The sequence below is a fragment of the Tessaracoccus sp. SD287 genome, assembly GCF_017355265.1.
In the GTDB taxonomy this organism is placed as follows: Bacteria; Actinomycetota; Actinomycetes; order Propionibacteriales; family Propionibacteriaceae; genus Aestuariimicrobium.
Map to the genome: position 1 here is coordinate 54462 of NZ_JADIJQ010000003.1, position 57466 is coordinate 111927.

At 69.2% G+C, this 57466-nt stretch carries 51 protein-coding genes and 1 pseudogene (2 of these 52 only partly in view); 10 read left to right on the forward strand and 42 right to left on the reverse strand.

Features of this window, described 5'->3' with window-relative positions:
• The 7 genes from der to IPV09_RS02095 form a co-directional block, all read right to left on the reverse strand.
• Positions 1-6 carry the 5' end (the start) of a ribosome biogenesis GTPase Der gene (gene der, locus IPV09_RS02065; RefSeq protein ID WP_207473333.1) on the reverse strand. The gene continues 1440 nt to the left of window position 1, outside the view, so 6 of the gene's 1446 nt are visible here — the first part of the coding sequence; its start codon is at positions 4-6; its stop codon lies beyond the left edge, outside the window.
• Positions 7-37: 31 nt separating this feature from the next.
• A complete protein-coding gene (locus tag IPV09_RS02070; protein WP_255521174.1) occupies positions 38-610 on the reverse strand; it encodes a 1-acyl-sn-glycerol-3-phosphate acyltransferase in 573 nt (190 codons plus the stop codon).
• A gap of 9 nt (positions 611-619) precedes the next feature.
• Positions 620-775 (reverse strand): hypothetical protein, encoded by a 156-nt coding sequence (locus IPV09_RS02075; protein WP_207473337.1) that lies wholly within the window; start codon positions 773-775, stop codon positions 620-622.
• Between the two features lies 1 nt (position 776).
• Positions 777-1475 carry a (d)CMP kinase gene (gene cmk / locus IPV09_RS02080; RefSeq protein ID WP_370590181.1) on the reverse strand — a complete coding sequence of 233 codons (699 nt, stop codon included), beginning with the start codon at positions 1473-1475 and terminating at the stop codon, positions 777-779.
• 244 nt (positions 1476-1719) lie between these two features.
• Positions 1720-2829: a prephenate dehydrogenase gene (locus IPV09_RS02085; protein WP_207473339.1), complete on the reverse strand. Its 1110-nt coding sequence runs from the start codon at positions 2827-2829 to the stop codon at positions 1720-1722.
• 36 nt (positions 2830-2865) lie between these two features.
• Positions 2866-3066 (reverse strand): ubiquitin-like protein Pup, encoded by a 201-nt coding sequence (locus IPV09_RS02090; RefSeq protein ID WP_207473341.1) that lies wholly within the window; start codon positions 3064-3066, stop codon positions 2866-2868.
• Positions 3067-3077: 11 nt separating this feature from the next.
• Entirely contained in the window at positions 3078-4370 is a 1293-nt protein-coding gene (locus IPV09_RS02095; RefSeq protein WP_207473343.1) for a proteasome accessory factor PafA2 family protein, read from the reverse strand.
• Positions 4371-4420: 50 nt separating this feature from the next.
• Here IPV09_RS02095 and IPV09_RS02100 point away from each other — a divergent pair, with 50 nt between their 5' ends.
• Entirely contained in the window at positions 4421-4801 is a 381-nt protein-coding gene (locus tag IPV09_RS02100; RefSeq protein WP_207473344.1) for a DUF3054 domain-containing protein, read from the forward strand.
• On the opposite strand, the gene arc is transcribed toward IPV09_RS02100, so the two are convergent.
• The 3 genes from arc to metH are packed head-to-tail and all read right to left on the reverse strand — an operon-like array spanning position 4784 to position 11455.
• Positions 4784-6325 (reverse strand): proteasome ATPase, encoded by a 1542-nt coding sequence (gene arc, locus IPV09_RS02105; RefSeq protein WP_207473345.1) that lies wholly within the window; start codon positions 6323-6325, stop codon positions 4784-4786. The genes IPV09_RS02100 and arc overlap by 18 nt on opposite strands.
• On the reverse strand, positions 6322-7965 hold the full coding sequence (locus IPV09_RS02110; RefSeq protein WP_207473346.1) for an HAD-IA family hydrolase: 1644 nt from the start codon (positions 7963-7965) through the stop codon (positions 6322-6324). Before IPV09_RS02110 ends, arc begins: the two co-directional genes overlap by 4 nt.
• Complete coding sequence (metH, locus tag IPV09_RS02115; RefSeq protein WP_207473347.1) at positions 7955-11455, reverse strand: methionine synthase; 3501 nt, start codon at positions 11453-11455, stop codon at positions 7955-7957. Before metH ends, IPV09_RS02110 begins: the two co-directional genes overlap by 11 nt.
• A 72-nt stretch (positions 11456-11527) precedes the next feature.
• Between metH and IPV09_RS02120 the strand changes: the two genes are divergently transcribed.
• On the forward strand, positions 11528-12352 hold the full coding sequence (locus tag IPV09_RS02120) for a proteasome assembly chaperone family protein (protein ID WP_207473348.1): 825 nt from the start codon (positions 11528-11530) through the stop codon (positions 12350-12352).
• An 11-nt stretch (positions 12353-12363) separates the two neighbouring features.
• On the opposite strand, the gene rpe is transcribed toward IPV09_RS02120, so the two are convergent.
• Complete coding sequence (rpe, locus tag IPV09_RS02125; RefSeq protein WP_207473349.1) at positions 12364-13032, reverse strand: ribulose-phosphate 3-epimerase; 669 nt, start codon at positions 13030-13032, stop codon at positions 12364-12366.
• Positions 13033-13075: 43 nt separating this feature from the next.
• Positions 13076-14422, reverse strand: coding sequence for an RsmB/NOP family class I SAM-dependent RNA methyltransferase (locus IPV09_RS02130; RefSeq protein ID WP_370590182.1), 1347 nt, complete (start codon positions 14420-14422; stop codon positions 13076-13078).
• Positions 14423-14652: 230 nt separating this feature from the next.
• On the opposite strand from IPV09_RS02130, the gene dhaK reads away from it, so the two are divergent.
• Together dhaK and dhaL are read left to right on the forward strand one after the other, a co-directional pair.
• Entirely contained in the window at positions 14653-15654 is a 1002-nt protein-coding gene (gene dhaK, locus IPV09_RS02135) for a dihydroxyacetone kinase subunit DhaK (protein WP_207473350.1), read from the forward strand.
• A 25-nt stretch (positions 15655-15679) separates the two neighbouring features.
• Entirely contained in the window at positions 15680-16315 is a 636-nt protein-coding gene (gene dhaL, locus IPV09_RS02140) for a dihydroxyacetone kinase subunit DhaL (protein WP_207473352.1), read from the forward strand.
• A gap of 96 nt (positions 16316-16411) precedes the next feature.
• Here the strand turns inward: dhaL and fmt are convergent, their stop codons facing one another.
• The 11 genes from fmt to IPV09_RS02195 form a co-directional block, all read right to left on the reverse strand.
• Positions 16412-17344, reverse strand: a complete 933-nt coding sequence (gene fmt, locus IPV09_RS02145; RefSeq protein WP_207473354.1) for a methionyl-tRNA formyltransferase — start codon at positions 17342-17344, stop codon at positions 16412-16414.
• 29 nt (positions 17345-17373) lie between these two features.
• Positions 17374-19407: a primosomal protein N' gene (locus IPV09_RS02150; protein ID WP_207473356.1), complete on the reverse strand. Its 2034-nt coding sequence runs from the start codon at positions 19405-19407 to the stop codon at positions 17374-17376.
• 67 nt (positions 19408-19474) lie between these two features.
• A complete protein-coding gene (gene metK / locus IPV09_RS02155; RefSeq protein WP_207473358.1) occupies positions 19475-20662 on the reverse strand; it encodes a methionine adenosyltransferase in 1188 nt (395 codons plus the stop codon).
• Positions 20663-20737: 75 nt separating this feature from the next.
• On the reverse strand, positions 20738-21091 hold the full coding sequence (rpoZ, locus tag IPV09_RS02160) for a DNA-directed RNA polymerase subunit omega (RefSeq protein ID WP_207473360.1): 354 nt from the start codon (positions 21089-21091) through the stop codon (positions 20738-20740).
• A gap of 41 nt (positions 21092-21132) precedes the next feature.
• Complete coding sequence (gene gmk, locus IPV09_RS02165; RefSeq protein WP_242681114.1) at positions 21133-21711, reverse strand: guanylate kinase; 579 nt, start codon at positions 21709-21711, stop codon at positions 21133-21135.
• 58 nt (positions 21712-21769) lie between these two features.
• Positions 21770-22081 carry an integration host factor, actinobacterial type gene (gene mihF, locus IPV09_RS02170; RefSeq protein ID WP_207473363.1) on the reverse strand — a complete coding sequence of 104 codons (312 nt, stop codon included), beginning with the start codon at positions 22079-22081 and terminating at the stop codon, positions 21770-21772.
• 133 nt (positions 22082-22214) lie between these two features.
• Complete coding sequence (pyrF, locus tag IPV09_RS02175) at positions 22215-23024, reverse strand: orotidine-5'-phosphate decarboxylase (protein ID WP_207473364.1); 810 nt, start codon at positions 23022-23024, stop codon at positions 22215-22217.
• Complete coding sequence (locus tag IPV09_RS02180; protein WP_207473365.1) at positions 23024-24166, reverse strand: quinone-dependent dihydroorotate dehydrogenase; 1143 nt, start codon at positions 24164-24166, stop codon at positions 23024-23026. Before IPV09_RS02180 ends, pyrF begins: the two co-directional genes overlap by 1 nt.
• The gene (gene carB / locus IPV09_RS02185) at positions 24163-27504 is read right to left on the reverse strand and encodes a carbamoyl-phosphate synthase large subunit (RefSeq protein WP_207473370.1); all 3342 of its coding nucleotides are present in this window, start codon (positions 27502-27504) and stop codon (positions 24163-24165) included. Before carB ends, IPV09_RS02180 begins: the two co-directional genes overlap by 4 nt.
• Before the next feature lies 1 nt (position 27505).
• Positions 27506-28654 (reverse strand): glutamine-hydrolyzing carbamoyl-phosphate synthase small subunit, encoded by a 1149-nt coding sequence (gene carA / locus IPV09_RS02190; protein WP_207473372.1) that lies wholly within the window; start codon positions 28652-28654, stop codon positions 27506-27508.
• Positions 28655-28785: 131 nt separating this feature from the next.
• A complete protein-coding gene (locus IPV09_RS02195) occupies positions 28786-30483 on the reverse strand; it encodes a dihydroxyacetone kinase family protein (RefSeq protein ID WP_207473373.1) in 1698 nt (565 codons plus the stop codon).
• A 196-nt stretch (positions 30484-30679) separates the two neighbouring features.
• On the opposite strand from IPV09_RS02195, the gene IPV09_RS02200 reads away from it, so the two are divergent.
• From IPV09_RS02200 to IPV09_RS02210, 3 genes are all read left to right on the forward strand, one after another.
• Positions 30680-31720, forward strand: coding sequence for an alcohol dehydrogenase catalytic domain-containing protein (locus IPV09_RS02200; RefSeq protein WP_242681115.1), 1041 nt, complete (start codon positions 30680-30682; stop codon positions 31718-31720).
• The gene (locus tag IPV09_RS02205; protein WP_207473374.1) at positions 31717-32382 is read left to right on the forward strand and encodes a hypothetical protein; all 666 of its coding nucleotides are present in this window, start codon (positions 31717-31719) and stop codon (positions 32380-32382) included. The genes IPV09_RS02200 and IPV09_RS02205 overlap by 4 nt, the downstream gene beginning before the upstream one ends.
• A 90-nt stretch (positions 32383-32472) precedes the next feature.
• Positions 32473-33225 carry a hypothetical protein gene (locus tag IPV09_RS02210; RefSeq protein WP_207473375.1) on the forward strand — a complete coding sequence of 251 codons (753 nt, stop codon included), beginning with the start codon at positions 32473-32475 and terminating at the stop codon, positions 33223-33225.
• 137 nt (positions 33226-33362) lie between these two features.
• On the opposite strand, the gene nusB is transcribed toward IPV09_RS02210, so the two are convergent.
• The 3 genes from nusB to IPV09_RS02225 all read right to left on the reverse strand — a co-directional run bounded on the left by nusB (position 33363) and on the right by IPV09_RS02225 (position 35994).
• A complete protein-coding gene (nusB, locus tag IPV09_RS02215) occupies positions 33363-33869 on the reverse strand; it encodes a transcription antitermination factor NusB (RefSeq protein ID WP_207473376.1) in 507 nt (168 codons plus the stop codon).
• The gene (gene efp, locus IPV09_RS02220) at positions 33869-34432 is read right to left on the reverse strand and encodes an elongation factor P (RefSeq protein WP_370590183.1); all 564 of its coding nucleotides are present in this window, start codon (positions 34430-34432) and stop codon (positions 33869-33871) included. The genes nusB and efp overlap by 1 nt, the downstream gene beginning before the upstream one ends.
• A 152-nt stretch (positions 34433-34584) precedes the next feature.
• Positions 34585-35994 (reverse strand): DUF222 domain-containing protein, encoded by a 1410-nt coding sequence (locus IPV09_RS02225; RefSeq protein WP_207473379.1) that lies wholly within the window; start codon positions 35992-35994, stop codon positions 34585-34587.
• 266 nt (positions 35995-36260) lie between these two features.
• Here IPV09_RS02225 and IPV09_RS02230 point away from each other — a divergent pair, with 266 nt between their 5' ends.
• Positions 36261-36926, forward strand: a complete 666-nt coding sequence (locus IPV09_RS02230) for a pentapeptide repeat-containing protein (RefSeq protein ID WP_207473380.1) — start codon at positions 36261-36263, stop codon at positions 36924-36926.
• Here IPV09_RS02230 and aroB read toward each other — a convergent pair.
• From aroB to IPV09_RS02275, 10 genes and pseudogenes are all read right to left on the reverse strand, one after another.
• Positions 36910-37986 carry a 3-dehydroquinate synthase gene (gene aroB / locus IPV09_RS02235; protein WP_207473381.1) on the reverse strand — a complete coding sequence of 359 codons (1077 nt, stop codon included), beginning with the start codon at positions 37984-37986 and terminating at the stop codon, positions 36910-36912. The genes IPV09_RS02230 and aroB overlap by 17 nt on opposite strands.
• Positions 37983-38492, reverse strand: coding sequence for a shikimate kinase (locus tag IPV09_RS02240; protein WP_207473382.1), 510 nt, complete (start codon positions 38490-38492; stop codon positions 37983-37985). Before IPV09_RS02240 ends, aroB begins: the two co-directional genes overlap by 4 nt.
• An 86-nt stretch (positions 38493-38578) precedes the next feature.
• Positions 38579-39784 (reverse strand): annotated as a pseudogene (gene aroC / locus IPV09_RS02245) (chorismate synthase); the annotation flags it as partial.
• A 13-nt stretch (positions 39785-39797) separates the two neighbouring features.
• Positions 39798-40640 carry a shikimate dehydrogenase gene (locus IPV09_RS02250; RefSeq protein ID WP_370590184.1) on the reverse strand — a complete coding sequence of 281 codons (843 nt, stop codon included), beginning with the start codon at positions 40638-40640 and terminating at the stop codon, positions 39798-39800.
• Positions 40641-40656: 16 nt separating this feature from the next.
• The gene (mltG, locus tag IPV09_RS14090; RefSeq protein WP_370590185.1) at positions 40657-41769 is read right to left on the reverse strand and encodes an endolytic transglycosylase MltG; all 1113 of its coding nucleotides are present in this window, start codon (positions 41767-41769) and stop codon (positions 40657-40659) included.
• Complete coding sequence (gene ruvX / locus IPV09_RS02255) at positions 41766-42200, reverse strand: Holliday junction resolvase RuvX (protein WP_207473460.1); 435 nt, start codon at positions 42198-42200, stop codon at positions 41766-41768. Before ruvX ends, mltG begins: the two co-directional genes overlap by 4 nt.
• Positions 42201-42223: 23 nt before the next feature.
• On the reverse strand, positions 42224-44875 hold the full coding sequence (alaS, locus tag IPV09_RS02260) for an alanine--tRNA ligase (RefSeq protein WP_207473387.1): 2652 nt from the start codon (positions 44873-44875) through the stop codon (positions 42224-42226).
• 124 nt (positions 44876-44999) lie between these two features.
• Complete coding sequence (locus IPV09_RS02265) at positions 45000-45227, reverse strand: hypothetical protein (protein WP_207473388.1); 228 nt, start codon at positions 45225-45227, stop codon at positions 45000-45002.
• A 2-nt stretch (positions 45228-45229) separates the two neighbouring features.
• Positions 45230-45622, reverse strand: a complete 393-nt coding sequence (locus tag IPV09_RS02270; protein ID WP_207473390.1) for a DUF948 domain-containing protein — start codon at positions 45620-45622, stop codon at positions 45230-45232.
• A 39-nt stretch (positions 45623-45661) separates the two neighbouring features.
• A complete protein-coding gene (locus tag IPV09_RS02275; protein ID WP_370590186.1) occupies positions 45662-47035 on the reverse strand; it encodes a replication-associated recombination protein A in 1374 nt (457 codons plus the stop codon).
• Positions 47036-47131: 96 nt separating this feature from the next.
• On the opposite strand from IPV09_RS02275, the gene IPV09_RS02280 reads away from it, so the two are divergent.
• A complete protein-coding gene (locus tag IPV09_RS02280; RefSeq protein WP_207473391.1) occupies positions 47132-47665 on the forward strand; it encodes a DUF4825 domain-containing protein in 534 nt (177 codons plus the stop codon).
• Positions 47666-47669: 4 nt separating this feature from the next.
• On the opposite strand, the gene aspS is transcribed toward IPV09_RS02280, so the two are convergent.
• Together aspS and hisS are read right to left on the reverse strand one after the other, a co-directional pair.
• Positions 47670-49472, reverse strand: a complete 1803-nt coding sequence (gene aspS, locus IPV09_RS02285) for an aspartate--tRNA ligase (RefSeq protein WP_207473392.1) — start codon at positions 49470-49472, stop codon at positions 47670-47672.
• Between the two features lie 89 nt (positions 49473-49561).
• Positions 49562-50899: a histidine--tRNA ligase gene (gene hisS / locus IPV09_RS02290; RefSeq protein ID WP_207473393.1), complete on the reverse strand. Its 1338-nt coding sequence runs from the start codon at positions 50897-50899 to the stop codon at positions 49562-49564.
• 153 nt (positions 50900-51052) lie between these two features.
• On the opposite strand from hisS, the gene IPV09_RS02295 reads away from it, so the two are divergent.
• Complete coding sequence (locus IPV09_RS02295) at positions 51053-52297, forward strand: DUF349 domain-containing protein (protein WP_207473394.1); 1245 nt, start codon at positions 51053-51055, stop codon at positions 52295-52297.
• An 11-nt stretch (positions 52298-52308) separates the two neighbouring features.
• Here IPV09_RS02295 and IPV09_RS02300 read toward each other — a convergent pair whose 3' ends face one another.
• From IPV09_RS02300 to secF, 4 genes are all read right to left on the reverse strand, one after another.
• Positions 52309-54657, reverse strand: coding sequence for a bifunctional (p)ppGpp synthetase/guanosine-3',5'-bis(diphosphate) 3'-pyrophosphohydrolase (locus IPV09_RS02300; protein ID WP_207473395.1), 2349 nt, complete (start codon positions 54655-54657; stop codon positions 52309-52311).
• A gap of 67 nt (positions 54658-54724) precedes the next feature.
• Positions 54725-55825: a TrkA family potassium uptake protein gene (locus IPV09_RS02305; protein WP_207473396.1), complete on the reverse strand. Its 1101-nt coding sequence runs from the start codon at positions 55823-55825 to the stop codon at positions 54725-54727.
• A 5-nt stretch (positions 55826-55830) separates the two neighbouring features.
• Positions 55831-56361, reverse strand: a complete 531-nt coding sequence (locus tag IPV09_RS02310; RefSeq protein ID WP_207473398.1) for an adenine phosphoribosyltransferase — start codon at positions 56359-56361, stop codon at positions 55831-55833.
• 3 nt (positions 56362-56364) lie between these two features.
• On the reverse strand, positions 56365-57466 hold the 3' portion of the coding sequence (secF, locus tag IPV09_RS02315; protein ID WP_242681116.1) for a protein translocase subunit SecF. 326 nt of this gene lie beyond the right edge of the window; the window shows 1102 of its 1428 coding nt (coding positions 327-1428); its start codon lies off the right edge, out of view; it ends in the stop codon at positions 56365-56367.

Genomic DNA, 57466 nt, shown 5'->3' on the forward strand with positions numbered 1-57466 from the left:
GGTCATGGGGGTCCTTCGTTGATCGAGCCGCGGCCGGTCAGGCTCCCGGCAGGCTCATCTGGGTCAATTCTTGCGCCACGCGCACGTGTTCGCCGCAGACCTGCGCCAAATAGCTGGTCGCAGCGGCGATGTCGGCCTTCCGACGCGGCCACTCCTGCATGGGAATGTGAACCTGTCCACCGTACACGATGTGCATTGTCGACCCCAGCGGCGGCGTGGAGGTCAGGTGCGTCCCCGGCACCCGGGTGCCGAGGATCGCGACCGGGACGATCGGCGCCCCGGTGACCATGGCCAGGTACGCGGCCCCGCCCTGGATGCGGGACATGTCGCCGATGCCCCGCTTGCCTTCGGGGAAGATTGCCAGCACGCGACCGTCGTCCAGCACCTGCAGGCAGCGCTTCACGGCCCGGATGTCGGCGTACTGGCGGCTCACCGGAATCTGGCCGGCGAGGCTCAGCAACGGTCCCACCGGCGAATCGAACAGTTCGCTCTTGGCCAGCGCCAGCGTGCGACCGGTGGCGGCCACCAGCAACGGGCCGTCCAGGGTGCCAATGTGGTTCGCGGCCAGGATCACCGGCCCGTCCTCGGGAACATTCTCCATGCCGTGCAGCCGGACGTCTCACACGGTGTGCAGCAGCCGCCGGAAGCTGCCACGCAGCGTGGTCAACAGCCTCGTCCTCAGCGGCGGCAGATCATCGAGTCGGGGAACGTCCGGCAGGACCGGGCGCGCCGGGACGACGGTGTCGAGATCAGCAGCCGTGAGGGCGAGGCTCATGTCACTCCTGGGGTGTGGGTGCCAGCGAACAGATCGCGTCGATGACCTGCTCGAGATTCAGGTGGGTGGAATCCACCAAGGTCACGCCCTCGGCGGGCGTGGCGAACTCGCTGACGGTGGCGTCGTCGCGATCACGACGCACCACCTGGTCGTGGACTTCGTCGGTGCTGGCGGCACCGGCGAGTTCAGCCTCACGGCGGCGGATCCGGGCCTGCGCGTCGGCGACCAGCAGCACCCGCACCTGGGCGTCGGGCCACACCACGGTGGTGATGTCGCGGCCCTCGACAACGATCCGCTGGTCGGCGGCCTCGATCAGGGCGCGCATCTGGTCGGTGAGCACCTGCCGGACGTGGGCGTTGGTGGCCAGCACCGAGACGTGCTGGCTGACCCGAGGTTCGCGGATCTCGGCGGTGACGTCCTCACCGTCCAGCGCGATGGCAGGCGCCCCGGGATCATCGGTGACGGTCAGTTCCACCTCGTCGACGAGCCGCTCGATGGCCTCGGTCTGGTCGGGCTGCAGCCCGGCGCGCAGGTAGGCCACGGTGACGGCGCGGTACATCGCACCGGTGTCGAGGAAGGACAGCCCCAGACGCTGGGCCACGCCCCGCGAGGTGGACGACTTCCCCGATCCGCTGGGCCCGTCGATGGCAATGACCAGCGCCGGTTCCGGCTGCTGGGTCTCGACCTGGGGCTGTTCCACGAAATTCACGCTATGACCTCTTGTTTGACGTTGGGGAAAACCGATGCGGACGCCCGGCCAACAACAGTTGGCGGGCAGGTGAACATTCTGTCAGGCCCGCCGATGAACCTCGGCCAGCATCATCCAGGCCACGGGACACCACAGCTGCAGTAGTTAGCGACTGATGCCGCGGTTGAAGCCGTGCACCAGTCGCTAACTACTGCAGCTGGTGGAGGAGCCGCGCGGACGGGGGCTCGGAACCTGCTCAGGGCAGGTGGAGCTCCCACCCCTTGCCACGCATGGCATCGGCCAGCGCCTGCACCGAGCCGGGGTCGACGGCCACCGACAGGTAGCCGTACTGGCGCGACGGGTCGTGCTCGATGGACAGGTCCTCGACGTTGATGCCGGCCGCATCCACGTCGGTGAACAGCCTGGCGAGCGCACCGGCGGCGTCGGGAATCTCGATGGTGACGGTGACGAACGCGTCGGGGCTGAGCCCGTGCTTGCCCGGTAATGACCGGGCCCCGGCGCGGCCGCGGGCCAGGAAGCCCTCCAGGGCGTCGGGGTCGTCCAGGACGCCGAGCAGCTCGTCCAGGTCGGCGCGGACCCCGGCCAGTTCGGCGCGCACCGCCTGCCGGTTGCCCCACAGGATCTGTCTCCACAGCCCCGGGTCGGAGCCGGCGATGCGGGTGACGTCGCGGATGCCCTGCCCGGCCAGCGGCAGGTGGTCGCTGGGCACCCCGCGCAGGTGACCGGCCGTCAGGATGCTCATCAGGTGCGGCAGGTGGCTCACCTGGGCCACCGCCTGGTCATGCTCGACCGGATCCATCCAGACCACCCTGGCCCCGCAGATGGTGGCCAGGTCACGGACCCGGGCGATGTCGGCCTCGGCATTGGCCGGGGTGGGGGTGATCACCCAGGTGCGATCGATGAACAGGTCGGCGTCAGCGGTCAGCGGCCCCGAGAACTGCGAGCCGGCCATGGGATGCGACCCGACGTAGCGGTGAGCGTCGGCCGCGTCGATCGAGTCAATGATGATCGACTTCACCGAGGCCACGTCGGTCACGGTGGCCTGCGGAAACCGGTCCAGGGCGTCGTCGACGACGCTGGCCACGTGGGCCGGTGGGGTGGCAACGACGACGAGTCTCACCGCATCGGGGCTGGCGGCTGTGACCACCCCCGCTCCCCTGCCGGCGGCGACGATGGCGTGGCTGGGCACCCGGTCCTCCAGATGCACCCGGTAGCCGGCGGCGCTCAGCGCGCAGCCAATGCTGGCGCCCACCAGCCCAGTGCCGATGATGACGACCGGTCCGGTCAGGCCACCATTCAGGCCACTGTTCGGGCCACCAAGGGGGTCAGGGGTCGCGTCGGGCATTGCGCCATTCTCGCACCTGGCCCCGACTGGTCGGCGCTACTGCCCGCCGCGCTGGACGAAGGTGCGGACGTAACCGGCCGGGTTGGCGTCAATGACCGCATCGATCTGGTCGAGCAGGTCCTCGAAGGAACTGTCGGACGCCTGCGGCTGGCTGCTGGACGACGTCAGGCGCAGTTGCTCCTCGGCGGGGCCGTCGTGGCCCTGCCGCTGCTGTCGGGACTGCTGCTGGTCGCTCATCGCGGGCCAGTCTATGTCCGGACGTCACCGAACGGGTCGCGCAGGTCGATGCGCGGGGTGTCGGACTCACTCGACAGGATGAGCTGGCTCCAGTCGGCGCGCGCCACCCTGCCCTCGTGCTCGGTGAGCAGCGCAGCCCGGACTGCGGCGCGGGTGCCGGTCGGCGCCGTGCGCATCGCCAGCTGCACTGCCGCCGGCTCCACCAGCTGACGCAGTCGTCCGGCCGCCTGTAGCTTCAGTGCCAGCCCCCGCTCGGGGTCGAGCTCGTGCCACTGCAGGTCGACGGCGGCGACACCGGCGTCGTCCCAGTCCCACCCGTGGCGGCGTCTCAGGCCGTCCAGCAGGGCGAGTTTCGCGGCCCAGTCGACCCGGTCGGCCAGCAGCCCGGGATCGGCCTCGGCGTCACGGATCAACTCGTCCCACAACTCCAGCACCAGCGCCCCGTCGGGCAACGCGTCGACGTGGGCGCTGGCCGCGTCCCAGTACAACCGTTGCAGTTGCAGGGCCGTGCGATCCACCCCGTCATCGCACGGCAGCGCCACCCTCACACCGAGGTCACGGGAGTAGGCCCGGACGGCGGTCAGCGGGTCGACCAGCCGCGGCACCCGGCTGTCACCGGTGGCGATGGCGGCCAGCACCAGCGCGGTGCCGCCGACCTTGACCAGGGTGGCCACCTGGGCCATGGTGGCGTCACCGGTGATGACGTGCAGCCTCCGCCATCGTCCGGGGTCGGCGTGGGGTTCGTCGCGCGTGTTGACCAGCGGCCGACGCACCGTGGTCTCGATGCCCTCCAGCGCCTCCATGAAGTCGGCGCGCTGGCTGATCTGGAAGCCGGGCTGCCCGCCGTGCTGACCCAGCCCGACCCGGCCGGCGCCGACCAGCACCACCCGGCTGACCAGGTGCCCGGTGACCTGCTCGACGATCCGCGACCAGGGCAGTCGTCTCGGCAGCAGGTAGTTCTCGTGGTAGCCGTAGCTTCGACCCTTGCCGTCGGTGTTGTTGCGGTGCAGGACGACCCGGTCGTCCAGGTTGACCGAGAGCCGGTGGGCGGCGGCCTGCATCAACTGGTCACCGGCCAGTTCCCAGGTGAGCACGTCGGTGGCGCTGACGCACTCGGGGCCCGAGTACTCGGGGTGGGCGTGGTCAACATAGACGCGGGCACCATTGCCGAGCATCCGGTCGAGGTGCCCGACCCCCAGGCCCGGCACGCGGAGGACGACACCCTCGGACAGTTGCACCGGGTTGGCCGCGCGGTCGCGCAGGCTGATGCCGTACTCGATCTCGCTGCCCAGCACCATCCTCATGCAGGTGAGCCTACGTCCCGGACGTCCGGGCGGCTCGATAGGCTGGGGCCATGGCCAAGCAGTATGCGATTCTCGTCGACCTGGTGCTCGTGCTGGTCTTCGCCACCATCGGACGCGCCAGCCACGCCGAGGGGCTGACCCCCAACGGCATCCTGAGCACCGCCTGGCCGTTCCTGACCGCCTGCCTGGTGGCTTGGGCCGTGATGTTGATCCGCCGCCGCGACCACCTGGGTCTGGGCGCCGGCCTGTTCACCTGGTTCATCACCTGGGCCGGTGGCCTGTTCTTCCGGGTGTCCAGCGGCGACACCGCCGAGACGCCGTTCATCATCGTGGCCGGCGTCGTGCTGCTGCTGTTCCTGGTGGGCTGGCGCCTGGTCGCCCGGCTCGTCACCCGCCGCAGTACGCCGGCCGCGTCAGTGGCTGACCAGTGAGCGGACCCAGCTGATCCGCATCCCGCGGCGTCCGCTGATCCGGGCCCAGTCGTCCGGGTTGGTGGTGTTGGGCAGGTCCTCGTTCTCGCGGAACTCGTCGCGGGCGGCCTGCAGCAGACCGGCGCGTGAGACTCCCCCCGCACCGCCGACCAGTTCGTCCTTGATGGCGAAACGCTTGGCCCGGTCGACGATGTTGCGCAGCATCGCGCCCGAGGAGAAGTCGCCGAAGTACAGCACCTCGCTGCCGCCGTCCACGTAGTTCACCTCCAGGAACCGGTTGTGGTGGTCGCGGGCGTAGATGTCGTCGACCACCGCATCGATCAGCGCCCCGACCTCGTCGCCGGCGGCGATCGGCACCTCGGCGACCAGGTACTTGGCCAGGATGTCGCGGGCGCCCTCGGCATCGGGACGATCGAGCTTGATCTTCACGTCCAGTCGGCCGGCGCGCAGGATGGCCGGGTCAATCATGTCCTCACGGTTGGAGGCACCGATGACGATGACATTGTCCAGCCCGACCACCCCGTCGATCTCGCTGAGCAACTGCGGCACCACCGTGGATTCCACGTCGGAGGAGATGCCCGACCCGCGGGTGCGGAACAGGGAGTCCATCTCGTCGAAGAAGACGATTACCGGACGACCGCTGGTGGCATGCTGGCGGGCCCGTTCGAAGATCAACCGCACCTGACGCTCGGACTCGCCGACGTACTTGTTCAGCAGCTCGGGGCCCTTGACGTTGATGAAGATGCTGCCCGGGGCGTCCGGGTCGGCCTCGGCCCCCGACGGCTGCAGCTGCTCCCCCAGCGAGCGGGCCACCGCCTTGGCGATCATGGTCTTGCCGCACCCGGGCGGGCCGTACAGCAGCACGCCCTTGGGCGGGGTGAGCCGGTAGTTCGCGAACCGCTCCCGGTGCAGGAACGGCAGTTCGACCGCATCACGGATCGCCTCGATCTGGGCGGCCAGGCCACCAATGTCCTCGTAGCTGACGTCGGGCACCTCGGTGAGCACCAGTTCCTCGACTTGCTGGCGGGTGACCAGCGCCACCGCCAGACCGGCGCCCCGTTCGATCCGGACGGTGTCCCCGGCGCGGCCCTGCGCCGCCGAACCGACCAGCCGCAGCCGCACTTCGTCCTGACCGGCCTGCACGACGGCCAACCCGTCGGTGGCCTCGACGACCCGGCCGACCTCACCGCTGGGGTCCTCGGCCGCCGGGTGGGCGGTGATGACCAGGCCCTCGTTGAGCAGCACCAAATCGCCGGGGGCCAGCTGGTCCAGGGCCACGTCGGCGGCGGCCACCACCCGCAGCATCCGTCCGAGCACGAAGACGTCGACGAACTCGTCGACCACCGCGACCACCCGGCCCCGGGTCAGCGGCGGCTGTCCCAACCGGTCGAGCCGCTCCTTCATGGCCAGCAACTGGGCCCGCGCATCCTTGATGGTGCGCGACAGGGTCTCGTTCTGGGCGGCCAGCGCCTTGGTCTCGGCGCGCGCCTCGGACAGACGACGCTCCAGCGGCGGCTCGGTCATGGCGTCTGGTTGTCCATGGGCACGTTGTCGGGACGAGGGCCGGTGTAGTCGGGGCCGTAGGCGCCCGGCGCCGGACGACGCTTGCGCATCGGCGCCTTGATGCCGGGGGCCAGCCGGCGGCTGACCACCAGGAATCCGGTGTGCGGACTGGTGCCGTGGCCGGGCCGGATGGCCAGCCCCTCGGCGTGCCACTCACGGATGCTGGTCTCGGTCAGGTGCGGCTCGGTGAACCCGCCGTGCACCCGCAGGGTGTCGGCGACGCGACCCAACTGGGTGGCGGTGGCAACGTAACAGCACAGCACCCCGCCGGGCTCGAGCACCTTGGCCACGGCGTCAATGCACTCCCAGGGGGCCAGCATGTCCAGGATGACCCGGTCGACCGGCTCCTCCCGGATCTCGGTGACCAGGTCACCGACGGTGATCGTCCAGGCCGGGTGGTCGCGACCCAGGAACGACTCGACGTTCTGTCGGGCCACCTTGGCGAAGTCCTCACGGCGCTCGTAGGACGACAGTCGTCCGCCGGGGCCGATGGCGCGCAGCAGCGACAGGCTGAGCGCCCCGGAGCCGACGCCCGCCTCCAGCACCCGGGCACCTGGGTAGATGTCGGTGGCCATCAGGATCTGGGCGGCGTCCTTGGGATAGATGACGGCCGCCCCCCGCGGCATGGTGGTGGTGAACTCACTCAGCAGGGGGCGCATCACCAGGAAGTTCAACCCGCCCACGGTGGTGGCCACGATGCCCTCGGGCTGGCCAATGATGTCGTCGTGGGCCAAGCCACCCTTGGTGGTGTGGAAGGTCTTGCCCGGCACCAGCAGCAGCGAGTGGCGCCGACCCTTCTGGTCGGTGAGGCTGACCCGTTCACCGGGCAGCATCGGGCCGGTGCGGACCCCCGAGAGGGTCTCGATCTCGTCGTAGCGGTCGCCGACCAGGTCGTCAATCCAGCGCAGGTCGACGCCCTCCATGGTCTGCACGACCACCCGTCCGGCGGTCTCGTGCAGGATGCCGTCGGTGGGGCACCCGATCACCACGGCACCGGCGGCCTCACCGGCAATGGCGCCGGGGTCGGAGTCCTCCACCACGACGCAGCGGTGGATGTCGACGCCGAGGCGTTCGGCGGCGAGCAGGTAGGGCTCGGGGTGCGGCTTGAGGTTGCGGGGAATTTCCTGGGTGATGACGGCGGCGAACTGGTCGGCGGGCAGTCGCGGCAGGACGGCATCGGTGATCAGCTTGGGGCTGGAGGTCACCACCGCACAGGGCACCCCGGCGGCCCGGGCCTCGGCGAGCAGCGCCTCGATGCCGGGACGAAACGCCGGTTCGGTCTGCCGCACCTTGGCGACGACCCGCTCGAACAGTTCGGCCATGAAGTCCTCGGGCCGGGTCTGGTCGTCGCCGAGTTCTTCCAGCATCAGCCGCACCGTGCTCGGCACGGAGGTGCCGTTGCGGGCCTGGGCGTCGGCGTAGTCCCAGTGACCGCCGCGTTCGGCCATCATCTCCAGTTCGACGTCGATCCACAGCGGCTCGGTGTCGACCAGGGTTCCGTCGAAGTCGAACAGCAGCGCCGCGACGTGCTGGGGGCCGGTCGGGTGCTGGGTGGTCGGGTGCTGGGTGGTCGTGTCCGCGTGGGCGGTGTCAACGGGCATTGAAGTACTTGGCCTCCGGGTGGTGGACGATGATCGCGTCGGTGGACTGTTCGGGGTGCAGCTGCAGCTCCTCGGACAGGTTCACCCCGATCCGGGACGGGTCGAGCAGTTCGACCAGCAGTTGGCGGCTCTCCAGGTCGGGGCAGGCCGGGTAGCCGAAGCTGTAGCGCGACCCACGGTAGGCCTGGTCACGGATGGCCTCGTCGACGGGTCCGTCGGCCGCGGCCAGGCCGAGCTCGGCGCGCACCCGGGAGTGCCACAGCTCGGCCAGCGCCTCGGTCAGCTGGACGCTGAGGCCGTGCAGTTCGAGGTAGTCGCGGTAGGCATTGGCCTCGAAGAGCTTGGCCGTCTCGCGGGCCACCTGCGGGCCCATGGTGACCAGCTGCATGGCAAAGGTGTCGGGGCCGAACTCGGCAGCCTCGGCCTCGTCACGGAAGAAGTCGGCCAGGCACAACCGCTTGTCGCGGCGCTGCCGGGGAAAGTCCCAGCTGCCCAGTTCGCGGCTGTGGTCGGCGGGGTCGAGCACCACCAGCGTCTTCTCGCGGCTGAACACCGGGAAGTAGCCGTGCACCACCCCGAACTCGCCAATGCTCTCGGCGCGGATGCGGTCGAGCCACATCCGCAGCCGGGGACGGGCCTCGGTCTCGACCAGTTCCTCGAAGCTGGGGCCACCCTTCAGCGACCGCAGACCCCACTGGCCCATGAACGTGGCCCGCTCGTCGAGCCAGCCGACAATGTCGTTCAGGGCGATGCCCTTGGTGACCCGGGTGCCCCAGAACGGCGGCTCGGGCACCTCGACGCTGCCGGGCACCGGACGGGCGACGTCGGATCGGCCCAGGTCCTCGGGCTCTTCGATCTCGACCAGCGAGCCGCGGGCGGTGCGACGCTTGCGCGGTTCGGGCAGCTTCGCGCCCGGCACGCCCTTCTTGACGGCCATCACCGCGTCCATCAGGCTGAGGCCCTCGAAGGCGTCCTTGGCGTAGCGCACCTCGCCCTCGAACATGCCGTTGAGGTCCTCCTCAACATAGGCACGGGTCAGCGCGGCACCGCCGAGCAGCACCGGGTAGCGGCTGGCCAGCCCCCGGGCGTTGAGCTCGGACAGGTTGTCCTTCATCACCATGGTGGACTTCACCAGCAGCCCGGACATGCCGATGGCGTCGGCGCGGGCGGCTTCGGCGGCCTCGATGATCTCGGTGATGGTCTTCTTGATGCCAATGTTGACCACGGTGTAGCCGTTGTTGGACACGATGATGTCGACCAGGTTCTTGCCGATGTCGTGGACGTCACCCTTGACCGTGGCCAGCACGATGGTGCCCTTGCCCTCGGTGTCGGCCTTTTCCATGTGCGGCTCCAGGTGGGCCACGGCCCGCTTCATCACCTCGGCCGACTGCAGCACGAAGGGCAGCTGCATCTGGCCCGAGCCGAACAGCTCACCGACGGTCTTCATACCGGCCAGCAGGTCGACGTTGATGATGTCGAGGGCCGGCTTGACGCCCAGCGCCTCGTCCAGGTCCTCGAACAGGCCGCGGTCATTGCCGTCGACGATCCGCCGGGCCAGGCGCTCGTCCAGCGGCAGCGCCAACAGCTCGGCGTCGCGGCTGGCCTTCATGTCGGCGGTGGTGACCCCGTCGAAGAGTTCCAGGAACTTCTGCAGCGGGTCGTAGTCGTCGCTGCGACGGTCGTAGACCATGTCGAGGGCGACCTCGCGCTGCTCGTCGGGGATGCGGTCCATGGGGACGATCTTGGCGGCGTGGACGATGGCCGAGTCCAGGCCCGCCTTGACGGCCTCGGCCAGGAAGACCGAGTTCAGGACGATGCGGGCGGCCGGGTTCAACCCGAAGGAGATGTTGGAGACACCCAGGGTGGTGCGCACCCGGGGGTGCCGCTTCTTGAGCTCGCGGATGGCGTCCAGGGTGGCGACCCCGTCGCGGCGGGTCTCCTCCTGGCCGGTGCCGATGGGGAAGGTCAGGCAGTCGACCAGGATGTCGCCGACGTCCAGGCCCCAGTTGGTGGTCAGGTCGTCGATCAGCCGTTCGGCGACCGCGACCTTCCACTCGGCGGTGCGGGCCTGGCCCTGCTCGTCAATGGTCAGCGCGACCACGGCGGCGCCGTGCTCGGCGACGATCGGCATCACCCGGGCGTAGCGGGAGTCGGGTCCGTCCCCGTCCTCGTAGTTGACCGAGTTGATGATGCAGCGCCCGGCCAGGGACTCCAGGCCGGCGGCGATCACCTCCGGTTCGGTCGAGTCGAGCATGATCGGCAGGGTCACCGAGGTGGCGAAGCGGCTGGCGATCTGGCGCATGTCCTGCTCGCCGGGGCGTCCGACGTAGTCGACGCACAGGTCGATCAGGTGGGCGCCGTCGCCGGACTGGTTGCGGGCGATCTCGACCATCTCGTCGAGGTTGCCCTCCAGCATGGCCGCCTTGAAGGCCTTGGAGCCGTTGGCATTGGCGCGTTCACCAATGCTGAGGTAGCTGGCGTCCTGGGCGAAGGGCACCTCGTTGTACAGCGAACTGACCGCATTGTTGGGTTCGACCTGGCGGGCGACGACCTCACGGCCCCGGACCCGGTCGACGACCTGGCGGATGTGCTCGGGGGTGGTGCCGCAGCAGCCACCGACCAGGCTCAGGCCGTAGTCGGCGCAGAACCGGTCGGCGGCGTCGGCCAGTTCCTCGGGGGTGAGCGGGTACTGGGCGCCGTCCTTGGTCAGCATGGGCAGACCGGCGTTGGGCATCACCTCCAGGCCGATCTGGGCGTTCTGGGACAGGTGGCGCAGGTGTTCGGACATCTCGGCGGGGCCGGTGGCGCAGTTCAGGCCGATCAGGTCAATGCCGAGCGGCTGCAGGGTGGTCAGCGCGGCACCGATCTCCGAACCCATCAGCATGGTGCCGGTGGTCTCGATGGTGACGTTGACGAAGATCGGCAGGTCCACCCCGGCCTCGGCGCGGGCCCGCTTGGCGGCGATCACGGCGGCCTTGGCCTGCAGCAGGTCCTGGCTGGTCTCGACCTGAATTGCGTCGATGCCGCCACGGATCATCGCGGCGACCTGCAACTGGTAGGCGTCGCGGATGGCGCGGAAGTCGACCTGGCCCAGGCTGGGCAGCTTGGTGCCGGGCCCCATCGAGCCGAGCACCCAGCGCGGACGCTCGGGGGTGGCGTGCTTGTCAGCGGCCTGTCGGGCGATCCGGGCGGCGGCCTCGGCCAGCTCCTCGAGCTGGTCGACGATGCCGTACTCGGCCAGGGCGGCCAGGTTGGTGCCAAAGGTGTTGGTCAGGACGAAGTCGGCACCAACGGCCAGGTAGGCCTCGTGGATGCCGGCGACCACGTCCGGGCGGGTCAGGCTCAGCACCTCGTTGCAGCCCTCGTGGCCGTTGAAGTCGGCGTCGACGTCCAGGTCGACGCCCTGGAGCATCGTTCCCATGGCCCCGTCAGCCACGAGAACGCGATGACCAAGGACACGCCGGAGCGCTTCGACACGGGTTTCAGACATGCCCACCAGCCTAGTCCAGCGCCCCGAGGTGGCCTTCCGGGAGCAGTCCCGCGGGACGGATAGGCTGGGCCGATGGAGTTGGATGTGTCAAACCTGCGCCAGCCGGCGGTGGTGGCAGCCTTCCGCGGCTGGAATGACGCCGGCGAGGCAGCCACGTCCGTGATCAGGCATCTGGTGCTGGGCAACGAGACCCATGAGGTGCTCGTCTTCGACGAGGGCTACTACGACCTGCGGCAGAGTCGTCCGATCGTGCACACCCTTGACGGCAAGAAGGTGCTGAAGTGGCCCAACACCTGCATGGCCGTGTGCCGGACACCGCAGCGGGACCTGTTGGTGGTGGTGGGCGACGAACCCAACTTCGACTGGGCCGACCTGTGCCAGGAGATCCTGGCGACGATCACCCAATGTCACGCGACGCCGGTGGTGGTGCTGGGGTCGATGAACTCCGATGACCCCCACTCCCGTCCGCTGCCGGTCTCGGTCGATGCCACCAACCACGACCTGGTCTGGGGCATGGGCACCGAGGAGTCCGACTACTCCGGGCCGACCGGCATCACCGGGGTGTTGTCGCTGGTGGCGGCCGAGGCAGGACATGACGTGGTGTCGATGTGGGTCTCCACGCCGTCCTACACCGCAGACGAGGAGTGCGCCAAGGCCACCTTGGCGCTGGCGCGGCGGGTCTCGGAGGTGCTGGGCGTCGACTTCGACTGGGCCGCACTGGAGAAGTCGGCCGACCAGTGGGAACAGCAGGTCACCGAGCTGGTCGAGACCGACCCCGACATGCTGCGCTACGTCCGCGCGTTGGAGGCCTCCAGCGACCGGAGCCTGGCCCCCACCAGCGGCGAGGACCTGGCTGCCCAGATCGAGGAGTTCCTGCGCGACGGGGACGATGGCTAGTGCGGCTGCGGCTAGTGCGCGTGGGCCGCGTCCGCAGCGATCTGGCGCAACTCGTTGACCATGGCGTCGGGGTCGGCCGCGCGGTAGACCGCTGAACCGGCCACGAAGGTGTCGGCGCCGGCCTCGGCGCAGCGTCCGATGGTTTCGATGGTCACGCCGCCGTCGACCTGAATGCGGATCTCCTGGCCGGTCTTGTCGGCGAGTTCGCGGGCGCGACGGATCTTGGGCAGCACCAGGTCGAGGAACTTCTGGCCGCCGAAGCCGGGCTCGACGGTCATCAGCAGCAGCATGTCGAGTTCGCCCAGCATCTCGGCGTAGGGCTCGATGGGGGTGGCCGGCTTCAGCGCCATCGACGCCTTGGCGCCCAGCTTGCGCAGTTCCCGGGCCAGTCGGATGGGGGCGGCCGCGGCCTCGACGTGGAAGGTGATGGTCTCGGCGCCGGCTTCGGCATAGGCGGGTGCCCAGCGGTCGGCGTCCTCGATCATCAGGTGGATGTCGAGTTCCTTGTCGGTGGCCCCGCGGATGGCCTCGACCACGGGCAGACCCAGGGTCAGGTTGGGGACGAAGTGGTTGTCCATCACGTCGACGTGCACGCCGTCAGCGCTCGGGATTCGTTCGATCTCGCCACGCAGGTTGGCGAAGTCGGCGTTCAAAATGCTCGGTGTGATCCTCATGCCCATGGCCGGATCCTATCGGCCGGGTGCTGAGACGTCCTGAGGTGGATCAGTCGGTGCGCCGCAGCAGCGCCGCGAACATCGCATCGGTGCCATGCCGGTGCGGCCACAACTGCAGCATCCGCTCGTCATCGGGATGGGTGGCATCGGGCACGTCGGGCAGCAGCGCCGGCGCGTCCAGCAGGTCGGCCTCGGGGTGTCGGTCCATGAAGGCCTGCACCTGTTCGATGCTCTCCAACGGATGCGGTGAACAGGTGACGTAGGCCAGCACTCCCCCGACCGCCGTCGACTGCCAGGCGGACTCCATCAACCCGGCCTGCAGGTCGACCAGTTCGGCCAGGTCCTGTTCGGTGCGTCGCCAGCGTGAGTCGGGGCGTCGCCGCAGCGAGCCGAGCCCGGTGCACGGCACGTCGGTCATCACCCGGGCAAAGGCACCAGGCTGCCAGGCGGGGGCGAGCCCGTCGGCGGCCAGCACCGTCCACCCGTCCTCGTAGCGCGCCAGCGCCTGGCTCACCAGCTTCGCCCGGTGCGGGGCCTTTTCGCTGGCCACCAGCGAGGCGCCCTGTTCACGGGCGAGCCCGGTCAGCAGCGCCGCCTTGCCACCGGGCCCGGCGCAGATGTCCAGCCAGGGCATCCCGGCAACCTCCGGCCCGACAGGCGCCAGCGACAGCAGCCAGGCGATCAGTTGGCTCCCCTCGTCCTGCACCCCGGCGCGGCCCTGCCGCACCTCCTTCAACGCACCGGGATTGCCCGGTCGCCTGAACCCGAACGGGCTGAACGGTGTCGGCTCCAGGCCCGTTTCGCTCAGCGCATCCCGCTCGATGAGCCCGGGCCGGACCACCAGGGTCGGTGTGGCGGGCACATTGTTGGCCAGCAGGGCTGCCTCGGCGTCATCGCCCAGCAGGTAGTCATAGACGTCGGCGATCCACCGCGGGTGGTGCGTCCGGGTGGCCAACTCGCCCAGGTAGTCCTCCTCGGCGCTGAGCAGGTCGAGCCAGCCGGCCAGGTCCTGGCGGCCGACCTTGCGGGCGATGGCATTGATCACCCCGGTGACCCGGTGCCCGACGGCGATGCGTCCCAGGTTGACGGCCTCGTCCACGGCAGCATGGGCAGGGGTGCGCATCGAGAGTTGTTCGTGGGCCGACAGCCGCAGCACCGTCACCACGGCCGGTTCCAGCGAGCCGATCTCACGGCCACTGGCGCGTTCAATGATGCGGTCGTAGGTGCCCAGCAGCCGGGCGGTGCCGTTGACCAGTTCGGTGGCCGTCGCTGCCTGCTGGGAGTCCAGCTGGTGCCGACTGATCACCGTCCCCAGCGCCAGGTTGGCGAACGAGTCGTCGGTCGCCACCTGGAACAGGGCGTCATAGGCGGCCCGCCGGGCCGGGCTCACCGTCACCCCGCGGCGGGTGTCCTCAGGGGGTTGACCGGCCGGGTCAGGATGCGCATTCTGCCCCCCACGACGGTCGTCTCGGCGCGGCTGTGAGCGTTGGTTGTTCAAGGAGGAAGACTCCTGTCAGAAACACTTGTCTATACAGGTTCGGCCTGTCTAGGGTGAGAGCCATGCGGTCGCGCCCAAGTGTGGTGCGACCGGGGCAATGGTGCCTCAGTCTATGACGGGAGCAGACAATGAAGAAACTCATCAACGATCCGGAGAACGTCCTCACGGAGTTCATGCGCGGGTTCAGCATCGCGCACAAGGATCTGGTCGAGTACAAGACCGACCCGGTGCACTTCCACCGTGCCGGTGGCGCCGTGGCGGGCAAGGTGGGCGTTGTGTCCGGCGGAGGTTCGGGCCATGAGCCCCTGGGCGGCGGCTACGTCGGTCGGGGCATGCTGGACGCCGTGGCCCCCGGTGCCTTCTTCAGTTCCCCCACCCCTGACCAGATCGCGGCCGCCACCCAGGCGGCTGACGGCGGCGCCGGCGTCCTGCACGTCGTCCTGAACTACTCCGGCGACATCATGAACTTCGAGATGGGGGCTGAGATCGCTGCCGCCGAGGGCATCGAGGTGCAGTCGGTCGTCATTGACGACGACGTCGCCGTGGAGGACTCCACCTGGACCGCCGGACGCCGTGGCGTCGCCGGCGCCATCACCGCCATGAAGATGATCGGTGCGGCCACCGACCTGGGCTACGACCTGAACGAGACCGCCCGGGTCGCCCGGAAGATCAACGACTCGATGGGCACCATGGGCTTGGCCCTGACCGCCTGCACCGTCCCGACCGCCGGCAAGCCGTCCTTCGACCTGGACGAGAACGAGATCGAACTCGGCATCGGCGTCCACGGCGAGCCCGGCGTCCGCCGCGTCCCGATCATGCCGGCCGACGACATCACCGACGTGCTCGTCGACACCGTCGTCAAGGACATGAAGCTGAGCTCGGGCGAGGACGTCCTGCTTTTCGTCAACGGTCTGGGCGGCACCCCGCTGCACGAGCAGTACATCCTGTTCAACCACGCCTGGGACAAGCTCGACGGACTCGGCGTCAACGTCGTGCGCAGCCAGGTCGGCAACTACTTCACCTCGATCGAGATGGCGGGCGCCTCCATCACGATCATGCGACTCGACGACGAACTGACCAAGTTGTTCGACGCGCCGGTGCATACTGCTGGATGGCGCGCCGGAGCCTGATCGCCGGTCCAACTGAGAGGAAAACATGGCTGACACACTGGGGGCTGCATGGGCCCTGGACTGGATCAAGCGGGCGGCCGAGGTTGCCACGGCCAAGCGCGAGGAACTGACCGACCTCGACCGCGCCATTGGCGACGGTGACCACGGCTCGAACCTGGACCGCGGTTTCAAGGCAGTCCTGGCCAAGTTGGAGGGCGTCGAGGCGACCACCGCCGAGGACATCCTGAAGCCCACCGCGATGACGCTCATCTCGACCGTCGGCGGCGCCTCGGGTGCGCTCTACGGCACCGCCTTCCTGCGTGCCTCCAAGGCCGGCGCCCAGGACCTCGACGGCGCGGGGGTCGTGGCCCTCATGCAGGCTGCCCTGGACGGCATCCTGCAGCGTGGCAAGGCCGAGGTCGGCGAAAAGACCATGGTCGACGCCTGGACGCCGGCGATCGCTGCCGGCAATGAGGCAGCCACGGCCGGCAAGTCGCCGGCCGAGGTGCTCGACGCGATGGCCACGGCTGCCCAGGCGGGCGCCGAGACCACCGATCCGCTGGTCGCCCGCAAGGGACGCGCCAGCTACCTCGGTGAGCGTTCGGCCGACCATCGCGACCCCGGTGCCCAGTCCACGGCCTACCTGCTGCGCGCCGCCGCTGACGCCGCTGCCGCAGTCTGAGCCGCGCACCGCTCTGCTGAGCACAGCGCCGAGGGCCGGTGGGAGATCCTCCCGCCGACCCTCGGTGCGTTGTGTGTGCGTCAGTGGTGTGTGCGGTCAGCTGAGCAGGGACTCCGGCCCGAGCTGGGTGCCGCGGGCCCAGTCGGCGCCGGCCATCGACTTCTTCCCGGCGGCCTTCACCCGCAGCAGTTCCAGGGGGCCGGTGCCGGTGCCCACCCACAGATGACGCTTGTCGGCGGCCAGAGCGCCCGGGGCCAGGGTGGGCGCCGCCCACGGGTCGTCGGGTTCGGCAATCTGTTCGACCTTGAAGACGTCATCCCCCAGGAGCCCCCAGGCGCCGGGAGCCGGGGTGACGGCACGAATGTGGCGCGAGACCTGCTCCCTGTCGAGGTTCCAGTCGATATGGGCGTCCTCGGTGCTGATCTTGGCTGCGGTGGTCACGCCGTCCTCGGACTGGGGGGTGGGCTCGACGCCGGCGGCAATGTCGTCAAAGGTCTGCACCAACAGGGGCCCGCCGGCGTGGGCGAGCTCGCCCAACAGCTGGCCGGAGGTGGCCGTCGAGCTGATCATCATGGTCATGCTGCGATAGACCGGCCCGGCGTCCAATGGCTTGACGATGCGGAAGGTGGTGGCACCGGTCTTCAGGTCACCGGCCAGGATGGCCCGCTGCACCGGCGCCGCACCCCGCCAGCGTGGCAGCAGCGAGAAGTGCAGGTTCACCCACCCGTGCGGCACCAGGTCGAGCGCTGACTGAGGCAGCAACGCCCCGTAGGCGACGACGGCGACCGCGTCCAGGTCCCACTGGGCCAGCTGGTCCTGGAAGTCGGGGTCACGGGGGTGGGCGGGTTTCAGCACGGGCAGCCCCAATGCCTCGGCCCGGTCGGCAACCTCGGAGGCCTTGAGCTTCTTGCCGCGACCGGACGCCGCGTCGGGTCGGGTGATGACTCCGACGACGTCGTGGGGTGAGTCGACCAGCGACTCCAGGGCGGGCACGGCGACCTGCGGGGTTCCTGCGAATGCGATCCTCATGGTGGTGCCACCCTAGTCGGAGCAGACCCTCACGAAAGCTGGTTGGGGTCGACCCGCACCCGCACCGGCGGGGACTTGCGCGCCGACCCGATGGCCAGGCCCGCCCGGACCCGTCGCACCAACTCCGTGGCCTGCGCCGGTGGCACCCGCAGGGTCAGCCGCTGCGTCGTCTCGTCGGCGCCCGGCACCGGTCCCAGCACGTCGAGCCCCTCCAGCGGTTCGGTGACCTGGGCCCCTGGCAGCAGGTCGGGTTCGGGCAGCAGCCGCGCCGCCGCCACCAGGGTCTCGATGGCCTCGGCGCTGCCCTCGATCTGGACGAACCGCAACGCGGGCGGGAACCCGGCCTCGCGCCGGTCGTCCAGTTCTCGGGCGGCCAGCGTCGCCGGGTCGGTGCGCACCAACGCCTGTAGCGGGCGGGCCTCGGACGGGCCGACGGCGCAGACGCTGCCGCCCTGCTCACCGGGACGCACCAGGGCCACCGTGTTCAGCCAGCGACGCAGCGCCTCCTCCGAGGCGCGCAGGTCCGCGCGGGCCAGCAACAGCGTGGTGTCGAGCAGCAGCGCGGCGGCATACCCGCCCCGGGCCACGGGTTCGGCGCCGGGAGTCGCGATGACCAACTGGGGTGTGTCGTCGACGCCCTCGACGACATGACCCCGGGAACTGTCAACCACCCGGACGCCGGGGAAGGCCCGGCCGAACTCTTCGGCGGTGCGTTCGGCGCCGACCAGCGGCGCCCGCAGTTCGGTGCCCTGGCAAGTGGTGCACCGGAATGATCCGCTGACCCGTCCGCACCACCCGCAGTCCAGCACCGCACCCTGCTTTGCCCGACGCAGCGGTCCGTGGCAGGCATGGCAGCGGGCCGAGGCGTGGCAGCGGGCGCAGGCCAGCGCCACGGCATACCCGGTGCGGGCGACCTGCACCAGCACCGGTCCCTGCGTCAGGCCGGTGCGGACGGTGGCGAACGCCTCGGCAGGGATGCGCACCTGGCGGGCCAGCGGGTCGCGTTCCAGGGCCCAGTCCGAGGCGCCGGCAATGCTGAGGGCCGGCGTCGCCCGCCGCAGTGCCGCACGCTCCATGACCAGCGGCACCAGCCAGCCGGTCTCGACCCAGCGCTGCACCTCGGTGCTGCGGGCGTGGCTGGCGACCAGCAGGGCCGCCTGCTGCTGCACCGCCCGGATGGCGAGCACGTCGCGGGCGTGCAGGTAGGGCGAGCGGGGTTCGGCGTGCAGGTCGTCCCCGTCGTCCCAGATGGCCACCAGTCCGCAGTCGTCGATGGGGGCCATGGCCGCCGAGCGGGTGCCCACCACGATCCGGGCATGGCCGCGGCTGACGGCCAGGTAGTTGCGATAGCGGGCCGACGGGCCCAGGTCGGCGTGCAGCACCGCCACGGTGCCCTCGCCGAACCGCGTGACCAGGGCTGTCTCGGCGACCGTCAGGTCACGCTGGTCGGGTACCACCACCAGCGCCCGGCGGCCGCTGGCCAGGCAGGCGGCGACGGCCTGGGCGAAGCCTTCGGCCCAGTCCCCCACCGCGGCCGTCACCGGCGGCACCTGCCAGAACGCCCGGGGCCCCTCGCCGGACTCCAGCGCCTGCAGGAACCCGGCCGAGTGCTGGGCGGCGTCCAGGGGGCCGGTCGCGGGTGAGGGCTGCGGTTCGGGCACTGGCCATGGCGACCGGGTGGCCTTCTCGGTGGTGGCGTGGCGCGGCGGCACCGCCAGCCGCACCACGTCGGCGAAGGTGCCGCACCAGTGCTCGGCCACCGCCCGGCACAGGCGCACCTGGCCGGGGCTGAGGACAGGTTCGGGCGAGATCACCTTGTCCAGGGGCGACAGTTCGGCGTCCTGCTCGGACTGCTCGACGACCTCGATGATGTAGCCCGAGGCCACCCGCCCGGCGAATCTCACCCGCACCCGCACCCCGGGCTGGGCGTCGGCGGCCAACGAAGCGGGAATGCGGTAGTCGAACCAGCGGTCCAGGTGCGTCAGGGGCATGTCGACGGCCACCCGCGCCACCCGCGCCACGGGGGCCCCGGGTGCTGCCGCGGGTGTGCCGGTCTCATTCATCACCAGACAGACTAGGGCCGGTCACCGACAACGGTGACCGGCCCCGGGCAGGCTGTGGACAACCTCGTCAGCGGACCACGCGGGCCAGCTGCTCGGCACGGTCGGTGCGCTCCCAGGTCATTTCGGGCAGGTCGCGGCCGAAGTGGCCGTAGGCCGACAGCTTGGAGTAGATCGGGCGCAGCAGGTCGAGGTCACGGATGATCGCGGCCGGGCGCAGGTCAAAGGTCTCCAGAATGGCTTCGCGAATCCGGTCCTCGGGCACCCGGTTGGTGCCGGCGCAGTCGACGTAGAACCCGACGGGCTGGGCCTTGCCGATGGCGTAGGCCACCTGGACCTCGCACCGGTCGGCCAAACCAGAGGCGACGACGTTCTTGGCGATCCAGCGCATCGCGTAGGCGGCCGAGCGGTCGACCTTGGACGGGTCCTTGCCCGAGAAGGCGCCACCGCCGTGACGGGCGTAGCCGCCGTAGGTGTCCACGATGATCTTGCGGCCGGTCAGGCCGGCGTCACCCATGGGGCCACCAATGACGAAGCGGCCGGTGGGGTTGATGAACTCCTTGAAGTCACCGGCCAGTCCGTAGCGTTCCAGGACGGGGGCCAGGACGTGCCGGCGCAGGTCGGGGACCAGCGTGGCGTCCAGGTCAATTTCGGGGGCGTGCTGGGTGCTGACCACGACGGTGTCGAGTCCCCGCACCCGTCCCTGGTCGTCGTAGTCGATGGTGACCTGGGTCTTGCCGTCGGGACGCAGGTAGTCCAGGGTGCCGTCCTTGCGCACCTCGGTCAACCGCTCCGCCAGACGGTGGGCCAGGTCGATCGGCAGCGGCATCAGCGACTCGGTCTCGTTGCAGGCATAGCCGAACATCAGTCCCTGGTCACCGGCGCCCTGCTCGTCGAGCAGGTCGACCGAGTTGCCCAGCCGCTGTTCGATGCCGGAGTCGACGCCTTGGGCAATGTCGGGCGACTGCGAGCCAATCGCGACGCTGACCCCGCACGAGTTGCCGTCGAAGCTCTTCTCCGACGAGTCGTAGCCAATGTCGATGATGGTCTTGCGGGCGATGCCGTAGACGTCGGCGTAGGCCTCGGTGCGGACCTCACCGGCGACCATCACCAGCCCGGTGGTGACCAGCGTCTCGACAGCGGCGCGGCTGTTCGGGTCCTGGGCCAACAGGGCGTCCAGCACCCCGTCCGAAATGGCGTCGGCAACCTTGTCGGGGTGTCCCTCGGTGACCGATTCTGAGGTGAAGAGCCTGCTCATGGTGTTTCCTTGCTGCTCGGCGAAGAGCCGGGCCTATCCGCGACCTGGTCGCGATGGGGGTGGTCGGACGCGAGGTCAGGCCGGGTCGACGGGACCGAGGTCACCGAACGGGTCGTCCATGCCGAAGTCGGGGGTGGCGACAGCGGCCTCGGCGCGGGCGGCAGCCTCGGCCTCGGGGTCGATCTGGGTGTATTCGAGCACGCCTGCCTGGACCTCGCGCAGCGCGATGGACAGCGGCTTCTCCTGGACGCCGGTCTCGACCAGCGGGCCAACGTTCTCGAGCAGGCCCTCACCCAGCTGCGAGTAGTACGCGTTGATCTGGCGGGCGCGCTTGGCGGCGAACAGCACCAGTCGGTACTTCGAGTCGACCTGGTCAAGCAGTTCGTCGACCGGCGGGTTGGTAATGCCTTCAGGAGCGTTGGTGGTCACTATGTCCCTTTCGCGAAAGACGGGGGTGCGGAGCCATCGGCTCACAGACCTGTCAACTCTACCAAACGGTCAACGGTTTCCTCGATTTCACCGTTCACCAGCACCTCGTCGAAGGCCGACTGCGACTCCAGTTCCAGCCTGGCGGTGGCCAGTCGCTCTTCCTGCTGCTCGGCGGTCTCGGTGCCGCGGCCGACCAGCCGGCGGACCAGTTCGTCCCAGCTCGGCGGAGCCAGGAAGATGTGGACGGCTTCGGGATAGCTCTGCCGCACCTGACGGGCGCCCTGCAGGTCGATCTCGAGGATGACCACCTCGCCCCGGGCGACGGCCTGCTCGACGGGCACACGGGGGGTGCCGTACCGGGCACGCTGGTGGACGACCGCCCACTCCAGCAGCCCGCCGTCGGCGACCATCCGGTCAAAGGTGGCGTCGTCGACGAAGTGGTAGTGCACCCCGTCGACCTCGCCGGGACGCGGCGGCCTGGTCGTCGCCGAGACCGACACGAAGATCTCGGGGTGACGCTCGCGCAGCCGACCGCAGACGGTGCCCTTGCCGACAGCCGTCGGCCCCGAGACCACGAACACGCCACCAGCCGACCCAGCAGAACCCTCAGAGATGCTCATCGGGGCCATTCTGCCGCGTCGCGGGCGTGGTCGCCACACGGGCCACGGCCGTGGGCGCTCAGCTGAACTGGTCGCGGAGGCCGGCGATCTGGTGGCGTCCCAGGCCCCGGATGCGCCGGTTCTGGCTGATCTCGAGTCGTTCCATGACGTCGGCGGCACGCTTCTCGCCCACCCGAGGCAGTGACTTCAACAGGTCAGCAACCTTCATGTGGGCCAGGACGTCCTGCTGCAGGGCCAGGTCGATGGCACCGGACAGGGTCACCTCACCGCTGCGCACCCGCTGCTTCAGCTCGGCACGGGCGCGACGAGCAGCAGTGGCGGCCGCCCGAGCAGCCTCGAGCTGCTCAGGAGTCAATGAGGGGATAGCCATGTGAGCTCCTCCGAGGTCCGCACCGGTGAATACTCGCCGGTAGCCAGTGTGACAAGGCCAAACTACATCCCCGAGGGCCACCGTTGGCAGGTTTGGAACGCTGAGATTTTGACCAGTGGCGACGCCCCGCGGTTCAGCGTTCCGAGACCGCCCGGGCAGCAGCCCTCAGCCCCTCGGGGTCGGGGCCGGCGCTGAGCACATCGCGGCTGGCGGTCGGCAGCAGCCGCAGGCCCGGCGCGGTGAAAACCTTCGCCAGTCCGCTGACGGTGCCGCCCTGGGCGCCGATGCCCGGCACCAGGATCGAGCCGGTGAACCCATCCAGGTCAATGCGCAGGTCGTCGTGGGTGCCCCCCACGACCAGGCCGACGTGGTGGTCCCCGGCGGCATTCTCGGCCTGGGCGCTGGCAATGATGGCCTGGGCCACCGAGTCGGCGCCGTCGGTGGGACGCGACAACTGCACCTGGTGCCCTTCGGGGTTGGAGGTGCGGGCCAGCACGTAGACCCCGCGGCCCTGGTCGCGGGCCATGTCCAGGGCCGGTCGCAAGGACTCGAAGCCGAGGAAGGGCGACAGGGTGATCGCGTCGACCGCCAACGGGGCCCCGTCGCACAGGTAGGCCTGGGCGTAGCCGGCCATGGTCGAACCAATGTCGCCGCGCTTGGCGTCCAGCAGCGACAAGGCGCCACCATCGCGGATGTCGACGAGCACCTGCTCCAGCACGGCGATGCCGCGGGCGCCGTGGACCTCGAAGAAGGCCGACTGCGGTTTGAAGATGGGCACCTGCCCGACCAGCGCCTCGACGACGCTGCGGGCGAAGCGCTCCAGCCCCTTGACGTCGGCGTCCAGGCCCCACTGGGCCAGCAGCCCGGGGTGCGGGTCAATGCCCACGCACAGCGGTCCGCGGGCGGCAACCAGGGCGTCAAGGCGGTCGCGGTAGCTGGTCATCAGTTCTCCTGGTGGTCGAGCAGCTGGTGGTCGGGCAGCGGCAGGGCGGCCAGCGCCGCAGCGATGCCGCGGACCAGGGCAGGCCCGGAGTAGATGAAGCCGGTGTAGACCTGCACCAGGCTGGCCCCGGCCTCGCGCAGGGCCACGGCATCGGCGGGGGTCATCACCCCACCGGAACCGATGATCGGCAACCGGGTGGTCCGGGCCAGGTAGCCGACCACCTCGCGGGCCCGCAACGTCAGGGGGGCGCCGCTCAGGCCGCCGACCTCGGACGCGGCAGCCGAACGCAGCGGGCTGCCGTCGGCGCGGGTGCGGCCGGTGGTGGTGTTGGTGGCGATGATGGCGTCGATGCCGGTGGCCTCGGCGGCGGCGACCACGTCGTCCAGTTCGGCCCAGCTCAGTTCCGGGGCCACCTTCACCCAGATCGGGACGGGGTTCTCGTGGTGGATGTCGCGGCGGGTCTCGTCAAGTTCGGCGAACAGGTCCTGCAGCGCCGAGCGGGTCTGCAGGTCGCGGAGCCCAGGGGTATTGGGGCTGGACACGTTGATGGCCACGTAGTCGGCGACAGGGGCAACGTTGCGCAGCGCGCGGGTGTAGTCGTCGACGGCGAACTCGTTGGCGGTGAGCTTGTTGCGCCCGATGCTGACCCCGATCGGGATGCCCAGCGCGCCATTGCCGCGCTCGACGCCCAGCATGGTCAGCCGGTTGGCCAGCGCCGCCGACCCCTCGTTGTTGAAACCCATCCTGTTGATGACGGCGCGGTCGTCGACCAGCCGGAACATTCGCGGGGACGGGTTGCCCGGCTGCGGGCGCGGGGTGACGGTGCCCAGCTCGGCGAACCCGAAGCCGAGCGCGGCCCAGGCGCGGGCCGCGTGGGCGTCCTTGTCGAGACCGGCGGCCAGGCCCACCGGGTTGGGGAACCGCAGCCCGCTGACCTCGACGGGGTCATCGCTGGGGCCGAGCACCGCACGCGCTGCCCTGATCGCGGGCCCGGGCAGCATGCCCAGCCCCTCGACCATGGCGTGGTGGATGCGTTCGGGGTCGCCGCCGGCATAGCGGAACAGCCAGGGCCGCACGGCGCCGGTGTAGCCGGCGTGCAGCCCCCTGGTCCACCACTGACCGGTGCGGCCCCCGGCGCTCATGCCGGCTGCCCGGCGGCGGCTCGTCCGGCCTCGACCCGGGCGGCCCAGTCCTGCAGCGAGCAGACCTCGCCGTGACCGGCCAGGATCGCCTCGATCCCCTGCACCCCGGCGGACAGGCCCTGCACGGTGGTCATGCAGGGAATCTCGGCGCGGATCGCGGCGGTCCGGATCTCGTAGCCGTCGGCGCGCGGGGACCCGCCCTCGGTCTGGCCTTGCGGGGTGTTGAAGACCAGGTCGATCTTGTTGTCCAGGATCATCGCGACGATCGTCGGCTCGCCGTGGGGGCCGGTGCCCTGGCTGTGCTTGCGCACCTCCTCGACCTCGATGCCGTGGCGGCGCAGCACCTGCGCGGTGCCGGCGGTGGCGAACAGCTTGAACCCCAGGTCGGACAACCGCTTGACCGGGAAGATCGCGTGCCGCTTGTCCCGGTTGGCCACCGAGACGAAGACCGATCCCGAGGTGGGCAACCCGGAGTAGGCCGCCGCCTGGGACTTGGCGAAGGCGGTGCCGAAGGTGGTGTCCATGCCCATCACCTCACCGGTCGAGCGCATCTCGGGGCCGAGCACGGTGTCCACACCCATCCCCTCGGCGGTGCGGAACCGGTTGAACGGCATGACCGCCTCCTTGACGGCCAGCGGCCCACCGGGGGTCACCAGGGTGCCGTCGCCCTCGGGCCGCAACAGGCCGGACTCGCGCAGTTCCTGGATGGTCCGCCCGACCATGATCATGGTGGCGGCCTTGGCCAGTTGGCTGCCGGTGGCCTTGGACACGAACGGCACGGTGCGCGAGGCCCGCGGGTTCGCCTCCAGCACGTAGAGGGTGTCGGAGGCCAGTGCGAACTGGATGTTCAGCAGGCCGCGCACCCCGATGCCGTGGGCGATGGCCCGGGTCGACTCGGCGATCCGGGTGATCACTTCGTTCCCCAGGGTGATCGGGGGCAGGGCGCAGGCGGAGTCCCCGGAGTGCACCCCTGCCTCCTCGATGTGCTCCATCACGCCGCCCAGGTACAGGTCGTGACCGTCGTAGAGGGCGTCGACGTCGATCTCGACGGCATCGTCCAGGAAGCGGTCGACCAGCACCGGGGAGGTCGCCGAGATGAGGGTCGACTGGCTGATGTAGCGCTCCAGGGAGTCCTCGTCGTAGACGATCTCCATCCCGCGCCCGCCCAGCACGTAGCTGGGCCGCACCAGCACCGGGTAACCGATCTCGGCGGCGACCCGGCTGGCCTGCTCGAAGGAGTTGGCCATGCCGTGCTTGGGGGCCGGCAGTGAGGCACGCTCCAGGACCGCCTCGAAGGCGCCGCGCTCCTCGGCCAGGTGGATGGCCTCGGGGCTGGTGCCGATGATGGGCACCCCGGCATCCTTCAATGCCTGCGCCAGTCGCAGCGGGGTCTGGCCGCCGAGCTGGACGATCACCCCGGCCACCGGCCCGGCCGCCAGTTCGGCGTGGTAGACCTCCAGGACGTCCTCGAGGGTGAGCGGCTCGAAGTACAGCCGGTCGGCGGTGTCGTAGTCGGTCGAGACGGTCTCGGGGTTGCAGTTGACCAGCACCGACTCGTAGCCGTTGGCCGACAGCACCTGGGCGGCGTGCACGCAGGAGTAGTCGAATTCGATGCCCTGGCCGATGCGGTTGGGGCCGCTGCCCAGGATCAGCACCGCGGGCTTCTCGCGCGGGGCGACCTCGTTCTCCTCGTCGTAGGAGGAGTAGTGGTACGGGGTGGTCGCCTCGAACTCCGCCGCGCAGGTGTCGACAGTCTTGAACACCGGCCGGATGCCCAGCGCCCAGCGCACCCCGCGGACGACGTCCGGGGACAGGTGGCGCAGGTCGGCGATCTGGGCGTCGGACAGGCCGTGGCGCTTGGCCAGACGCAGCACGTCGGCGGTCAGTTCGGGTGCCCGGGCAACCTGCTGGGCGACCTCGTGGACCAGCATCAACTGGTCGACGAACCACGGGTCGATGCTGGTGGCCTCGAAGACCTGCTCGGCGGTGGCGCCGGCGCGGATGGCCTGCATCACCAGCTGCAGCCGGCCGTCGTGGGGACGGGTCGCCTCGTCCAGCAGCACCTCGACCGACTCGGCGACCGGCCCGGCGAAGGCGAACGGGGCGTGCGGGTCCTCCATCGAGCGCAGCGCCTTGCCGAGCGCCTCGGTGAAGTTGCGTCCCAGGCTCATGGCCTCACCCACCGACTTCATGTGGGTGGTCAGGGTGTTGTCGGCCTGGGGGAACTTCTCGAAGGCGAACCGGGGAACCTTGACCACGACGTAGTCGAGGGTGGGCTCGAAGCTGGCCGGGGTCTTCTCGGTGATGTCGTTGGGAATCTCGTCCAGGGTGTAGCCGACGGCGACCTTGGCGGCGATCTTGGCGATCGGGAAGCCGGTGGCCTTGGAGGCCAGGGCCGACGAGCGCGACACCCGGGGGTTCATCTCGATGACGACGATGCGGCCGTCGGCGGGGTTGACCGCGAACTGGATGTTGCAGCCGCCGGTGTCGACGCCCACCCTGCGAATGATGGCAATCGAGATGTCGCGCAGCTTCTGGTACTCGCGGTCGGTCAGCGTCATCGCCGGGGCCACGGTGATCGAGTCGCCGGTGTGCACGCCCATCGGGTCGAAGTTCTCGATGGAGCACACGATGACCACGTTGTCGGCCTTGTCGCGCATCACCTCGAGCTCGTACTCCTTCCAGCCCAGGATCGACTCCTCGATCAGCACCTCGGTGGTGGGGCTGGCGTCCAGTCCGGTGCCGGCGATGCGGCGCAGCTCGTCTTCGGTGTGGGCGAAGCCCGAACCGAGTCCACCCATGGTGAACGAGGGACGCACGACCACCGGGTAGCCCAGTTCCTCGGCGGCGGCGAGCACTTCGTCCATGGTGTGGCAGATGCGGGAGTCGGCCACCTCCGCGGCGCCATCGGCGACGTCGGTCAGGGACAGGACGATGTCCTTGAACTGGTCACGGTCCTCTCCGCGCTGGATGGCCTCGACGGAGGCACCGATCAGTTCGACGCCGTACTTCTCGAGCACGCCCGCCTCGTGCAGCTTGATGGCGGTGTTGAGTGCGGTCTGGCCGCCGAGGGTGGCCAGCACCGCGTCGGGGCGCTCCTTGGCGATCACCTTTTCGACGAAGGCGGGGGTGATCGGCTCGATGTAGGTGGCGTCGGCGAAGTCGGGGTCGGTCATGATCGTGGCCGGGTTGGAATTGACCAGGATGACGCGGAAGCCCTCTTCACGCAGGACGCGGCAGGCCTGGGTGCCGGAGTAGTCGAACTCGGCGGCCTGACCGATGACGATCGGCCCCGACCCGATGACCAGGATCGATTGGATGTCTGTGCGGCGGGGCATGTCAGTGGGTTCCTTCCGAGGTGCGAGCCTGCAGCAGCTCGACGAAGCGGTCGAACAAGTAGGCGGCGTCGTGGGGTCCGGCGGCGGCCTCGGGGTGGTACTGCACCGAGAAGGCAGTCAGGGCGCCGCTGTCGTCGCGCAGTTCGAGGCCCTCGACGACCTGGTCGTTGAGGCCGACGTGGCTGACCCGGGCGGTGCCGTAGGGGGTGGCGATGTCCTCGCCGATGGGCGCGGCGACCGCGAAGCCGTGGTTCTGGCTGGTGATCTCGACCTTGCCGGTGGTCAGGTCCATCACCGGCTGGTTCACCCCGCGGTGGCCGAAGGGCAGCTTGTAGGTGTCCAGGCCCAGTGCGCGTCCGAACAGCTGGTTGCCGAAGCAGATGCCGAAGTAGGGACGCTTGTCGTCGAGCACCTGCTGAAGCAGGGCGATCACCTGGTCGGCGGCGGCCGGGTCACCGGGGCCGTTGGAGAAGAAGACGCCGTCGGGGTCGAGGTCGCGCAGCTGCTCGATGGTGGTCGAGGCGGGCAGCACGTGCACCTCGATGCCACGCTGGGACATCCGCTGCGGCGTCATCGCCTTGATGCCCAGGTCAATGGCGGCCACGGTGAACTTCCTGGTGCCCTGGGCTGCCACCACGTAGGGGTGGTCGGTGGTGACGTCGTCGACCAGGTTGGCACCGGTCATGGCCGGCTGCTCGAGCACGCGGGCCAGCAGCGCCTGCGGGTCGGTCTCGGTCGACGAGATGCCGACGCGCATTGCCCCCTTGTCGCGCAGGTGGCGGGTCAGCGCCCGGGTGTCGAGACCGCTGATCCCGACCACGGACTGGTCGACCAGCTCCTGCTCGAGGCTGTGGGTGGACCGCCAGCTGGAGCTGACCCGGGCCGGGTCGCGCACGACCAGCCCGGACACCCAGATGCGGGACGACTCATGGTCATCGGCGTTCCAGCCGGTGTTGCCAATGTGTGGGGCGGTCATCACCACGACCTGGTGGTGGTAGCTGGGGTCGGTCAGGGTCTCCTGGTAGCCGGTCATCGCGGTGGCGAAGACGGCCTCCCCAAAGGTCTCCCCCAGGGCCCCGTAGGACTCACCGCGAAAGGTTCGGCCATCCTCCAAAACCAATAGGGCCGGCGTCTTCACGGGTGTCGTCATACTGGGTTCCCTCCTGCAGGTCTCGGCGATAAACACTAGCAGCGACCCGCCGGGGCGGGTCGCTGCGAGTGGGGGGTGGACCGCGAGGCGGACGTCGCGCGGGGGTGCAGGCGGGTCGTCCCCGCAAGCACTCAGATCTGGTCGAACAGTGCCTTGGCAATGCGGGTCAACGAGACCGCACCCGGGTCAGGGGTGCCGACCGACTTCTCGCCCAACGGACGGGAACGGCCCAGCTTGGCCACCATGGCCCGGGTGGTTTCAGCGCCCTTCTCGGCGGCGACGATAGCCGCCGAGGTGCGTGACTTCAGGGTGCCCTCGGTCTGCTGGAAGGCCTCGACCAGCGGCACCATGGCATCGACCATGGTCTTGTCGCCGACCTGGGCACCGCCGAGGCGCTGGACGGCCTGCAGCGCCGCTGCCAGGGCCTGGCTGATGGTCTCGTCGGTGGGCTCGTCCTGGTCACCCAGGGTGGCCCCGACAGCGGTGAGGATGGCTCCCCACAGGGCACCCGAGGTGCCGCCGGCACCATTGGACCAGGCGTCACCGGCGCCGGCCAGGGTTGTCTGGGCACCGGCACCGCGGCTGACCAGGTCCTTGGCGGTCGCCAGTGCGGCGCGGGCCCCGTTGGTCATGCCAATGCCGTGGTCGCCGTCACCGGCGACGGCGTCCAGCTTGCCGAGTTCGTCCTTGGACTCCTCCATGCGGTTGCTGATCACCTCGATCAGGGTGACGACCTTCTGGGCCACCTGCTGCGAGGCGGGCGAACCCTGTTCGGCGACCTCCACGGCAGCGGCTTCGGAGTTGAGCACCGAGTCGTCCCGCTTCACCTCGCCGACCGAGCCCTTGCGGTAGGCGGGGGCGTCGCAGGCGGCGTCCCAGTAACCCAGCAGCTCGTCGTCGACCCAGACCAGGGTCAGCGAGATGCCGGCCATGTCGAGGGAGGTGACGAACTCGCCCGACTCCAGGTCGACGACCTCGACGCCGGCGGCCTCGAGACGGTCGTTGATGTTGCCGGCGGTGACGAACAACTCCTCGTACTTGGTCGAGCCGAGGCCGTTGACGATGGCGACCACGCGGTTGCCGGCGCCGGCGGGGCGGTCGTCGAGCAGGCCGTCGACCAGGGCTGCGGCGACGTCGTCTGCGGTGCCCAGATCGGCCTCGGAGACGCCGGGTTCGCCGTGGATGCCCAGACCGATGCCCATCTTGCCCTCGGGCACGGTGAACAGGGGTCCGTCTGCCCCGGGCAGGGTGCAGCCGGCGAAGGCGACCCCGAAGGTGCGGGTGGCGGCATTGGCCTTGGCGAAGACCTGCTTGACCCCCGCGAAGTCCTGGCCGGCCTCGGCGGCGGCGGCGGCGATCTTGAACACGGGCAGGAAGCCGGCGATGCCGCGGCGCTTCTCGAGCTCGTCCTTGCCACCGGAGGCAATGTCGTCGGTGACGACCAGGGTGTCGGCCTCGATGCCCTCGGCGCGGAGGCGCTCGATGGCCTCGCCGAAGTGCAGCACGTCACCGGCGTAGTTGCCGAAGCCCATCAGCACGCCGGCGCCGCGGTGGGCTGCCTTCAGCACCGAGTAGGCCTGCGCCGCCGAGGGCGAGCTGAAGATGTTGCCGCAGACCGCGCCGTCGGCGAAGCCCTGGCCGACCCAGCCGGCGAAGGCCGGGTAGTGGCCGGAGCCGCCGCCGTAGACCACGGCGACCTTGCCCTCAGCGGTGGCCGTGGAGCGCACGACACCACCGAAGACCGGCTTGACGTATCGCTTGTTGGCGAGCACGAAACCGCGGACGGCCTCGGCGGGAAAATCGGACGGAACGTTGACAAGACGCGTCATTGCGAACCTTTCGAAGTAGAGGACTGCCGCTGCTGTGCGGCATCCGGTAGGGGTCTTCCGTGGAGCGCACTCTACGGAGCCGATCACGCCGATTACAACCCTCGCGACGTGAACTTTCACATGGATCCTGTGAATAGCCGGGTCTCCCCCGTGGGCGTCCGCGGTCGCCGTCGGCCTTCGCGACTAGGCTGCCGCCATGGAGATGAATGCTGCCGTGCTCAACGGGATTGACGACCTGACCCTGTCGAGGGTGCCGGTGCCGGTGCCCGGCCCCGGTGAGGTGCTGCTCAAGATCGAGGCCAACACCATCTGCGGCACCGACTTGCGCTACATCTCGGGTGCCAAGACCTCGGGGGTGCGTCCTGGGGTGATCATGGGCCACGAGTTCGCCGGCCGGGTGGCGGACGTCGGCGAGGGTGTCGAGGGTGTGCCGCTCGGCGCCCAGGCGACCTGTTCGATCGTGATGAGCTGCCTGAGGTGTGATCGGTGCCTGGCGGGACGCGAGCACCTGTGCCAGCACCTGCGGCTGTTCGGGTCGGCCATTGACGGCGGCCTGGCCGAGTACATGCTGGTGCCGCGCGAGGCAATGGACCACGGCAACCTGGTGCTGGTGCCCCAGGAACTGCCAGCCACCATGTTGGCCCTGGCCGAGCCGGTGAGCTGCGTGCTGAATGGCGCCAACCAGGTGCGCACCCAGCCCGGCGACACGGTCGTGGTGATGGGCACCGGCCCCATCGGGTTGCTGCACATCGCGGTGGCGCGGATGGCGGGGGCGACCACCATCATTGCCGCCGGTCGTGCCGGACGGCTGGAGCCGGCGCTGCAGATGGGTGCCACCGCCGCCTACGACCTGACCGGTGAGGCGTTGACCCAGCAGATCCTGAAGGACACCGGCGGTCGTGGCGCCGATGTCGTGATCGTGGCCGTGGGCAGCCTGCCGTTGGCCAACCAGGCCCTGCAGGTCGCCGCCATCGGCGGACGCGTCAACTACTTCGGGGGCTTCCCCAAGGGCTCGATGGTCGAGATGGACCCGAACCTGATCCACTACAACGAGTTGGTCGTCACCGGCGGTTCGAATGCCCGCCGAGCCGACGTCGTCCAGGCCGTCAACCTGCTGTCCAGCGGCCGCCTCGAGGTCGCCCCGATCGTCAGCCACACCTTCGCCCTGACCGAGTTGGACGATGCCATCACTGCCGTGGCGCAGCGTCATGGCCTCAAGGTCGCGGTGCTGCCGTGAGACCTCGGCGTCTGGGCGCCCTGGTGCTGGCCGCCGCCCTGGTGCTGGGCGGTTGCGGCGACGAGCAGCCTGCGGCCGACGACGGCACCGCCATCAGCACCCTGCCAGCAGGGCAGCAGACCGACGAGAGTCTGGCGGCGCTGCTGCCCAGGGTCACCATCAACGGCCAGCCGCTGGAGGCCTTCCCGGTCGCCACCGTGCGACAGGCCGGCAGCCAATCGGTGCCGGCCGTCACGCCGGCGGCGTGCGGCTTCGTCGCGACCGGCCTGCTGAACCCCATCCTCGAGGGCCGGCCGGCAGCCATGGCGCTGACCAATGCCCGCATCAACGTCACGATGGTCGAGATGGGCACCGTCGAGGCCGCGCAGGCGCTGGTGGCCAAGCGTGACTTCGTCCTCGACTCGGGCCAGTGCACCACCGTCACGGTGGCCCAGTCGGACACCCCGACGCAGTCGACGATCTCGGAGAAGCAGGTCGGTGACGCCGGCACCGAGAACACCCGGGTGATCATCTCGACATCGGTCATGAATGGCCAGAAGGCCGTCTCGGCGGCACTGCTTGGCCGCAAGGGCACCGTCCTGATCCTGGTCAACAACGGGGTCAAGGACGACGTGGAGCCGCTGCGACAGGTCGCCGAGCACCTGGCCGGCCAACTGCCCTGAACTGACCCCCGGTCACGGCAAAATGGACGCGGCCCTCATCCCGTGGGCCACCCCCGCTGCGCTGCAGCGGACCGCTCGAGAGGAATCCCGTTGAACCGCACCCCGAAGAACTTCTCGCTCCGCAGCGCCGCCGCTGGCATCGCCGTGATCGCACTGATGTCGGTGGCTGCCTGCACCACCGAGGAGTCCACCAGCGCAGACACCCCCACGGTGGTCGCCAGCGATACCAGCGCCGCCGGGACCACCTCGGCGCCGGCGACTTCCGCTCCGGCCACCAGCGCGGCTCCCGAGACCACGTCGGCTCCGGCGAGTTCGGCCCCGGCGACCGAGTACACCGACGCATCGCTGGCCGCAGTGCTCACCAAAGTCACCGTTGACGGCAAGGCCGCCAGCCCGCTGCCGATCGCCACCGTGCGCAGCCAGGCCGGCACCGAGATCAAGGTCGAGCCTGCCGCCTGTTCCTTCGCCGGCCAGGGCCTGTTGCCCTACGTCAAGGAGAACCCGGCTGCGCTGGCCGTTCCTGCAGCCACCGCCGGCATGTCGCTGGTGTCGTTGAGTGCGGCCGACGCCGACAAGCTCATCGCCGACCGGGACGCGCTGCTGTCCAACCCGGACTGCGCCAACGTCACCCTCACCACGGGCGGACAGAAGATCACCTCGAAGATCGCTGCCCAGGAGACCGAGGGCTTCGGCTTCGAGGAGGCCAAGATCATGGTGAGCAACGGCGGCACCGGTGACGTCTACGGATTCACCGGCCGCAAGGGCAACCTGGTCGCGTCGGTGAACAGCCCTGACCTGGCCCAGATCAAGGCTGTCGCCACCCAGATCGCCGCCAACCTCTGAGCGTCGCCGACCTCTGAGTTGGCCCCCGCACTGAGCTGACCACCGCACTGAGCTGACCACCGACCCCTGGGCGTCGTCAGCAACCTGGGCTGGGCATGACAACGGCGGGCACCCCTGAAGGGTGCCCGCCGTTTGTCTCACTCCTCCGCGGAGGGGTCCGTCTCGGGTTCGGGGGATTCGGCGAGTTCGGCCTCGTGGGCCTCGGTCACTTCGTCCAGTTCGAGTGGCTGCTGGCGGGCGACGCCCGACAGCACGCCATTGAGGAACGCCGGGGAGCCATCGGTCGACAACTCCCCTGCCAGTACCAGGGCCTCGGCGATGGCGACGCGGGCCGGCACCGTCTGGGTGATGATCTCCCAGGTGGCGATCCGGGCGAGCACGCGGTCCACGCGGGCCAACCGGTCCAGCGTCCAGTCCGCGTCCAGGGCCTGGTGCAGCCGCTCGTTGACCTCGGCGCCACGGTCCAGGACTCCCTGGATGAGGGCGACGGCATAGTCACGCAGCGGCGGGTCGGCGTCCAGCAGGGCCTCGCGCAACAACTGCCGCGGGTCCGAGCCCATCAGGTCGGCCTGGAAGAGAAGGTCGAGGGCCTGCTTGCGCGCCTTGGATCGCGCGGACAGGTGCGCAGCGGGGGGTCGCGACATCAGTTGCTGACACGGCCCAGGTACTCACCCGTGCGGGTGTCGACCTTGACCTTTTCACCGTTGGTGATGAACAGGGGGACCTGGATTTCCTTGTCGGTCTCCAGGGTGGCGGGCTTGGTGCCGCCGGTGGAGCGGTCACCCTGCAGGCCCGGCTCGGTGTAGGTGATCTCGAGTTCGACCGAGGCCGGCAGCTCGATGAACAGCGGGTTGCCCTCGTGGAGTGCCACGGTGGCGGACTGGTTCTCGAGCATGTAGTCCCTGGCGTCACCGACGGTCTCGTCGGGGATGATGACCTGCTCGTAGGTGGTGTCGTCCATGAAGACGAAGCCGGTGCCATCGTGGTAGAGGTACTGCATGTCGCGGCGGTCGACGGTTGCGGTGTCGACCTTGGTGTCGGAGTTGAAGGTCTTGTCGACGATCTTGCCGGTCAGCACGTGCTTGAGCTTGGAGCGGACCACGGTGTTGCCCTTGCCCGGCTTGTGGTGCTGGAACCAGATGACTTGCCACAGCTGGCCGTCCAGGTTGAGAACCATGCCGTTCTTCAGGTCATTGGTAGACGCCACCGAATTCCTCTTCTCATCATCCGCCGCGCCGAACACGCGACAACCACCCTCAATTCTAGCGAAGAGGCCGAGCCGAGCGAAACGCGCTGGTGCCCACGCAGGCATGCCAGTGGCCCGCCGGGGTGACCGCGGGTACTGGGGCTGATCGGGTGTCAACTGGCGAAGGCTACGGGTGCGGGGTGCTGCTTGGGCAGGATCTGGCCCGACGGGTCCTCAATCATCCAGGAGTGCGAGGGCGTGACAAGGTAGCCGAACCCGAGGGGTGATCGCCACAGGAAGGTGCCCGGGGAGGGCTGGGTAAGTTGCCAGCCGCCGAAGGTTTTCGCTCGATGCACCTTGCGCGACAGTGGCCCGAGGTTGCCGGGCCCGGTCAACGGCGTCGGCACTTGCCCGGCTCCCCCGCCACCGTCAGCCAGCTGGTCGATCCAGTGGTCGCGGGTGGACTCCCAGGCCAGTGGTGGTTTCCACTCGATGGTGTGGTCCAGATCGGACCTCCTGGAGGTCTTCTTCGAGAACGGGAACACCTCATACGGATTCTTGAGCTGAACCCATTCGCGCATCCAGTGCGAGCACTCATAGGCGTCGGTGGGAACCAGATTGTCCGGATGCAGCACCGGCCTCACCGTCACCCGGGTGTGACCCACCAGGTCCTTGACCCAGCCGGCCAGCAGTGGACCCATGCCCTCGGTGCGGACCAGCCCGGCACCGGTCTCCAGACCCGAGCCGCTGATGTGGACCACGACCTCGGCCTTGGGCAACAACCGGTCCGGGTCGACGGTGACCGTCCCGCAGGTGTGACCCGGCTGACCCTCGGCCGGGCAGACCTGGTCCAGGTCCAGATCGGGCAACTGGTCGGTCAACGCGGCTTGCAGCAACTGCAGGGCACGCGCCGGGTTCGCCAACAAGCCCAACGCCTGCGCCCGACGCACGTCCAGGGTCTCGGTCGACCCGCCCTGCCGCAGCAGGATCGCCAACCGCGTCAACTGTCGGTCCAGCACCGTGGCATCCACCGCCCCCACCACCGCGGTCACGTCGGTCACCCCCAGGCAGGACTCGCCGAACTCCACCCGACGCCGCGCGAGCTGCGCATCATGGTCGGACTCGGCGTCCTCGCGCAGGGTGTCCATGACGCGGGCCTTGACCAACTCCAACAGCCGGGTGAACGCCATCGACTCGACCAGCACGTCGATCTCCTCGTCCAGGTCCAGGGCTTGGTAGTAGGGCAACTTGTGGGTGGCCGAGGCCAGCTCGCAGGCCTGCCACACCCGCAGCCGACCGGCCATGACGCGCGCCCACAGTCGTGGCAGCCGGTGCCGCACCGCCAGGGCCAGACCAATCTCGACGCGGACCTTCTCCTCCGACATCCGCAACGCCGCCGCCACCTCCAGCGTGCAGAACTCCGCCACCCCCGGGGTCCCGTCACCGCCCCACTGCATCAACCGCTCGGTGCCGGCCAGCACCGGACCCTCATCAGGCACGTAACGGTACTGGTCAGCGAACTCCGCGAAACACCGGAACTGCTCAGCCTCGGCACGCTTCTTCGCCTCGAACGCCGCATTCAACTCTGCCAACTTCTGCCGCGCACCCGACGCGCTGAAACGCCGGCCACTGGTACTTCTTGCGCTGGATCCCATCCGGACCACCCCGCCTCTGCTCGAACCATGCCCGAATCACCACTGAATCGAACTCATGTCTTATTATCTCGCGATGCGTCAAGGGCCACAAGAGGCAAATCCGAATCTGTGGATAACTTCTCGACGGCGCTGCCTCGAGCGTGGACATGCGGCGCGTGACCTCGATTCAGACGCCCACCCGATAGCGTCACCCCATGGCCACCGTGAAGACTCCACAGCCTCCCGCTGCCCCGCGCTACGCGCAGTTGACTCCCTTGGCGAGCCTGGGCAGCGACGGCATCGGTGACGACGACGTGGTGCTGGAACTCGAGGTGGCAGACGTCTTCCTGGACGCCCATTCGGTCGAGTTTGCCGAGCTCGGCGAGTGCCACCTGCGCTCGGGGTCGATGGCCAACTCCAACTGGTACAAGTCGTTGTGGCGTGACCTCCGGTTGGACACCATCGATCTGGCCAATGCCTCCTTCGATCAGGCCAGTTGGCGTCGACTCTCACTGCAGGGCTGTCGGCTGACCGGCCTGGAACTGTCCGACTCGACGCTGGAGGACCTGGACTTCCACCATGGGGTGCTGGACGAGGCCAACTTCCGGATGGCGTCCCTGCGGCGGGTGCGCTTCGATGGCACCCGGATGGCTGGCGTCGACCTCTCCAATGCGCGGGCCGTCGACGTGGCCTTCATCGACTGTGACCTGACCGGGGCCCACTTCGACCATTTCCGGGCCGAGCGGGTCCGCTTCGAGAACTGCCGACTGGACGGTGTGCAGGGGGTCACCGGTCTGCGCGGGTCCACCATCAGCACCCTCGACCTGATGGAGCTGACGACTCAGCTCGCCGCGGCCCTGGGCATCACGCTGGAGGCGTGAGCGCCGCGAAGCACTCCTCGAGCAGCGCCTCGTCGGGGGCATCAATGATGGAAACCCGGCCCACCTCGGGCAGGCCGACGAAGCGCAGCGTGTTTCCGCGGGTCTTCTTGTCCAGGCTCATCGCGGCCCGCAGCGGTGCCCAGTCGCCCTGGTAGGTGGTGGGCAACTGGACACTGGCCAGGCTCTCGCGCTGCTGGTCGACGACCGTGGGGTCCAGCCCAAGGGCACGGCGGGACAGTTCGGCGGCGAAGACCATGCCGACGCTGATCGCCTCGCCGTGGCGCCACTCGAACTGGTGCACCTTTTCAATGGCGTGGCCCAGGGTGTGGCCGTAGTTGAGCGCCTCACGTCCGACCCGGGTGCCGGTGGAGGTCGCCTCGAACAGGTCACCCGCGACGGTCTCCGCCTTGACGGCCACCGCGCGCCGCACCAGTTCGGCAAACCGCAACGAGGCTGGGTTGACCGCATCCTCGGGATCCTGACTGACCAGTTCGAGGATCCGTGGGTCGGCAATGAAGCCGCACTTGATGACCTCCCCCAGTCCGGCGCGGACGTCGACCTCGGGCAGGCTGAGCAGCAGGTCCAGATCGCACAACACTGCGCGGGGCTCGTGGAAGGCACCGACCAGGTTCTTGCCGGCGGCGATGTTGATGCCGGTCTTGCCGCCGACGGCCGCGTCGACCATGCCGAGCACCGTGGTGGGCACCGAGATGAAATCGATGCCGCGCAGCCAGGTGGCCGCCACGAACCCGGCCAGGTCGGTGGTCGCTCCCCCACCCACGCCGATGACCAGGTCGTTGCGGGTGAAGCCGGCCGCTGCCAGCGCGTCCCAGCACGACATCAGGGTCGCCGCCGTCTTCGCCTCCTCGGCGGCCGGCACCTCCAGCAGCAGCGGTTGGGGCACCTGCTGGGCGATCAGGTGGGCCTGGTCGGAGAGCACCGCCGGGTGGATGATGGCGGTCCGGGTGGCGTCGCCGAGCAACTCGGGCAGCCGCTCCAGTGCACCGGGGACGATGTGCACCTGGTAGGGCTTGGCGGTGCGGACCTCGATCGTGCTCACGCCCGGTCCTCGGCGGCGAGCCGCAGGATCAGCTGGTCGACGATTTCGTCGGGTTTCAGCGCCGAGGTGTCAATGATGATGTCCGCGACCTCACGATAGAAGGGTTCGCGCTCGACGAGCAGCCGTTCGAGGTTCTTGCGCACGTCGCCCAGCAGCAGCGGACGCATCACGTTCATGCCGACCCGACGGGTGGCGTGGGTGATGGACACCTGCAGCCAGCACACGGTGTGATCGGCCAGCGCCGCGCGAATGTCGGGGTTGAGCACTGCCCCACCGCCCAGACTGACCACGGCTGGCTGCTTGATCAACGCCAGGGTCGCATCAGCCTCCATCCGGCGGAATGCGTCCTCGCCGTCGTCGACGAAGATCTCACCGATGCGCTTTCCGGTGTTCTCCTCGATGGCGGCATCGACGTCAATGAAGGGCACCCCCACCCGCTCGGCCAGCGCGCGGCCCACGGTGGACTTGCCGGAGGCCGGTGCCCCCACCATCACCAGGACGCTCATCACTCGTCCCCTGCTGCCGGGTGCCCGGCGGCGACGCCGCCCTCGGCCAGGGTCGCGGTGCGCAGGTCCTCGTCCACCACGCCCCCGATGCCAAGGTGCCGTTCCTTGACCGCCGCCAGGTAGGACTCCAGGTTGCGGCGGGTCTCCCCCAGCGAGTCGCCGCCGAACTTCTCCAGGGCGGCCTCGGCGAGCACCAGGGCGACCATGGCCTCGGCCACCACCCCGGCGGCGGGGACCGCGCAGACGTCGCTGCGCTGGTGGTGGGCGCTGCCCGGTTCGCCGGTGCGCACGTCGATGGTGCGCAGGGCACGCGGGATGGTCGAGATGGGCTTCATGGCGGCCCGGACGCGCAGCGTCTCACCGGTGCTCATGCCGCCCTCGGTGCCACCAGAGTGCCCCGACAACCGTCGGACGCCTCCGTCGGTGCCCACGATCTCGTCCTGCGCCTTCGATCCGCGGGTGCGGGCCAGGTCGAAACCGTCACCAAGTTCCACACCCTTGATGGCCTGGATGCCCATCATGGCACCGGCCAGTCGGGCGTCCAGGCGACGATCGCCCTGGCTGTGCGAGCCCAGCCCCGGCGGCAGTCCCCAGGCCAGCACCTCGACGACGCCACCCATGGTGTCGCCCTCCTTCTGGCAGGTCTCGACCTCGGCCAGCATCAGGGCCGAGGTGGCGGGGTCGGCGCAGCGCAGGTCGTCGGCGTCGATGCGGTCGCGGTCGGCGAAACCCAGTTCGGCGGCGATCCGACGCTGTTGGTCTGCGGGCACCGCGACGGGGCCAAGCTCGACGACGTGGCTGAGGATGGTGATCCCGAAGGCCTGCTGCAGAAAGGCCTTGGCGATGGTGCCCAGGGCCACCCGGGCAGCGGTCTCCCGGGCCGAGGCGCGTTCGAGGATGGGCCGGGCCTCGTCGAAGTCGTACTTCTGCATGCCGGCCAGGTCGGCGTGACCCGGCCGCGGGCGGGTGAGCGGCGCATTGCGTGCCAACGTCGCGAGTTCGTCCTCGCTGACCTCGGCGGGGTTCATCACCTGTTCCCACTTGGGCCACTCGGTGTTGCCGATCATGATGGCGATGGGCGAGCCCAGGGTTTCGCCGTGGCGCAGCCCCGTCAGCAGCGTCACCTCGTCGGCCTCGAACTTCATCCGGGCCCCGCGCCCGACGCCGAGGCGGCGGCGCCGCAGTTCGTCGGCGACCTGCTCGCGGTCGACCCGGACGTGGGCCGGAATGCCCTCGATGGTGGCGACCAGCGCCTGTCCGTGGGATTCGCCGGCTGTCAGGTATCGAAGCATGTCTGCCAGTCTGTCAGACTCCGCCGTTGGCGCTGCGCCGTGACCGCCGCGCGAGCTCCGCCCGGCCGGCGTCGAGCAACGTGGCGAGGTCAATGTCGAGTCCGGTCATCAGCCGCACCTGGTCGACCGCCTGGCCGGCCAGCAGGTGCAGGCCCGACAGGATCGGGGTGCCGGTCTGCTCGGCGGCCTCGCCCAGCGGCGTCGGCCACGGGTCGTAGACCGCGTCGAAGAGCAGCTCGGCGGTGGCGGCCAGACGCAGGGCATGGTCAGCGATGCCCGTGGTCGGGACCGTCGACAGCAGCAGGTCCGTCCGGGGCGGGGTGGCAGTCAGGGGCAGGACGTCGACAGCGACACCGACGGCGGCACCGAGGTCGACCATGCCGGCCGCGCGCTCGGGGCGACGGGCCAGCACCGTCGCCGACTGGGCACCCAGCCGGGCCGCGCCGACCAGGCCTGAACGGGCGGTGGCGCCATTGCCCACGATGGTGACGGTCCGGACGCCCTCACGGCGCAAACCGACGGCATTGACCACCCCGGCGACGTCGGTGTTGTGCACGCTCGGGTGCGGGCCCAGCAGCAGGGTGTTGCCGGCGCCGGTGAGGGTGACGACCTCATCGGGGTGACCGAAGGCGATGATCGCCTCCTTGTGGGGCATGGTGACGCTGAGCCCGCGCCAGTTGCCGTCCAGGCCAGCCACGAAGCCGGCCAGATCGTCGGGGGTGACGTCGTGCCACTCGTAGTCCCAGTCCAGCCCCAACGCGGCGTAGGCGGCCCGGTGCATGACCGGCGACAGCGAGTGGTGGGCGGGATGTCCGATCACACCACAAGTGCGGTCGGCGCCGAACGGACTGCTCACTGCCGCCTGTCCCCGATCAGCACTCGCCCGGGTTGGCCTGGCACCAGGCCTGGAACTTGGCGACGTTGCGCTGGTGCTCCTCGAAGGTCTTGGCGAACGCGTTCTCGCCGGTGCTCGGGTCGACCACCACGAAGTACAGGAAGTCATGGGAGGCCGGGTTCAGCGCGGCGGCCAGCGCCTTCTGTCCGGGGTTGGAGATGGGACCCGGAGGCAGCCCCTTCACCTTGTAGGTGTTGTACGGGTGGTCGGTGGCCCGTTCCGCATCGGTCGTGGTCAACCGGCCCTTGACATTGAGGGCGTACATCACCGTGGAGTCCATCTGCAGCGGCATGCCGGCCTTGAGGCGGTTCATGATGACCCCGGTCACCATGGGCAGTTCCTCGTCACGCACCTCCTTCTCGGCGATGGAGGCGATGGTCAGCACCTGCAGCGGGGTGAGGTTGAGGGACTTGGCGCGGTCGGCGAAGTTGAGCTCGGTGGTGACCTTGGTGAATTGGGCCACCTGCGCGGTCATCAACTCGGTGGCAGTGGGGCTGTCGTCGACCTCGTAGGTCTCGGGGTAGAGGAATCCCTCAGCCTTGTTGCCTGCCCAGGCCGGCAGGCCCAGGCTCTTCGGGTTCTTGCCCAGTGCCTCCAGGTCGGCCTGCTTGATCTGGGGAATGGCCTTGGTCACCAGTGGCCATTGGTCGCTCATCCGCAGACCCTCGGGGATGGTCACCATGATCCTGATCACCTTGGTGGGGTCGGACAGGATCGCGGCGGCCTCTGCCGCGGGCATCTGCTTGTGCAGGGGGAAGCGTCCGGCCTGGAAGGTGGCGTCGGGTCCGAGCTTGGCCACGGCGCTGTCCCACGACTTCTTGGACTTGATGATGTCCTCGTCGACCAGCATCAGCCCGATCTCGCTGACCGACGCTCCCTTGGGCACGGCGAACTGCACCGGTTCGCCCTGCACGGTGAGGTAGTCGTCCTCGGACTTGAAGTCGAGGTAGGCATTGCGCACCGTGCGGTACCCCACCCAGGCGATGGTGACCAGGATGGCGATGCTCAGCAGCACCGCGAAGGCGCTCTTGGCGTGGTACAGGATCTTCTTCCAGTTGGGACCCTGGTTCTCAACGAACAGTCCGCTCACTCTTGCCTCCTGGGTGGTGGTCCGCCGCGTCGACGAGATTCCAGTGCATGTTCAAGGATGCCGACTGCCGCCATCTGGTCAATGATCCCGCGCCGCGCACGGGAGTCCTTTCCCGCCGCAGCCAGCTTACGTGTGGCCTCGGCAGTGCTCATCCGCTCGTCGACCAGCACCACCGGGACGGGGCTGATGGCTGCCTCGAGGTCGGCCAGGACGGCCCGGAGCCCGTCGACGGCCGGGCCCTCCTGGCCGGACAGGTTGCGCGGCCAGCCGAAGACGACCTCGACGGGGTCGTACTCGGCGACCAGGGCCAGGATTCGCCGCAGCGGCTGGTCCTTGGCGTTGACGGTCTCGACCGGGTAGGCCAGCACCCCGTCCGGGTCACAGGCCGCGACGCCGATGCGCGCCTTGCCCCAGTCCAGGGCAAGGCGCACACCACGGTCGTCGGACAGTGCGTTCAACGTGCCGCCAGGTCGGACTCAATGACCGCCAGCGCGGGCTGGGCACCGCTGGCGTCGGTGCCGCCACCCTGGGCCAGGTCGTCCTTGCCGCCACCCTTGCCGCCCAGCAGCGGCGCGGCCAGACCGACCAGGGCGCCGGCCTTGATGCCGGCATCACGGGCGGCCTGGGTGGTGGCCACCACGATCGCGGGCTTCTCGGTGGTGCCGCCGACCAGCGCGATGACGGCAGCGCGGTCGGCGATGCGTCCCCGCAGGTCGGTGGCCAGGGTGCGCAGGTCACCGGCAGCGACACCCTCGAGGTGCTTGCCGACCAGCAGGACCGGCCCGACGGTGCGTGCCGAGTCGATGATCTCACCGGCGCTGGCCGCCAGCTGCTGGGCCTTGAGGTCGGCGATCTGCCGCTCGGCGTCCTTGAGTTGGGCCACGAGCTTCTCGACCCGGTCGCTCAGCTGGTCGGGCTGCACCTTGAGGATGCTGGCCAGACCGCTGACCAGGGCACGCTCACCGGCCAGGTGGTTGAAGGCGTCGCCGCTGACCAGTGCCTCGACGCGTCGGGTTCCCGAGCCGATGGACTGCTCCCCCAGCAGGGTCAGCATGCCGATCTCGCTGGTGCGGGTGACGTGGGTGCCGCCGCACAGTTCGCGGCTCCACGGCCCGGCCAGTTCGACCATGCGGACCACCGGCGGGTACTTCTCACCGAACATGGCCATCGCGCCAAGCGCCTTGGCCTCGTCCAGCTTCATCTGGGTGTCGGTGACCTCGAAGTTGTCGCGGATCGCGATGTTGGCACGTTCCTCGATCTCGGACTTCAGAGCGTCGGACAGCCCGTGCTGGGCCGAGAAGTCGAAGCGCAGGTAGCCCGGCTTGTTGTACGAGCCGGCCTGGGTGGCGTTCTTGCCGACCAGTTCGCGCAGCGCCGCGTGGATGATGTGGGTCGCGGTGTGGGCCTGGCTGGCGGCCACCCGGTTGGCACCGTCGACCTGGGCCAGCACCTCGTCGCCGACGACCAGGTCGCCGGTGGCCTCGACCGAGTGGACGACCAGGCCGGGCACCGGACGCTGCACGTCGACCACGTCCAGCGCGAACCCGCCCGCCTCCAGGGTGCCGATGTCGGCATCCTGCCCGCCGGATTCGGCGTAGAAGGGGGTTTCGTCCAGGACGACCTCGACCACGGCACCTGCCGGAGCGTGGTCGACAAGCTTGCCCTCGTGGATGATGCCGCGCACCCGGGTGGGCACGCTCAACTCGGTGTAGCCAAGGAAGGGGGTCTCGCCCTGGTCACGCAGTTCACGGAAGACCTCGGTGCTGACACCGGCGGTCTTCTTGGACTTGGCGTCGGCCTTGGCGCGGGTCCGCTGCTCGTTCATGAGCTCGACGAACCGCTCGCGGTCGACGCTGAGGCCCTGCTCCTCGGCCATCTCCAGGGTCAGGTCGATGGGGAAGCCGTAGGTGTCGTGCAGTTGGAAGGCCTGCTCGCCGCTGACGGTGCTCAACTTCTGCTCGCGCACCTGCTTCACGGCGGTGTCGAACAGTTGGCTGCCCTGGGTCAGGGTGCGCCGGAAGGACTCCTCCTCGGCGGTGGCCACCGACAGGACGCGATCCCACTGGGTGTCAATGTCGGGGTAGCTGTCGTGCATCAGGTCGCGGCTGATGCCCAGCAGTTCACCAATCACCGGGTCGTGGACGCCCATCAGCCGCATGGCGCGGACGCTGCGACGCAGCAGTCGGCGCAGCACGTAGCCGCGGGCCTCGTTACCGGGGTTCACACCGTCGGTCATCAACATCAGCGAGCTGCGGATGTGGTCGCCGACCACGCGCAGGCGGACGTCGTCCTCGGGGTCGGCGCCGTAGGTCCTGCCCGCCATCTCGCCGGCCCGCGCAATGACGGGGAAGACCTGGTCGGTCTCGTACATGTTGCCGACGCCCTGCAGCAGGTAGGCGACCCGCTCCAGACCCATGCCGGTGTCAATGTTCTTGCTGGGCAGGGGTCGCAGCACGTCGAAGTCGTCCTTGGCGCGCACGGCCGAGAGTTCCTCGGTCTGGAAGACCAGGTTCCAGATCTCCAGGAAGCGGTCCTCGTCGGCCTCGGGACCACCGTCGGGCCCGAACTCGGGGCCGCGGTCAATGTAGATCTCCGAGCAGGGGCCGCCCGGGCCGGGGATGCCCATGTGCCAGTAGTTGTCCTTGAGCCCACGCATCTGGATGTGCTCGCTGGGCACGCCCACCTTGCGCCACATGTCGACGGTCTCCTCGTCCCCGTGCAGGGCGGTGACCCACACCTTGTCGGGGTCGAAACCGTAGCCACCGTGGTGCTGCTCGGTGGTGACCAGTTCCCAGGCGTACTCGATCGCCTCGGCCTTGAAGTAGTCACCGAACGCGAAGTTGCCGTTCATCTGGAAGAAGGTGCCGTGGCGGGTCGTCCGGCCGACCTCCTCGATGTCCAGGGTGCGCACGCACTTCTGGACGCTGGCGGCCCGCGCGTACGGGGCGGCCTCCTCACCGGTGTAGTACGCCTTGAACGGCACCATGCCTGCGTTGACGAACAGCAGGGTGGGGTCGTTGTAGAGCAACGATGCGCTGGGCACGATCGTGTGTCCCTTGGACTCGAAGTAGTCCAGGAAGCGGCGTCCGACGTCGGCGGCCTTCATGGTGGATCCTCTGGGTTCGGTGCGAGTGGCCGGCGCAGGCGGCGGCAGCCTCATCCAGCTTAGACGCAGCCGCGTGGTGACCTCGCCAAGATTTCTGCCAGGCGCGGCCCGCGCGAGGGATGGGTCAGCTCTTCTCCATGCCGAGCTCGGTGCGCAGTTCGTCCTCGCGCTCGGCCATTGAGTCCTGCACGGTGTGGATGAACTCGCTGACCTGGTCGGCGAGTGAGCCGACCTTCTTGGCGGCCGACTCCTGCAGGTGTTGCGGGGTGGCCTTCTGGGCAATCTCGCGGCCCTTCACCACCACGAAGACGGTGATGCCGACGCCCAGGGCGAAGAACAGGAACTTGCCCATGCTCACTTCACCTTCTTCACGGGCTTGCCGGACTTGCCCTTGAGGGCATTGCGGACGCCGTAGCTCAGGGCCGCGGTCTTCACCAGCGGACCGCCCAGGGTGGCGGCGAACAGCTGGCTCATCTGGGCCGCCTGCTCGGCCACGATGGTGGCGTTCGCCGACACCTTCGCAGCGTCCTCGGTCACCAGGGCCAGCTTCGAGATCTCGTTGTTGGCCTCGGTGACGGTTCCCCGCAACTCCACCAGGATCGGCACCGAGTTGTGGCCCACGTCGCGCACCACCAGCCGGGTCTCCTCCAGCACGCGGCCAAGCTTGAGCAGCGGCACGGCCAGGAACGCGACCAGTGCGACGGCGGCGATCGCGGCGATCAACGCGGCAATGCTTCCCAGGGACATGCGGGCTCCGTTCAGGGGGGACGTCTTGCGTCGCCAACTCTAGCGAGTCTGGTCCTCGCGTCCGAGCAGGTTGTCCAACTCCCCCACCAGGTCAGCCAGGGCAGCCTCGTTGCCATGACCGGTGGGCTGGTAGTAGCGGGTGCCGAGCAGCACGTCGGGCAGGTACTGCTGGCGGGCCACGGCATGGGGCGCGTCATGGGCGTAGAGGTAGCCCTTGCCGTGGCCCAGTTTCTGGGCACCGGCGTAGTGGGCGTCGCGCAGGTGCGGCGGCACCTCGCCGATCCGACCCGCACGAACATCGGCCAGCGCGGCATCGATGGCCTTGTAGACCGCATTCGACTTCGGGGCCAGCGCCGCCGCGACCGTGGCCTGGGCCAGGTTGAGCCGCGCCTCCGGCATCCCGATCAGCGCGACGGCCTGGGCGGCGGCCACGCAGGTCTGCAGCACCGACGGCGCGGCCATGCCCACGTCCTCGCTGGCCAGGACCACCAGTCGCCGGGCAATGAAACGGGGGTCCTCACCGGCCTCCATCATCCGGGCCAGGTAGTGCAGGGCGGCATCGACGTCAGAGCCGCGCACCGACTTGATGAAGGCGCTGATCACGTCGTAGTGCTGGTCTCCGTCCTTGTCGTAGCGGATGGCGGCCCGGTCGACGGCCTTCTCGACGATGGCCGGGGTGATCACCGCGGCATCGGTGGCATCGGCACCGGCCGCCGCCTCCTCCAGAAAGGTCAAGGATCGGCGGGCATCTCCCCCGGCCAGCCGGATGATGGTGGCGCGCGCCTCGGCGTCCAGTTCGTAGGCCCCGCCCAGGCCACGCTCGTCGGCCAGCGCCCGGTCGACGAGCAACCCGATGTCGTCATCGGTCAATGGTTTCAGCGTCAGCAGCAAGGAGCGCGACAACAGCGGCGAGATCACCGAGAAGGACGGGTTCTCGGTGGTGGCCGCGATCAGGGTGACCAGCCGGTTCTCCACCGCCGGCAGCAGCACGTCCTGCTGGGACTTGCTGAACCGGTGCACCTCGTCGACGAACAGGACGGTCTGGGTGCCGCGGGCAAGCGCGCGTCGGGCGGTGTCAAGCTCGGCGCGGACCTCCTTCACCCCGGCCGTGACGGCCGAGATCTCCACGAACCGCCGCTGGGTCGACTGGCTGACGACCGCGGCGATGGTGGTCTTGCCGACGCCTGGCGGTCCCCACAGGAATACCGACATGGCTGCGGTGCCCGAGGCCAGTCGGCGCAGGGGTGACCCCGGCCCCAGCAGGTGCTGCTGGCCGACGATCTCGTCCATCGTCCGTGGCCGCATCCGCACCGCCAGCGGCAGGTGGCTGCCAGCGGCTCCGGACAGGGACCCCCCGGCCACCGCCGTCGCGGGGATGAGTGGCTCATCGGTATTGCCGAACAGGTCAGTCACACGGCAAGTCTAGGAGTCCCCCGGGCTGATGCCGGACCGGCACCGACGAGACCACCGACCGATCCGCGTGAACCCGGCCGGCGACAGACTTGACCCATGCTGACCCGCCGCGACCTCGCCCTCAGAATCGCTCCACTGCTGCTGGCCGGGGTGGTGACCACCTCGGGGTGCACCGTCCTAACCGGCAACGACGCCCCGCAGGAACCGACCGACCCGGCCACCCCGCTGGCCGACGCCATCGACGCCCAAGCGCTGTTCGCGGCCAGGACCCCACACCTCGGCGACAACAGCCGCGTCATCGAGGTGGTCGATGCCACCCGGCTGTCACTGCTGGGCACCCGCACGATCGCCCTGCTGACCGACGCGGCCCCGCTCACCCTGGTGCTCAGCCTCACCGACCCCAGGATCACCGATGCCGACCTGCTGCGCCAGCGCCTGCAGGAGCGCGCGGTGCTGATGCTGGCCTGCATTGGCAACGCCGATGGCGTCAGCTGGACGGCGGCCGGGGTGTCAGCAGCCCAGGGGACGATCTCGCGCACCCAGGCCGACGAGCTGGCCGGGGCGCCGGTGCGGACCTACGCCACCAGCGCCGACCGGCTCAGGAAGCTCGCCGTCCGGGTGCAGCAGTAGCCGCTCAGGCGTCCTTCTTCTCCGCGTCGGACTTCTTGACCTCGGGCTTGAAGTCCACGCCGGCCTCCTTGCGCTGCTGCGCAGTGATGGGTGCCGGGGCCTGGGTCAGCGGGTCGTAGCCATTGCCCGTCTTGGGGAAGGCGATCACCTCACGGATCGACTCCAGCCCCGCCAACAGCATGACGATGCGGTCCCAGCCAAAGGCAATGCCGCCGTGCGGCGGGGCGCCGAAGGCGAAGGCGTCCAGCAGGAAGCCGAACTTCTCCTGGGCGGTCTCCGCGTCAATGCCCATCACCTTGAACACGCGCTCCTGCACGTCGCGGCGGTGGATACGGATCGAACCGCCGCCGATCTCGTTGCCATTGCAGACCATGTCGTAGGCGTAGGCCAGGGCCTCACCGGGGTTCGTGTCAAAGGTGTCCATGAACTCGGGCTTGGGCGAGGTGAACGCGTGGTGCACGGCCGTCCAGGCACCCTCACCGACGGCCACGTCACCCGAGGCGACGGCCTCGTTGGCGGGCTGGAACAGCGGCGCGTCGACCACCCACAGGAAACTCCAGGCCGACTCATCGATCATGCCGGTGCGCACGGCGATCTCGACCCGGGCAGCGCCCAGCAGTTCCTGGGAAGCGGTGCGGGCACCGGCCGCGAAGAAGATGCAGTCGCCGGGCTGGGCGCCGGTGGCGCTCGCCAGTCCGTCGCGCTCCGCGTCGGTCAGGTTCTTGGCGACCGGACCGCCCAGCTCGCCCTCCGCCGACAGGGTGACATAGGCGAGCCCCTTGGCGCCGCGCTGCTTGGCCCATTCCTGCCAGGCGTCGAACGTGCGGCGCGGCTGGTCGGCGCCACCGGGCATCACGACGGCACCGACGTAGGGGGCCTGGAACACTCGGAAGCCCGTGTCGGCGAAGTACGCCGTCAATTCGGTGATCGGGTTCTCGAAGCGCAGGTCGGGCTTGTCCGAGCCGTACTTGTCCATCGCGTCGGCAAAGGTCATCCGCGGGAACGGGGTCGGCAGGTCGATCCCCTTCAGCGACCAGATCTCCTTGACGATGGCCTCGCCGAGTTCGATCACGTCGTCCTGGTCGACGAAGCTCATCTCGACGTCCAGCTGGGTGAACTCGGGCTGGCGATCGGCGCGGAAGTCCTCGTCGCGGTAGCAGCGAGCGATCTGGTAGTAGCGCTCCATGCCGGCCACCATCAGCAGCTGCTTGAACAGCTGGGGGCTCTGCGGCAGGGCATACCAGGAGCCGGGCGCCAGTCGAGCCGGCACCACGAAGTCGCGGGCACCCTCGGGGGTGGAGCGGGTCAGGGTGGGCGTCTCGATCTCGACGAAGTCGCGCTCACCCAGCACCTTGCGGGCAGCGGCGTTCACCCTGGAACGCAACCGCAGCGCCTCGCCCTGCTGCGGGCGACGCAGGTCCAGGTAGCGGTGGCGCAGCCGCGCCTCCTCACCGACGGTGATCCGCTCGTCGATCTGGAAGGGCAGCGGTGCCGAGGGGTTCAACACCTCCATGCTGGTGATGGCCACCTCGATCTCGCCCGAGGGCAGGTCGGGGTTGGCATTGCCATCGGGGCGCAGTTCGACGACCCCGTCGACCCGCAGGCAGAACTCGTTGCGCAGGTCATGGGCTCCGGACGCCTCAAGCAGTTCGTCACGGATGACGACCTGGCAGATGCCGGACGCGTCGCGCAGGTCGATGAAGGCCACACCACCGTGGTCTCGTCGACGGCCGACCCAGCCGGCCAGGGTGACGCTCTGGCCAACATGCTCGGCGCGCAGCCGTCCGGCTTCATGAGTGCGAATCACGGTATTCCCTTCGTGTGCCCCCGCATAGACGGTGCGGGGAACGGTGTCGTGTGGTGCCCGGCCAGCCTACCGGCTTAGGCGTGGGTGGCTCAGGAGTGGGCGGCGGGCAGCACCCGCAGCCAGTGGTCCTCGGCGGGCGGGGTCCACGAGGCTGCGTCGGCGGCGGACTGCTCACCGGTGCGGATGTCCTTGACCTCGCCGGTCATTCCCCCGAACCAGACGAACGGGATGCCGCGCCGATCGGCCTGGCGAATCTGCTTGCCGAACTTGTCGGGCTTGGACGCCACCTCACAGGGGATGTCGCGGGCCCGCAACGCGGACGCGACCGCGACGGCGGTGGCCCGCTCGGCCTCGTCGTCGACGGCAATGTAGACCGCGCTCGGCACCGACCGTGAGGCCTGCAGGGCATGCTTGGCCAGCAGCGGCACCAGCATCCGGGTGACACCGACGGTGATGCCGACACCGGGGAAGGTCACCTTCCCGTCACTGGCCAGCGAGTCGTAGCGGCCGCCGGCCGAGACCGAGCCCAGCGACTCCCAGCCGACCATCTCGGTTTCGAAGACCGAACCGGTGTAGTAGTCCAGTCCACGGGCAATGCGCAGGTCGGCAACGATGCGCCCCGGGAACCGGGCAGAGACTTGGCTGACCAGTTCGGCGAGCTCGGCGATGCCCTCCTCCAGCAGGTCGTTGCTGACCCCCAGCGCACGGACCTGGTCGGCGAAAGAGGCGTCCGCGGTGGTGATGCCTGCCAGCGCCAGCACGGCGTCGGTCTGCTCTGGGTTCAGGCCCAGGTCGTCGGCCAGCAGCTGCGCGACGCCGGCGCGTCCGATCTTGTCGAGCTTGTCGACGCGCTGGATCACCGCCAGCGGGTCGGCCACGCCGAGTCCGGTGTAGAACCCCTGGGCGAGCTTGCGGTTGTTGGCGTGCATCAGCACCGGCGGCAGGCCCAGTTCGGTGTGCAGTCGTTCCAGCGCCTCCAGCGCCACCAGCACGACCTCCACGTCGTGGTGGGTGGGCAGGGTGTCCTGCCCGACGATGTCGATGTCGGCCTGGCAGAACTCGCGGTAGCGACCCTCCTGGGGACGCTCGCCGCGCCACGCCTTCTGGATCTGGTGGCGACGGAAGGGGAAGACCAGGTGGCCGGAGTTCTCCAGCACGTAGCGGGCGAACGGGACGGTCAGGTCGAAGTGCAGGCCCAGCTCGGCAGCGTCGTCCTCGGCGGCGTGCAACCGCTGAACCGTGTAGACCTCTTTGGTGATCTCGCCCTTGCGCGAGAGCTGGTCGAGCGGCTCCACGGCGCGGGTCTCGATCCGGCCGAAGCCGTGCAGGGCAAAGGTGTGGCGCAAGCTGTCCTGGACGGCCTGCTCGACGGCCGAGGCTGCGGGCAGGAATTCGGGGAACCCTGACAAGGGCTTGGGACGTGCCACGAACAATCCTCACGATTCGATGACGATGCTTGACGCCGAGGGGCGCCTGACCGGGCCACTCTACCGGTCGTTCACTTGCCCGTTCGATGTGGATTCGGTCCGTGTCCTCACCCGGGTGTGCCGTGAACGGTCAGGATCGGGCAAGATATGCCCATGAGCGAAACGACACGTCCCCATGACTTCGGTCGGGTGGACCCGGATGGAACCGTCTACGTCACCACCGCAGAGGGGGAACGCAGCGTGGGGCAGGTGCCCGACGTCGACCCCAGCGAGGCGCTGGAGTTCTACGTCCGGCGATACCGCTCCCTGGAGACCGAGGTCGACCTGCTGACGGCGCGCGTGGGTTCGGGTGCCGTCAATCCCGACGAGGCACGACGTTCCATCAAGACGCTGCGTGAGCACATCACCGAGGCGAACGCGGTCGGCGACCTGCCCGCGCTGTTGGCGAAGCTGGACGCCCTGGAGCCGACCCTGGCCGCGGCCAACGAGCAGCGCAAGGCCGAGAAGGCCGCCGCCCAGGCGCGCACCAAGGACGCCAAGGAGGCCATGGTCGCCGAGGCCGAGAAGCTGTCCCAGGGCAATGACTGGCGTGGCGGGGTGAACCGTTTCCGGGCGCTGCTCGACGAGTGGAAGGCGCTGCCGCGCATCGACCGTGCCACCGACGACGAGCTGTGGCACCGGTTCAGCTCGGCCCGCACCACCTACACCCGTCGTCGCAAGGCCCAGTTCGCCGAGCAGAACGAGACCCGCGCTGCCGCCCAGACGAAGAAGGAAGCCATCATCGAGGAGGCCAGGGCGCTGGCCGACTCCACCGACTGGGGCCCGACCTCGGGTGCCTTCCGCGACCTGATGACACGCTGGAAGGCGGCCGGTGCCGCCCCGCGCGCCGTCGAGGACAAGCTGTGGACCGAGTTCCGCAGCATCCAGGACACCTTCTTCAGCGCCCGCACGGCCGCGCAGTCCGAGCAGGACGCCGAGTTCCAGGGCAACCTGACCGCCAAGCTGGCGCTGCTCGACGAGGCCGAGGCGACCATTCTTCCGGTCACCGACCTGCAGACGGCCCGCGCCGCCTTCCGCGACTTCCTGGCGAAGTTCAACGAACTGGGCAAGGTCCCCCGCGACTCCATCCGCAGCGTGGACGACCGCGTCCGCACCATCGAGCGGGCCGTCAAGGACGCCGAGGATGCCGAGTGGAAGCGCACCGACCCCGAGGCGCGGGAACGGGCCCAGGACACGGTGGACATGTTCACCGCGCAGATCGAGAAGCTCGAGAAGCAGGCTGCCGAGGCGGAGGCCGCGGGTCACCAGAAGAAGCTGCGTGAGGCGCGCAACTCCATCGCTGCCTGCCAGGCGTGGCTCGACCAGGCCAAGGCGACCCTGGCGGAGTTCAGCGCCTGAGCCGCCCGGGCCTACTGGCCCACCCGGTAGACGTCGTAGATGCCGGGAATGCGCTTGAGCAGCGCCACCACGTGTTCGAGGTGGCGCGGGTCGGCGGCCTCAAAGGTCAGCTTGATCTTGAAGGTCTGGTCACGGGTCGCGGCCATGGAGACCGAGACGATGTTGATGTGCTGCTCGGCGAGCAGCCTGGTCACGTCCGAGAGCATGCCGGCGCGGTCGAGTCCCTCGACCTGGATGCCGACCAGGAACGACTGGCTCTTGCCCACCGCCCAGGCCACGTCGACGATGCGCTCGGGCTGCATCAGCAGGTTTGAGACGTTGGTGCAGTCACGACGATGCACCGAGACACCCTCACCGCGGGTGACGAACCCGACGATCGTGTCCCCCGGCAGCGGCGTGCAGCACTTGGCCAGCTTGACCCACACCGAGCTGTCGCCGGCGACCTCGATGCCGACGTCATTGGAGGGACGACGATGACGCCGCGAGCTGATCGACTCCTCCTCGAAGGACTCCGCGGCGGTCTCCTCGACTCCCCCACCCAGTTCGATGAGTCGGTCCACGACGTGCTGCGCCCCAATGGTGCCCTCACCGACGGCGGCGTACAGCGCCTCGATGCCCGCCACCTTGAGGTCCTCGGCGACCGCCGCCAGGTACTCGGCGGTCAGCAGGTGCTTCAGCGGCATGTTCGAGCGCCGCAGCCGACGGGCGATCAGGTCCTTGCCCTGGTCGATCGACTCCTCGCGACGCTCCTTGGTGAAGTGGTGCCTGATCTTCGACTTCGCCCGCGGGCTCTGGACGAAGCTCAACCAGTCGCGGGACGGGCCGGCGTCGGGCGCCTTGGAGGTCAACACCTCCACGACGTCCCCGTTGTCAAGGATCGAGTCGAGGCTCACCAGTCGCTGGTTCACCCGCGCGCCAATGGTCCGGTTGCCCACCTCGGTGTGCACGGCGTAGGCGAAGTCGACGGGGGTGGAGTTGACCGGCAGGGCCATCACGTCCCCCTTGGGCGTGAAGACGTAGACCTCGGCCGAGTTGATCTCGAAACGCAGCGAGTCCAGGAACTCACCGGGGTCGTCGGTCTCGTGCGACCACTGGTTGAGGGCGTGGACCCACGACAGTTCGGTGTGCTCGACCGGACGGCTGCCCTGCTTGTACTTCCAGTGGGCGGCGACGCCGAACTCGGCGCGGCGGTGCATGTCGTGGGTACGGATCTGCAGTTCGATGGGCTTCTGGTCTGGCCCCAGCACGGTCGTGTGCAGGGACTGGTACATGTTGAACTTCGGCAGCGCGATGTAGTCCTTGAACCTGCCCGGCAGCGGGCTCCACCGCTCGTGCATGACGCCCAGCACCTGGTAGCACTCGGCCGGGGTCTGGACCAGGATGCGGATGCCGACCAGGTCGTAGATGTCGCCGAACTCTCGTCCCCGCACGACCATCTTCTGGTAGATCGAATAGTAGTGCTTGAGTCGCCCGTAGACGGTCGCCTTCACCCCTGCGTCCTTGAGGTCGGACTGGATCTGGCCGATCACCTGGCGCAGTTGCTGGTCGCGCTTGGGCGCCTGGTCGGCGACCAGGTGGACGATCTCGTCATAGATCTTGGGCTGCATCGTCGAGAAGGCGAGGTCCTCGAGTTCCCACTTGACGGTGTTCATGCCCAGCCGGTGGGCCAGCGGTGCGAAGATTTCGAGGGTCTCGCGGGCAATGCGGTTCTGCTTGTCAGGACGCAGGAAGCTGAGGGTGCGCATGTTGTGCAGGCGGTCTGCGAGCTTGATCACCAGCACCCGGATGTCGCGGCTCATCGCGATCACCATCTTGCGCAGCGTCTCGGCCTTCGCCGAGTCGCCATAGGTGACCTTGTCCAGCTTGGTCACCCCGTCGACCAGTGCCGCGACCTCTTCACCGAAGTCGGCCGTCAGCTGCTCCATCGTGTAGCTGGTGTCCTCGACGGTGTCGTGCAACAGTGCCGCGCACAGCGTCGGCTCGGTCATGCCGAGTTCGGCCAGGATCAGGGTCACCGCCAGCGGGTGGGTGATGTAGGGGTCGCCCGACTTGCGCAACTGGCCGCGGTGGTAGTGCTCGGCGGTGCGGTAGGCACGTTCGACGATCGTCAGGTCGGCCTTGGGATGGTTGGTCCGGATGACGTTGAACAGCGGGTCAAGGACGGCAGACTGGGGGGACTTCACCGCCCCGATCCGGGCCAGGCGCTGGCGCATTCGCAGCCGGGGCTGCTCGGGACTGGCCGTGAACCGGGGGGCGGGGCTGGCCGCGGGACGCTCCCCGGGCGGCGGTGCCGGGGGGCTCTGCGGCGAGGTGCCCAGCTGCGAGGTGATGGGCACGTCGGAGGCCTGGTGAGTACTCATGAGGTCCTCCTGTCTGCGGCGGCGACGTCATGGATTGACGCGACCCGATTGTCAAGTCTAACCAGAACTAGAAATCATCGCCCTTGCTGATCACCGGCTGCTGGACGCCACTGGAGGCGCGCCGCACGATCACCAGCCGGTCACCGGCCTGCAGGGTGCTCACGGTGGAGTCGAAGTAGCGCCGCAGGGTGTCATTGCGGACCACCGCCAGCACCCGCTCCCCCTGGATCTGCTGCGGGCTCAGTCCGACCTCGTCGGCGGTGATCTGGCGCTCGAGGACCTCCAGGCCCTCACCGCTGGACAGGAGGTCCTCCATTACCGCCCCGACGTGCGGGTTCACGCTGGACAGCCCCATCAGGCGGCCCACGGCGTCCGAACTGGTCACGACCTGGTCGGCGCCCGACTGGCGCAGCAGCGGCACGTTGTCCTGTTCACGCACCGCCACCACGATGCGGGCCCGCGGGTTGAGCTGGCGCACCGTCAGCACGGTGAGGATGGCAGTGGCGTCCCGGTCGAGGGTGATGATGACTTCGCGCGCCTTGGTGATCTCGGCTCGGCGCAGCAGGTCACGTTCGGTGGCATCACCCAGGAAGGCGGCCAGGCTGTCGTGGTTGGCGGAGGTCACCGCACTGGCATCGTCGTCGATCACCACGATCTTGTCGGTGCTGATGCCGTGGCGCAGCAGGGTGGCGACGGCGCTGCGTCCCTTGGTGCCGTAGCCGATGACGACGGTGTGGTTGCGCATGGTCTTCCTCCAGGCAGAGTCGCGCATGCCGCGTCGGCCCTCGTTGGCGAGCACTTCCAGGGTGGTGCCGACCAACAGCACCAGGAAGGCGATGCGCAGCGGGGTGACCAGCACGGCATTGATCAGGCGGGCGTGGGGGGCCAGCGGGGTGATGTCGCCGTACCCGGTGGTGGTGACGGTCACCGTGGAGTAGTACAGGGCGTCGATGAAGCTGACCCCGTCGCCGGCCACGTTGTCCACGTAGGAGCCGCGGTCGAACCAGATGATCATGGTGGAGGCGACCAACAGCAGCATGGCCATCACGATCCGGCGCAGCAGCTCCCTCACGGGGCTGCGCCCCTGCCGCTGCGGCAGGCTCACCAGCGCCACGTCACGCCAGCTGCGTGGCGCCTCGGCCCCGTCGCGGGACGACTTGCGGGCCATCGGAATCAGACGGTCAGGACGGGGCTGCAGGTGTCGATGCCGTCGGCCAACAGCCGTTCACGCCCGCCGAGGAAGCCAAGCTCCAGGACGACGCCGACGTGGACGAGTTCCGCGCCCAGTTGGCGCAGCAGCCGGGCGGTGGCGCTGATCGTGCCGCCAGTGGCCAGCACGTCGTCGATGACCATGACCCGCGAGCCCGGCTTGATGGCGTCGCGGTGCACGTTCAGGGTCTCCTCGCCGTACTCGAGGGCAAAGGACTCCTCGAAGACGGCCCGGGGCAGCTTGCCGGGCTTGCGCACCGGCACGAAGCCAGCGTGCAGGCGCAACGCCACGGGCGCGGCGAAGATGAATCCGCGCGCCTCCATGCCGACCACCACGTCGATGCGCTCCGGGGCATCCTCCACGAGCGCAGCGATGGTCGCCTCGAAACCCTCTGGCGAGGCCAGCAGCGGGGTGATGTCCTTGAAGGTCACGCCGGGCTTGGGGAAGTCCTCGACGTCGTGGATCAGCGACTTGATCAGTTCGAGATTGGACATGGCTCAGTTCTTTCGTCGTCCACGCGGCTGGCGACGCGGCTGCTGCCGGGTCGGTGCCGCGTCGTCATCAGCGGCGGGCAGGTCGTCGGGGTCGGGGTCGGCGACCTCGACACCCTCAAGCTCCCAGGGATTGTCACCGACCTGGTTGACGACCACCTCGGGGGTGCTGCTCGTCGCCCGGAGGGAGCGCTCGTCCGAGGCGACCGACTCGGCCGCCTCGGTGACGCTGTCCATCGAGCCGCGGGCATGCCGGGCGGTACGCCGACCGAGCTTGGCGCGGTGGGCCACCATCTCGGCGTCGCGCTCGCGCAGCTGGGCCAGCAGCGGGGCAGCGATGAACACCGAGGAGTAGGCGCCGGCGATCATGCCGACGAACAGGGCCAGACCGAGGTCCTCCAGCGGCCCGGGGCCCATGAAGAAGGTGGCCGCCACCAGGATGGCCGCCACCGGCAGGACGCCAATGACGGTGGTGTTGATGGAGCGCACCAGCACCTGGTTGATGGCCAGGTTCGCCTGTTCGGCGTAGGTGTGCGTCTGCCGGGTGATGTCCTTGACGTTCTCGCGGACCTTGTCGAAGACCACCACGGTGTCGTACAGCGAGTAGCCGAGGATGGTCAGCACACCGATCAGCGTGGACGGGCTGACGGTGAAGCCCAGCAACGCGAAGACGCCAATGGTCAGCAGCAGGTCGTGCACCAGCGCCACCAGCGCCGCCACCGACATCTTCCAGTCGCGGAAATAGGCCCAGATCATCAGTCCGACGAGGACGATGAAGACGACCAGGGCCTGGATGCCCTTCTCGGTGATCTGCTGGCCCCAGGAGGCACCGACGGTCGAGTAGGCAATCTCGTCGGTGGACACGCCCACGTGCTCGGCCAGGGCGGTGCGCACGGTGGTCACCTCTTCGGGTGTCATCGTGCGGGCCTGGACGCGCGCGGTGTGGTCCCCGATCGTGACCACCGAGGTGCCGTCGAGTTCACCGATTCCGGTCTGTTCGACCACCGAACCGATCTCGTTGGGGATGCCGTCGTTGACCGCGACCGGCACGGTGAAGACCGTGCCGCCCTTGAACTCGATGCCCAGGTTCAGTCCGCGGATGCCCAGG

Excerpts from the sequence above, each read along its gene's own strand:
- IPV09_RS02075 (WP_207473337.1), bottom strand. The coding sequence starts at position 775 with ATGAGCCTCGCCCTCACGGCTGCTGATCTCGACACCGTCGTCCCGGCG.
- IPV09_RS02085 (WP_207473339.1), bottom strand. The coding sequence starts at position 2,829 with ATGCCCGACGCGACCCCTGACCCCCTTGGTGGCCCGAACAGTGGCCTG.
- IPV09_RS02090 (WP_207473341.1), bottom strand. The coding sequence starts at position 3,066 with ATGAGCGACCAGCAGCAGTCCCGACAGCAGCGGCAGGGCCACGACGGC.
- IPV09_RS02095 (WP_207473343.1), bottom strand. The coding sequence starts at position 4,370 with ATGAGGATGGTGCTGGGCAGCGAGATCGAGTACGGCATCAGCCTGCGC.
- IPV09_RS02100 (WP_207473344.1), top strand. The coding sequence starts at position 4,421 with ATGGCCAAGCAGTATGCGATTCTCGTCGACCTGGTGCTCGTGCTGGTC.
- arc (WP_207473345.1), bottom strand. The coding sequence starts at position 6,325 with ATGACCGAGCCGCCGCTGGAGCGTCGTCTGTCCGAGGCGCGCGCCGAG.
- IPV09_RS02110 (WP_207473346.1), bottom strand. The coding sequence starts at position 7,965 with ATGCCCGTTGACACCGCCCACGCGGACACGACCACCCAGCACCCGACC.
- metH (WP_207473347.1), bottom strand. The coding sequence starts at position 11,455 with ATGTCTGAAACCCGTGTCGAAGCGCTCCGGCGTGTCCTTGGTCATCGC.
- IPV09_RS02120 (WP_207473348.1), top strand. The coding sequence starts at position 11,528 with ATGGAGTTGGATGTGTCAAACCTGCGCCAGCCGGCGGTGGTGGCAGCC.
- rpe (WP_207473349.1), bottom strand. The coding sequence starts at position 13,032 with ATGGGCATGAGGATCACACCGAGCATTTTGAACGCCGACTTCGCCAAC.
- dhaK (WP_207473350.1), top strand. The coding sequence starts at position 14,653 with ATGAAGAAACTCATCAACGATCCGGAGAACGTCCTCACGGAGTTCATG.
- dhaL (WP_207473352.1), top strand. The coding sequence starts at position 15,680 with ATGGCTGACACACTGGGGGCTGCATGGGCCCTGGACTGGATCAAGCGG.
- fmt (WP_207473354.1), bottom strand. The coding sequence starts at position 17,344 with ATGAGGATCGCATTCGCAGGAACCCCGCAGGTCGCCGTGCCCGCCCTG.
- IPV09_RS02150 (WP_207473356.1), bottom strand. The coding sequence starts at position 19,407 with ATGAATGAGACCGGCACACCCGCGGCAGCACCCGGGGCCCCCGTGGCG.
- metK (WP_207473358.1), bottom strand. The coding sequence starts at position 20,662 with ATGAGCAGGCTCTTCACCTCAGAATCGGTCACCGAGGGACACCCCGAC.
- gmk (WP_242681114.1), bottom strand. The coding sequence starts at position 21,711 with ATGAGCATCTCTGAGGGTTCTGCTGGGTCGGCTGGTGGCGTGTTCGTG.
- mihF (WP_207473363.1), bottom strand. The coding sequence starts at position 22,081 with ATGGCTATCCCCTCATTGACTCCTGAGCAGCTCGAGGCTGCTCGGGCG.
- pyrF (WP_207473364.1), bottom strand. The coding sequence starts at position 23,024 with ATGACCAGCTACCGCGACCGCCTTGACGCCCTGGTTGCCGCCCGCGGA.
- IPV09_RS02180 (WP_207473365.1), bottom strand. The coding sequence starts at position 24,166 with ATGAGCGCCGGGGGCCGCACCGGTCAGTGGTGGACCAGGGGGCTGCAC.
- carB (WP_207473370.1), bottom strand. The coding sequence starts at position 27,504 with ATGCCCCGCCGCACAGACATCCAATCGATCCTGGTCATCGGGTCGGGG.
- carA (WP_207473372.1), bottom strand. The coding sequence starts at position 28,654 with ATGACGACACCCGTGAAGACGCCGGCCCTATTGGTTTTGGAGGATGGC.
- IPV09_RS02195 (WP_207473373.1), bottom strand. The coding sequence starts at position 30,483 with ATGACGCGTCTTGTCAACGTTCCGTCCGATTTTCCCGCCGAGGCCGTC.
- IPV09_RS02200 (WP_242681115.1), top strand. The coding sequence starts at position 30,680 with ATGGAGATGAATGCTGCCGTGCTCAACGGGATTGACGACCTGACCCTG.
- nusB (WP_207473376.1), bottom strand. The coding sequence starts at position 33,869 with ATGTCGCGACCCCCCGCTGCGCACCTGTCCGCGCGATCCAAGGCGCGC.
- IPV09_RS02230 (WP_207473380.1), top strand. The coding sequence starts at position 36,261 with ATGGCCACCGTGAAGACTCCACAGCCTCCCGCTGCCCCGCGCTACGCG.
- IPV09_RS02240 (WP_207473382.1), bottom strand. The coding sequence starts at position 38,492 with ATGAGCGTCCTGGTGATGGTGGGGGCACCGGCCTCCGGCAAGTCCACC.
- alaS (WP_207473387.1), bottom strand. The coding sequence starts at position 44,875 with ATGAAGGCCGCCGACGTCGGACGCCGCTTCCTGGACTACTTCGAGTCC.
- IPV09_RS02265 (WP_207473388.1), bottom strand. The coding sequence starts at position 45,227 with ATGGGCAAGTTCCTGTTCTTCGCCCTGGGCGTCGGCATCACCGTCTTC.
- IPV09_RS02270 (WP_207473390.1), bottom strand. The coding sequence starts at position 45,622 with ATGTCCCTGGGAAGCATTGCCGCGTTGATCGCCGCGATCGCCGCCGTC.
- IPV09_RS02280 (WP_207473391.1), top strand. The coding sequence starts at position 47,132 with ATGCTGACCCGCCGCGACCTCGCCCTCAGAATCGCTCCACTGCTGCTG.
- IPV09_RS02295 (WP_207473394.1), top strand. The coding sequence starts at position 51,053 with ATGAGCGAAACGACACGTCCCCATGACTTCGGTCGGGTGGACCCGGAT.
- IPV09_RS02300 (WP_207473395.1), bottom strand. The coding sequence starts at position 54,657 with ATGAGTACTCACCAGGCCTCCGACGTGCCCATCACCTCGCAGCTGGGC.
- IPV09_RS02305 (WP_207473396.1), bottom strand. The coding sequence starts at position 55,825 with ATGGCCCGCAAGTCGTCCCGCGACGGGGCCGAGGCGCCACGCAGCTGG.
- IPV09_RS02310 (WP_207473398.1), bottom strand. The coding sequence starts at position 56,361 with ATGTCCAATCTCGAACTGATCAAGTCGCTGATCCACGACGTCGAGGAC.